Below are 57,671 nucleotides of genomic sequence, written 5' to 3'. Positions count from 1 at the left end.
TCAAACACAGACCCACTATTGGTCTCGAAGAGTATGTTTATCAGCCGCGCAAATTACTGCAAAACTCAACGTTTATTCCCATGCATTTGGAAAACGCCTTTTTCAATGATCTTGACCTGCTGATCAGCAATCTCGAGACGCACTGGACGGACTCCACCAGCATGATACGTCTGCATGGCGATTGCCACCCAGGCAACATTCTGTGGAGAGATGGTCCTATGTTCGTCGACCTAGACGACGCTCGCAATGGCCCTGCCATTCAGGATCTATGGATGCTACTGAGTGGGGATCGGGCTGACAAAATAATGCAACTCGACATCATATTAGAAGCGTATCAAGAATTTAATGACTTTAATCTCAATGAATTGAAACTAATCGAACCTTTGCGTGGTCTACGTATGGTGCACTATATGGCATGGCTAGCAAAAAGATGGCAGGACCCGGCATTTCCTCTCGCCTTTCCATGGTTTAATGATCCAAAATATTGGGAAAGCCAGGTTCTCGGTTTTAAAGAGCAGATATCTGCCCTCAATGAACCACCACTTTCACTCATGCCACAGTGGTAACAACAATAATTACACATGGAGTTAAGAATGAAAAAGCTGTTTGCACTCGTCGCAACAATGATGCTGAGCTTATCGGCTCATGCTGCACAATTTAGTCAAGGTGAACACTATAAAGTCCTTGAACTTGAAGCTTCAAAGAAACCGACAGTGACTGAGTTTTTCTCGTTCTACTGCCCTCACTGTAATACCTTTGAGCCTATCATTCAGCAGCTAAAAGCGCAGCTACCTAAAGATGCTAAGTTCCAGAAGAACCACGTCTCTTTTATGGGTGGCAACATGGGAGAGTCAATGAGCAAGGCTTACGCCACCATGATTGTGCTAAAGATCGAAGACAAGATGACACCTGTGCTGTTTGACCGAATTCATAACATGCGCAAAGCACCAAAGAATGATGAGGAATTACGCCAAATCTTCCTTGATGAAGGTGTCGATGCAGACAAGTTCGATGCTGCGTTCAATGGTTTTGCTGTGGATTCTATGGTTCGTCGTTTCGACAAGCAGTTCAAAGATAGCGGTCTTTCCGGTGTGCCAGCCGTTGTGGTCAACAACAAATACTTAGTACAGGCTCAATCGATTAAAACGCTTGATGAATACTTTGCATTGGTCAACTATCTACTGACACTGAAGTAATCGCTACAGATCAAAAAAAGGGAGCATACGGCTCCCTTTTTGATCCCAATGATGCAATTACTTTTCCTGATGCAGTTCCTTGAGCACAGCATCTTTTTCCTTCCAAACATCTCCCAACCATTGCTGAAACTGACGTTTATACGGTTTGTCGTTAAAGTAATCACCTCGCACTTTTTCATCAACAGGCAGAACCTGAGTACGAACCACTATTCTTTGCATTCTTCCCATCAAAGCATCTTTAAATGGCTTTTCTGTATTGTCAGGGTAAGCCAGTGTGACATCGATAATATTATCAAACTGGTCGCCCATCGCCGCTAACGTGTAGGCAATGCCACCTGTTTTAGGTTGGAGCAGATAGTCATAGCCAGCTGTACTCTTACGCTGCTTTTGCGGTGTAAAACGAGTCCCCTCTACGTAATTCACCACTGTTGTCGGCGTGTGTTTAAATTTGCCACATGAACGACGAGTGGTTGCGAGATCCTGACCACGCTTTTCTGGATGACGAATCAGATACTCCCGCGAATAACGGCGCATAAATGGCATATCCAACGCCCAGCAAGCCATTCCAATGAAAGGAACATAGAGTAATTGTTGTTTAAGGAAAAACTTGGGCATTGGAATGCGATCTTTAAACACACAGCACAACACGACAATATCAGTCCAACTCAGGTGGTTACTGATCATTAAATACCAACCGTCTTTCTTCAGCTCATCTCCCCCCTGAACATCCCATTCAACTTGGTTCGAAACATTCAGAATGGCCGAGTTAATCGTCGCCCATAGCCACATCACTTTATTGGCTAATTGGGTGCCTTTCGCTTTCAGCGCCGCAGTTGGAAGAAGAAGCTTGAATACAGCGATAATACAGATAGCTACCGAACACAAAGCTGAGTTTAAGATAACTAAGGAAACATTCAGAATAAGAAGTAAATGTGCCAACATAACGCTTAATAATGAGATTTGAAGAAAATTTAATATAGTTTTACTAATGGATAATAAAACAGCGTGTAATTATACAAGCCATTGGAAAGTTTGAAACTAATCTGGCTATGGTCAGAGTAGTTAATCAACACTATTTCCGGTGATGTCACCTTATTTAGCATTACACTTTTGGAGAACTCACAATGAGCACCAAACCTATCATGCTCTCAACTGCCATTTTCTGCTTCTGCGCTGCTCCAGCGATGGCCCAGTTGTCAGACACCGCTGGTATCAGTGGTGAAATTTCGTTGAGCGCCGGTTACCTTTCTTCAACATCCAATTTCAATACCGATGCCAACGCAACCATTAATGACAACACCCAAAAAGGTGAAAGTGACAGCAGCTTTATCCCTGTACCTCTCGGTAGCATCGCCTATACGTTTGGAAGCCAGCTAGATAGACAGCTATATGTGGGTACATCTAGAGAAGATATCGCAGTAGGTACCTTAGCGTTAGAGTTGGGCTATAAGCAACTGCTGGCAAATGGAACAGTGATTGATGCCTCTTTCCTACCGACAATCATGTCTGGTGAAACATGGTCAGATCCTTTTAAAACAGGTCCAGCAAGAAGCGTAACCGATGAGAAAGGCAATGCCTTCCGTCTAAAATTCAGCAATATTAATAATTCTGGCTTTAGCTTGGACACCGCTTATGCCAGTCAGGAAGTAGAGAACGAACGTTCAGGTCTAGATTCTGGCTACGTATCATCGGCTCACCTTTTAAAAAGAGATGCAGACAAACTCTACCTAAAAGGCGACTATCGGATGCGCATCCAACCCGGTACATTTTTAGCCCCCTCCATTACGTTGGTAAAATCGGATGCTGAAGGGGATGCCTATTCCTTTACTTCATGGAGAGGCGAACTATCCCTATTTAAAGTAATGGAGCGTCACCAGTTTGCTCTCACAGCTGGCTACACGCACTTCAGTTACGACGCCTCTCATCCGGTTTACAATACAACGCGTACTGATGATGAATTTAGCCTGTTTGCGGCCTATGAGTACCAACAATTAATGGGCTTGCGTGATTGGTCTCTGATCTCGTTTGCTGGTTATGGGCAAAAAGACTCAAACATCAACTTTTACCAAGAACAACAGTTAATATTCTCCATAGGTGTTAACTACAAGTTTTAAGCATCGGAAAGCCCACTGAACACCTTCTGTGGGCTTCCATTCAATCTATACCGCTTGTTCGGTAAGTTGTCGCAGCAGTCGGTCCATAGAACGATAACCAAGGGCCTCAGCAAGATGGTTACGCTCTATTTGAGGTGAACCTTCTAAATCAGCAATGGTACGAGCAACTTTAATGATTCGGTGATAAGCACGAATCGATAGACCCAATCGATGCAAAGCATTTTCTAGAAACTGCGCATCCTGCTTTTGCAGTGGACAATAACTCTCGATTTCTCGACTAGTGAGTAAAGCATTAACCTTGTTGGCACGCGAGAGCATTTTTTCACGCGCTAGCAGCACTCGCTGTTTGACAACCGAGGTCGATTCTCCTCTGTCACCCCCCTCTGCTAGAGTCCCCTTTGGTAAGGCAGGGATTTCCAACGACATATCGAATCGGTCAAGTAAAGGCCCTGACAAACGACTCAAATAGCGCAAAATAACTTGTGGGTTAGCTCGAGATAAATTGCCCTCGTAATACCCCGTAGGACTAGGGTTCAAAGCGCCAACCAACTGAAAACGTGCCGGAAATCGCGTTTTTCCTTGCGCGCGTGAAATAATAATTTCACCGGACTCAAGAGGTTCCCGCAAAGAATCCAACACTTTGCGTTCAAATTCTGGCATCTCATCAAGAAACAACAAACCATTGTGGGCGAGTGAAATTTCACCCGGTCTCGGAATAGAGCCACCTCCCACTAAGGCTGCCATTGAACTTGTATGGTGTGGAGCGCGAAATGGCCTCTGTTTCCAATTATGAACATTAATCTCTTGTTGTGTCAGTGAGGCTATCGAAGCGGTTTCTAGCGCTTCTTGATCCGACATCTCGGGTAATAAGTCACACAGCCTCGACGCCAACATCGTTTTACCCGTCCCTGGAGGGCCTAGAAAAAGCAAATTGTGGTTGCCAGCAGCGGCTATTTCCAAGGCGCGTTTGCCTTGTTGCTGACCAATAATGTCCTGCATATCACGCTGTAAATGCGACTGACTCTCCTGGTATTCGCTTTGGTGAAGAGACAAGGGTTGCTGACCCGAAAGGTCTGCACACACTTCAAGTAGACTGTGAGCTGATTTATGCCGTTCCGCCCCAACCAACGCCGCTTGATCACCATTTTGATGTGGTACAACTAAGCTACGTTTGACACGATTTGCGGCTAAAGCAGCAGGTAGAACACCTTTGACGTATCTCAGTTCACCTGACAGTGCCAATTCACCAATAAATTCTCGCTCAGATAACGCGACGGTAGGTATTTGCTCTGAAGCGGCCAAGATACCCAACGCAATGGGCAGATCAAACCTTCCTCCCTCTTTGGGAAGATCGGCAGGAGCAAGATTCACCGTAATTCGTTTAGCTGGAAACTCAAAGCGTGAATTAACAATGGCGCTGCGAACTCTATCTCGTGATTCTTTAACCGTCGTTTCGGGTAACCCAACCAAACAAAATCCGGGCATACCATTACTAATATGTACTTCGACTGTCACCGAAGGTGCTTCAACACCCACACAGGCTCGACTGTGAATAATGGCTAATCCCATAGTGAATCCATCTTGTAGATGCTCATTATTTATCCCCCTGATAGTTAGTTCATTTTCTTATCAAGGTTGTTATATAGCTTGGCTAGATGCTGAAAGAATGTGAAAAAAGAATGAGTTTTTGCTTGTCATTTAACGGATATGTATGTTACCACTAGAGACGCAAACATTTTCGTGCCCTATTCGGCACACATAACTATAGAAAATAAGATGAACTTTAACGCCCGCACTAACGCACTGATTGCCCTGATTATCGTGGTCATTATTGACACCGCGCGGGGTCTAGTGGGCGAAAGATAACCACAGAATAGAAAAAACCCCCGCACTGCAAAGTCCGGGGGTTTTTTTACAATTAGTCGCTGAAAAATTTGGCTGACATAAATTTAAAGCTCATAAATAGAGCTTGCAGGAAGAATGGGAGCGCAAATGACGTGCAATAAAACACAACATCAAGATAAGGACAGCCGAGGGGGTAGAGGATGACAGGTGCAGAGCTAGTCGTAGCTGCTCTACAACAGCAAGGAATCAAAACCGTTTTTGGTTACCCTGGCGGTGCCATTATGCCAATCTATGACGCACTATATGATGGTGGCGTTGAACATATCCTCTGTCGCCATGAACAAGGTGCAGCAATGGCTGCAATTGGTATGGCGCGCGCGACCCAGGATGTCGCAGTATGTATGGCGACTTCAGGTCCGGGAGCAACAAACTTAGTTACAGGTCTGGCGGACGCTTTTATGGATTCAATTCCATTAGTCGCAATCACAGGTCAGGTAGCAAGTTCTCACATTGGTACCGACGCGTTTCAGGAGATGGACGTCATTGGTATGTCGCTTTCCTGTACCAAACACAGCTATCTCGTCACCGACATCAATGACCTCGCCCCCACGTTGGCCGAAGCGTTTGAAGTAGCGAAAACAGGCCGTCCAGGCCCTGTAATTGTCGATATCGCTAAAGATGTCCAGCTAGGGCAAGCTCCTGTTGAGCTACTACCACCATTTACCCCACCTGCAATGCCCGTTGCCAGCCAAGAAGCAATAGCGAAAGCTCAGGACCTTCTTTCACAAAGTTCTCGTCCTGTTCTTTATGTTGGTGGTGGCGTACAACTAGGTCACGCAACCAATGCTGTGCGCGAATTCCTGCGCCTAAACCCTATGCCATCAGTCAGTACGCTGAAAGGCTTAGGCACTATCGAACGTCACGACCCACATTACCTAGGTATGCTAGGTATGCACGGAACCAAGGCTGCAAACCTTGTTGTTCAGGAATGTGACCTTTTGATTGCTGTTGGTGCACGTTTCGATGACCGTGTTACTGGTAAGCTAGATACTTTCGCTCCCAATGCCAAAGTTATCCATATCGATATCGACGCAGCTGAAATCCATAAACTTCGCCAAGCAAACGCTCCAGTTCGTGCCGAAATTCCAGCCGTTCTTCCTCATCTTGAACTCACTCAAGATATTACGCCTTGGGTTAAACACAGTGAAAGTCTACGCAGTGGGTTTAAGTGGCGCTATGACCATCCAGGTGATCTGATCTATGCACCGGGACTGCTCAAACAACTTTCTGATCTCATGCCAGATAGCTCGATTGTTTCAACAGATGTTGGCCAACATCAAATGTGGGCAGCTCAGCATATTCAGCCTCGTGATCCACAGAACTTCATCACTTCAGCAGGACTTGGCACCATGGGCTTTGGCTTGCCAGCAGCAATGGGCGCCGCAGTAGCTCGTCCTGATGATCAGTCTATTCTCATTACGGGTGATGGTTCATTTATGATGAATGTGCAGGAGCTTGGGACTCTAAAACGTCGCCAAATTCCTGTAAAAATCGTACTACTCAACAACCAACGCCTTGGCATGGTTCGTCAGTGGCAATCACTATTCTTTGATGGCCGCCATAGCGAGACCATCCTAGATGACAACCCTGACTTTGTAATGCTAGCTAAAGCCTTTGATATTCCTGGTAAAACCATCACTAAGAAAGAAGAAGTTGAGCCAGCACTAAAAGAAATGCTAGAAAGTAACACGTCTTATCTTCTTCATGTTCTAATCGATGAGGAAGAAAATGTCTGGCCACTTGTACCACCAGGTGCATCAAACAATGACATGCTGGAGAACACATAACATGGAAAGATACTTAATCGACATTAAAGCAGACGACAAACCCGTTCTGCTAGAACGTGTACTTCGCGTTGTTCGTCACCGTGGCTTCACGGTTAAACAGGTGGCAGGCACACAAAACCACGAAAGCAGAATCGCCAGCGTAGAGATCATCGTTGATAGCGACCGCCCAATCTCGTTCCTAACCAATCAGATCGAGAAGCTTTGGGACGTGCGCACCGTTGAAGTCACGCAAATTGCGCGAGATGAATTACCAAATAACAACTTACAACAAAAGATTTGTGCATAAGGAAGGCAATAATGGCTACAAAAACAGCAGATTACATTTGGTTTAATGGTGAGATGGTTCCTTGGGCGGAGGCTAACGTACACGTTTTGACTCACGCGATGCACTACGGCACTTCAGTATTTGAAGGCGTACGCTGCTACAACACACCAAATGGTCCAATTGTCTTCCGTCATCTAGAGCATGCGAAGCGTCTGAAAGATTCAGCAAAAATATACCGTTTCCCGATTCCATACACGATTGAAGAAATCATGGAAGCAACGCGTGAAACTCTGCGTCAAAACAAACTGGATAGCGCTTACATCCGTCCACTCGGTTTTGTGGGTAACGTTGGCCTTGGTGTTTGTCCACCAGTCGGCACAGAGATGGATCTCATCATTGCTGCTTTTCCTTGGGGTTCTTACCTAGGCGAAGATGCGCTAGAAAAAGGTGTAGATGCCATGATTTCTAGCTGGAACCGCGCTGCACCAAATACCATTCCAACCGCAGCAAAAGCTGGTGGTAACTACCTTTCTTCTCTACTGGTTGGTGGTGAAGCTCGTCGCCACGGATATGCTGAAGGCATCGCACTCAGCGTTGATGGTTACCTATCTGAAGGTGCTGGTGAAAACATTTTTGTGGTTAAAGATGGTGTGATCTGCACTCCACCAGCAACCAGCGCGATCCTACCAGGCATTACTCGTGACTCCATCATGACCATCGCTCGAGATCGTGGTTACGAAGTGCGTGAAGCTAACATCGCTCGTGAAGCACTGTACCTTGCAGACGAAGTATTCATGACAGGTACCGCCGCGGAAATCGTTCCTGTTGCGACGATCGACAAAATTGAAGTGGGTAGCGGTAAACGCGGCCCTATCACTAAAGAGCTGCAAGAAGCTTACTTCGGCCTATTCAACGGTACGACGGAAGATAAATGGGGTTGGCTAGATTACGTTTACCCAGAGAACGCACCGGCAAAATAAGGAAGTAGTAAGATGCCTAAATATAGATCAGCAACCACCACTCATGGACGCAATATGGCGGGTGCACGCGCTTTATGGCGTGCGACCGGTGTTAAAGATGAAGACTTTGGTAAACCAATCATTGCGGTAGTGAACTCATTTACCCAATTTGTACCAGGTCATGTTCACCTGAAAGACATGGGTCAGTTAGTCGCTCGTGAAATTGAGAAAGCAGGCGGTATCGCTAAAGAGTTTAATACGATCGCGGTAGACGATGGCATCGCGATGGGTCACGGTGGCATGCTTTACTCGCTACCATCACGTGAACTGATTGCTGACTCAGTAGAATACATGGTCAATGCTCACTGTGCTGATGCCATGGTCTGTATCTCGAACTGTGACAAAATCACGCCGGGGATGCTAATGGCGTCAATGCGCCTCAACATCCCGGTAATTTTCGTCTCTGGCGGCCCTATGGAAGCGGGTAAAACTAAGCTTTCTGATCAAATCATCAAACTAGACCTTGTTGATGCCATGATCCAAGGGGCTGACCCGAAAGTTTCTGACGAACAAAGCGAACAGATCGAGCGTTCAGCGTGTCCAACCTGTGGTTCATGTTCAGGTATGTTCACAGCTAACTCAATGAACTGTCTGACTGAAGCTCTAGGCTTATCTCAGCCGGGTAACGGTTCTATGCTGGCAACGCACGCAGACCGTGAGCAACTATTCCTTAACGCCGGTCGACGCATTGTTGAACTGACACGTCGTTACTACGAGCAAGATGACGAATCTGCACTACCACGCAACATTGCAACGTTTGACGCATTTGAAAACGCGATGGCATTGGATATCGCAATGGGTGGTTCAACTAACACTATCCTGCACCTGCTAGCAGCAGCACAAGAGGGTGAAGTGGATTTTGATATGGAAGATATCGACCGCCTATCTCGTCAGGTACCGCATCTATGTAAAGTGGCGCCATCTACACAGAAATACCACATGGAAGACGTGCACCGCGCTGGTGGTGTAATGGCTATCCTTGGTGAGCTTGACCGCGCAGGACTGCTACACAGCGACGCACATACTGTACTGGGTCTTTCTATGAAAGAGCAGTTAGCCAAATACGACATCATGCAGACCGAAGATGAAGAGGTTCTAAAATTCTTCCGCGCGGGCCCTGCTGGCATTCGTACGACCAAAGCATTCTCGCAAGATTGCCGTTGGGATCGCCTTGATGATGACCGCAAAGAAGGTTGTATCCGCACGAAAGAGAATGCCTTCAGCCAAGAGGGAGGCTTAGCCGTTCTTTCAGGCAACATCGCTCTCGATGGTTGTATCGTGAAAACAGCAGGGGTGGATGAAAGCATCCTTAAATTTACCGGTCCGGCTGTCGTTTTTGAAAGCCAAGAAGATGCCGTTGAAGGTATTCTGGGCGGCAAAGTGAAAGCTGGTGATGTGGTCATTATTCGCTACGAAGGCCCTAAAGGTGGCCCTGGTATGCAAGAGATGTTGTACCCAACGACTTACCTCAAATCGATGGGTTTAGGTAAAGAGTGTGCCCTGCTGACTGACGGTCGATTCTCAGGCGGAACATCGGGACTATCTATCGGTCACGCTTCTCCTGAAGCAGCCAACGGTGGTGCTATCGGTCTGGTAAGAGAAGGCGATATGATCGCAATTGATATTCCTAACCGTTCAATCTCTCTTGAGGTTTCAGAACAGGAACTTGCTGAGCGCCGTGCAAAACAAGACGAACTTGGCTGGAAACCAGCTGATCGTCAACGTGAAGTATCATTTGCACTAAAAGCTTACGCGAGTATGGCTACCAGTGCTGACAAAGGTGCGGTACGAGATAAATTTAAGCTAGAGGGCTAGCTTATGACGCTTACGCAACAAACTGGCGCAGACTATCTGCGCCAGATCTTAAGAGCTCCAGTTTATGAAGTGGCGACCGTTACGCCACTTCAGGATATGCCCCGTCTTTCGGCTCGTATTGGCAATAACGTTCAAATTAAACGTGAAGACCGCCAACCCGTGCACTCGTTCAAACTGCGAGGTGCGTACAATATGGTCGCGAGTTTGAACGATGAACAGAAATCGGCAGGCGTGATCGCTGCGTCGGCAGGCAACCATGCACAAGGCATGGCGCTATCGGGTACGAAACTAGGCATAAAGACTACCATTGTCATGCCTAAAACGACACCGGATATCAAGGTAGAAGCGGTACGCGGATTTGGCGGCAATGTGGTTCTACATGGCAGCAACTTTGATGAAGCTAAGGCGGAAGCTGAACGTTTGTCTACTGAGCATGGTTACACCTTTGTTCCTCCGTTTGATCACCCTTTGGTCATTGCTGGTCAGGGAACAATTGGCATGGAGATGCTGCAACAAAATGGTCATCTCGATTACATCTTTGTCCCTGTTGGTGGTGGTGGTCTTGCTGCGGGCGTTGCTGTTCTAGTCAAACAACTGATGCCTGAGATAAAAGTCATTGCTGTTGAACCTGAAGATTCCTCTTGTCTGAAAGCCGCTCTAGACGCAGGAGAGCCTGTCGTTTTAGACCAAGTGAGTATGTTTGCTGACGGCGTAGCCGTAAAACGTATCGGAGAAGAGACATTCCGCCTTTGTCAAAAATACATCGATGGACACATCTCGGTATCCAGCGATGAAATCTGCTCTGCGGTAAAAGATATCTTTGAAGATACCCGTGCGATTGCCGAACCTTCTGGTGCACTGGCTCTGGCTGGACTAAAGAAATTTGCAGAAAAGAATGAACTCAAGGGTAAAAACCTTGGAACCGTTTTATCAGGCGCAAACACTAACTTCCACGGTCTGCGTTACGTCTCCGAGCGTTGCGAGCTCGGTGAAAAACGTGAAGGCCTGTTAGCTGTCACGATTCCTGAACGCCAAGGGGCATTCTTCGAATTTTGTAACTTAATTGGTGGCCGTGCTGTCACTGAGTTTAACTATCGTTACAATGATGATTCTTTAGCGAATATCTTTGTCGGTGTTCGTCTGCAGGGTGGTCAAGAAGAGTTAGAACATATCATCCATGATCTACGTAACGGCGGTTACCCAGTGGTTGATTTGTCAGATGACGAAATGGCAAAACTGCATATTCGCTACATGATTGGTGGAAAGCCATCTAAACCACTGAAAGAACGTCTCTATAGTTTTGAGTTTCCTGAGTACCCCGGCGCTCTTCTTAAATTTTTAAGTACCCTAGGGACACACTGGAATATTAGCCTGTTCAACTACCGCAACCATGGTGCTGACTATGGTCGAGTACTGTGTGGCTTTGAATTGGATGAGTCAGATCTCTCTCAATTCTCAGCTCATCTGCGTGAATTGGGTTATCAATGCAAAGACGAAACCGATAACCCGTCGTATAAGTTCTTCCTTTCCTAGTCAGGATACCCTCAATACTCAGCCTCTTGCTTTCAGTAAGAGGCTTTTTTATTTGGCTTTAGTGATTTTTCGCTCTGAACCGTGAGCACTAACCTGTCAGCTTATTGGACAGAATGTATGGTACGCATAGATATAATGCTAAAGTTTCATTTTAGTCATGCCTTATTTAGGTCTACACTCAATTCTGTTTTTTAATTGCTGCCCGTGGTGGAGACGACAAATGTTTAACGCACTGATCCTAAACCAAGAAGACAAACGCACTATTGCTTCCATCGAGCAAATCGATGAATCACAACTTCCTCAAGGTGAAGTCCTAATCGACGTCGATTACTCATCTCTCAACTACAAAGATGGTTTGGCTATCACTGGTAAAGGCAAAATTATCCGTAATTTTCCAATGGTGCCTGGTATTGATATGGCGGGAACCGTTGTCAGCTCTGAAGACAACCGCTACCAAGCGGGTGACAAAGTTGTACTCACCGGCTGGGGTGTGGGTGAAAACCACTGGGGTGGCATGGCTCAGCGTGCTCGTTTACAAGCAGACTGGCTAGTCCCACTACCAAAAGGTATCGACAGTAAAAAAGCCATGATGGTAGGAACCGCAGGTTTTACTGGCATGTTGTGTGTGCAAGCTCTGCTTGATGCTGGTATCACACCAGAGTCCGGTGAAGTACTTGTAACAGGTGCGAGTGGCGGGGTTGGCTCGGTTGCCGTATCGCTGCTGGCAGCTTTGGGCTATCAAGTCACAGCTGTCACCGGACGTGTCGAACAAAATGGTCCACTACTAGAGAAACTTGGCGCTAGCCGAATCATTGATCGAGCAGAGTTTGAAGAACCTGCGCGTCCACTAGAAAAACAAGTTTGGGCGGGTGCGGTTGATACCGTAGGCAGTAAAGTGCTAGCGAAAGTCCTTGCGCAAATGGATTATAACGGCGCTGTAGCAGCATGTGGGCTTGCTGGCGGCTTTGACCTACCAACAACCGTCATGCCGTTTATTCTACGTAACGTACGTCTACAAGGCGTTGACTCGGTAATGTGCCCAACCGAAAAACGTATTGCGGCGTGGGAGAGACTGGTTGAGCTCCTTCCAGAGAGCTACTTTGAACAAGCATGTACAGAGATTGAGCTTCAAGATGCGCCAAAATACGCTGAAGATATCACCAACGGTCAAGTAACAGGTCGAGTGGTGATCAAACTTTAGCGACAGCAATACTCAAAGAGCCAGCACCTGTAATGCTGGCTCTTATTGATTCTGCCTGTCTAATCTAACCCAATATCTTCTATTCGCTTGGCAATTAAACGACTACATTCTTCTTTAACTATCCCACGCAGCCACTCCTGAGAAGGTGAATGTTCACAGCGGGGATGCCAAATCATTGAATAATCAAAGGACGTAAACTGAAATGGCAACGGCTTGATGAGCAAGTCATAACGTTCAGCAACTAAGTACGCCAAATCAGCAGGCACGGTAATAATGATTGGCATGGTATCCACAATCGCCAATGCCGCCTCAAGATGATATGCCCTTAACACCATTTTCCGCTCAGGTTGATCAATCAAAGCCTGCTCAATCAGTGCCTTAACTCCATCACTTATCGCTATCATCGCATGCGGATAGGTCAAATAATCCGATAGGCTCATCTCTTTATCTGCTAAAGGATGCTGTTTTGAGAGCAAGCAAAGCACACCTACCCGACCAAGAATTTCACTGCGTAGTGGTTCGACTGGGCCAATAGGTCGGCAGATGGCTAAGTCTGCCCCTTGATAAGTCAGTTGATCAGCGAGTCTGTCATGTTGCAAAGGTAGGAAGTTAAACGAAACATTCGGCGCTTCCTGATAGATTCGCGGTAGAGCAAAGGGCAGTATGGTTTGCATCGCGTAATCTGTGGTCGCTATATTGAACGTCTGATCGCAGCTCCTTGGCTCAAACTCTAATGGTGACAACAACTGGCGAAGAGATTCGAGAGGTTCACCCAAAGCCTGATCGATTTCCAGCGCTTTTTGCGTTGGAATCAAGTGCTGACCTTGCCGAGTAAACAGTGGATCGGAGAGCATTTCACGTAAACGCCCAAGCACTCGACTCATAGCCGATTGACTGAGGTTGAGGCGGTTTGCCGCTTTGCTGACACTGCATTCCTCGATAAGAACACGAAGAGCCACCAACAAGCTAAGGTCACGACGATAAATGTCTTCTAATTCCACGTTTAACCATCATTTTTTGAAAAGGTGTCTGCAATTGTACCTTTTTCAGGCAAAAAAAATCCCGCTTTTCAGCGGGGAAGCCCAAGAAAACTGGGGATAGTGTCGGAATGTAGTTGAGCGTAGTGACAGAAATGAATGACGGTTGGAAGCGCAATCATCCATTCTCTCGCTCTTCAGATGCGCTTGGCCAGCGATGCATCTCGAGCCAGATCCCTACAACCGTCGCACCCATGCCGAGTAGCGGCATAAACGAAGACGATTCTGCTGGTGAACGTAAAACAAGAGCGCAGAAAGAGATAAAGCACAACACTGAATAGATTGTTAACCGATCTAATGCTGTCAACATAATAGCTCCCTCGTTCAAATGTTACCAACTTGTTAACTAAGTTAAAACAAAATGATCCGTTTGCCAAGGGGTTATTGAATATTTTTTCTTCACTAGTATTATCTAGGCCAAATTAAGTAACCAAAGATACGACCATGACATTCAATATCGAGCAGGCAAATCAAACATTAGAGGCAGAAGGACTACGCTGCCCAGAGCCAGTGATGATGGTCAGGAAGACAATTCGAAACATGCAAGATGGTGAGGTTCTGCTTGTTAAAGCTGATGACCCATCAACAACCCGAGACATTCCCAGTTTCTGTCGCTTTATGGATCATCAGTTAATCGGCTCTCAGACAGAACAACTGCCATACCTATATTTAATTAAGAAAGGAATGGCATAGAGGCCATTAGCAAGAGATAAAAAACGGCTGCCCTAGGGCAGCCGTTACTTTATTCGTCGTATTCTATGGTGTGAATTTCAGCCTGAAGTTTATTGATCTGCTTTCTCATGGCACGCATCTCTTCATGCATCGGTATTATGTGAGCGACTCGAATCCAAGCCTCAACCGTCAAGCCAGTCAAAATGAACGTACCCGCAACAATGGGCAACCACATATCCGTTAGCACCATAGCCAGCAAACACAACACAAGGCCAAAGGTGAACAAGTAACTCTGACTTCTAGGGGTGATCCCCGTATAACGTGTAAGCATCGTATCGCCCTCTCGCTATCAATCACACGGTTAAATTACCATGACAAACATGACACTAATATGTCAGCGATCACGTCTACGAACGATTTCAATCCATACCTTGAACTGACGCATTTTAAAGGCTAGCTATTGATATTTAACACCATATCCTTAGCAAACTACGAGTAAATTGCAGCACCAGTCGCTAAGGCGATGAATAGCAAAGCGGTCACTTTTCGGATCAAATCCAGTGGCATTTTGTCTGCTGACAGTTTACCGATCAGTACCACGGGCACATTGGCCAAAAGCATACCGATTGTGGTGCCAAGGACAACCAAACTCAGAGCATCCGCATATTGCGCACCTAAAATTGAGGTTGCGATTTGCGTTTTATCTCCGATCTCAGCGACAAAAAATGCAATAAAACTGGCGATGAAAGGTCCTCGATTCGAAATCTGTTCATCGTCATCAAGTTTGTCTGGTATCAGTACCCAGGCGGCCATAGCGACGAAACTGACCGCCAGCACCCATTTTAAAACTTGCGGTGAAAGATAATCAGCAACGACAACACCTAGCCATGCTGCTAACGCGTGGTTGGCAATAGTGGCAAGAAAAATGGCTGCGATAATAGGTATAGGTTTACGGTATCGACTCGCTAACAGGAGTGACAATAATTGAGTTTTATCACCGATTTCCGCCAGTGCGACGGTGGTAATAGAAATAGCTAAAACGCTCAAGACATGCTCTTTTGAGGTAGGGATTATTTTTAACCAAAGACAAACCTCATGCCCCACCCCGGTTCATGATGATTTGTCTAAGGTCTTGCTAAACACGAGTGACGTTTTTGATTGTTATCTGTCACTACTCGTCTCGAACGCCATGATGATTTTGCATCAATTATGTTGACGAACGAACCTATTATCCCAGTGTTGATAAATAGGTAAGCTACTCCCCAAAGACAGCGGAATTCTATCGCTCCCCTTAACGATTCTCAAGTAGGAAACTACAAATAAACTCCCTTTTAGGAAAATTTGGTTAGATAAGGCAGAAAAATTCTATTAAAGGGGATTTTTGCCTATGAATTAGTCAAGATTACCTCTACTCCCATGCCTAATATCTGGGTATACTTGATTGTTATTTTTTATCAATTTTAGACACAAGAATCGCGCGAATTACTATGCAAAAATACGATATCAAAACCTTCCAGGGAATGATCCTCGCGCTGCAGGATTACTGGGCACAAAATGGCTGCACAATCGTTCAGCCTCTAGATATGGAAGTAGGTGCAGGCACCTCTCACCCAATGACATGTCTACGTGCACTTGGCCCAGAGCCAATGTCGACAGCTTACGTTCAACCTTCACGTCGTCCAACCGATGGCCGTTATGGTGAAAACCCGAACCGTCTGCAGCACTACTATCAGTTCCAAGTAGCTCTAAAACCATCTCCGGATAACATTCAGGAGTTGTACCTAGGCTCGCTTGAAGTTCTTGGTATCGACCCGCTAGTTCACGACATCCGCTTCGTAGAAGATAACTGGGAAAACCCAACACTAGGTGCATGGGGTCTTGGTTGGGAAGTATGGCTAAACGGCATGGAAGTGACTCAGTTTACTTACTTCCAGCAAGTGGGCGGCCTTGAGTGTAAACCAGTGACAGGCGAAATCACTTACGGTATCGAACGTCTAGCGATGTACATTCAAGAAGTGGACTCCGTTTACGATCTAGTGTGGAACGTCGCTCCAGACGGTAGCAAAGTCACTTACGGTGATATCTTCCACCAAAACGAAGTTGAGCAATCAACGTACAACTTTGAGCACGCAGACGTAGATTTCCTATTTAGCTTCTTCGATCAGTGTGAAAAAGAGTCTAAGCAACTACTAGAGCTTGAGAAACCTCTTCCTCTACCTGCTTACGAGCGCATCCTGAAAGCGGCACACGCCTTCAACCTACTTGATGCACGTAAAGCAATCTCTGTAACAGAGCGTCAACGTTACATCCTTCGTATCCGCAACCTGACTAAGTCAGTTGCAGAAGCCTACTACGCATCTCGCGAAGCGCTTGGCTTCCCTATGTGTAAAAAAGAAGGTGAGGAGAAGTAATCATGGCTAAAGAATTTCTAATTGAACTCGGTACAGAAGAGCTACCACCAACGCAACTTCGTACATTAGCAGAAGCGTTCGCAGCAAATTTCGAAGCTGAGCTAAAAGGTGCAGACGTTGAACACCAAGGAGTGAAATGGTATGCCGCTCCTCGTCGTTTAGCTCTTAAAGTGTCAGCACTGGCTGAAGGTCAAGCAGACAAAGTCGTTGAAAAGCGTGGTCCTGCTGTTGCTGCTGCTTTCGATGCTGAAGGTAACGCAACCAAAGCAGCACAAGGCTGGGCTCGCGGCTGTGGTATCACAGTTGACCAAGCTGAACGCATGGTCACGGACAAGGGTGAATGGCTACTGTTCAAACAAGAAGTAAAAGGCCAAGCAACCTCAGAAATCGTTGTGGAACTTGCTGCTAAAGCTCTTGCTGATCTACCAATCGCAAAACCAATGCGTTGGGGCGATAAAGCAACACAATTTATCCGTCCAGTGAAAACGCTAACCATGCTTATGGGTTCGGATCTGATCGAAGGTGAAATCCTTGGAGTTGCGTCAAGCCGCACTATCCGTGGTCACCGCTTCATGGGTGAACAAGAGTTCACTATCGACTATGCAGAGCAATATCCAGCGATTCTGGAAGAACGCGGTAAAGTAATGGCAGATTACGAAGCACGTAAGGCGATCATTCTCGCTGACGCACAAAAAGCAGCGGCCGCCGTTGGTGGTATTGCCGATCTAGAAGACGACTTAGTAGAAGAAGTGACTTCTCTTGTTGAGTGGCCTGTTGTACTTACGGCAAAGTTTGAAGAAAAGTTCCTAAAAGTGCCTTCTGAAGCTTTGGTTTACACCATGAAAGGTGACCAAAAGTACTTCCCTGTATACGATGAAAACAAGCAGTTGCTACCAAACTTCATCTTTGTATCGAATATCGAATCAAAAGAGCCACGCTACGTAATCGAAGGTAACGAGAAGGTTGTACGTCCACGTCTAGCGGATGCAGAATTCTTCTTTAACACTGACCGCAAGCGTCCTCTTATCGATCGTCTTCCTGAGCTAGAACAAGCTATCTTCCAAAAGCAACTTGGTACGATCAAAGACAAAACTGACCGTATTACCGCTCTTGCTGGCTACATCGCTAAGCAGATCGACGCTGATGTTGAAAAAGCAACTCGCGCAGGTCTATTGGCTAAGTGTGACCTAATGACTTCAATGGTATTCGAATTTACCGATACTCAAGGGGTTATGGGCATGCATTACGCCAAGCATGACGGTGAAGACGAACAAGTTGCACTGGCGCTGTACGAGCAATACATGCCTCGTTTTGCTGGTGACGACCTACCAAGCACAGGTATCTCTTCTGCAGTCGCTATGGCGGACAAGCTAGACACTATCGTCGGTATCTTTGGTATTGGCCAAGCACCTAAAGGCTCAGACCCATTTGCACTTCGCCGCGCTTCTCTAGGTGTACTACGTATCATCGTTGAAAACGGCTACAACCTAGACCTCGTTGATCTTATCCGCGAAGCAAAAATCCAGTTTGGTAACAAGCTGACCAATGACAACGTTGAGCAAGATGTTATCGAGTTCATGTTGGGTCGTTTCCGCGCTTGGTATCAAGATGCAGGCTTTAGCGTAGATATCATCCAAGCAGTACTAGCGCGTCGTCCAACCAAACCAGCAGACTTTGACCAACGTGTTAAAGCGGTATCTCACTTCCGTGAATTGGAAGCGGCAGAAGCACTCGCAGCAGCGAATAAACGTGTCGGTAACATCCTTGCTAAATTCGATGGTGAACTGGCAGCAGAGATAGATCTAGCTCTTCTCCAAGAAGACGCAGAAAAATCACTAGCTGAAAGCGTAGAAGTGATGACTGAAGCTCTTGAACCAGCATTTGCGACAGGTAACTACCAAGAAGCATTAAGCAAGCTTGCAGACCTACGTGAACCTGTCGATGCGTTCTTCGATAACGTAATGGTTATGGCGGATGATGAAGCGCTTAAGACAAACCGTCTAACGCTACTGAATAATCTACGTAACCTATTCTTGCAAATTGCTGATATCTCACTACTACAGAAGTAAGCATTAATCGTAAGAATCGATTAAAATCACCAAGAGTAAGGGAAGCAAATGCTTCCCTTTTTTCTTTGCCTTCCAGCGAACTCGCGACAGATTGCTCACGATAACACTCCAAACATCGATCCGATGAGACTGGATTTGTGATCAGAAAGTAAATTATTTTCTGCCATGCTTAGATTGGCTCTTTGCGTTGTACTCACATTAAGGTATGTTCAAGGATTATTCGCTTTACTAGCTGTTTCTAGTAACTCATTACACTTAAAGCAATCACAATGAATTAGGTATAACTACAAATGCAATTCTCGAAGTTTGGTGAAAAATTTAATCAGTATTCTGGTATCACACGATTGATGAATGATTTAAATGATGGTCTGCGTACCCCAGGAGCCATTATGCTCGGTGGAGGTAACCCAGCCACGATTCCAGCTATGCTCGAAGACTTTCGCCAAACCAGTGAAGAGATGCTCGCCAGTGGCGAATTGATCGCAGCCATGGCCAATTATGATGGTCCGCAAGGCAAAGATGCATTTGTTAAAGCACTCGCTAACTTATTGAAAGAGACTTATGGTTGGGATATCAGTGAGAAGAACATCAGTCTAACAAATGGCAGTCAAAGTGGTTTTTTCTACTTATTTAACCTGCTTGCAGGTCAGCAGCCAGATGGCTCGCACAAAAAAATTCTGCTGCCTTTGGCTCCTGAGTATATTGGCTATGGCGATGCTGGGGTTGATGAGAACATCTTTATCTCTTACCACCCAGAGATAGAATTACTCGATAATGGCCTATTCAAATATCACGTCGACTTTGAGCAACTTAAGGTTGATGAGTCCGTGGCGGCTATCTGTGCATCACGCCCGACTAACCCTACAGGTAATGTTCTAACGGATGAAGAGATTCACAAGTTGGACAAACTCGCACGTGAAAACAATATTCCACTGATTATCGATAACGCTTACGGACTGCCATTCCCAAATATCATCTTCGAAGATGTACAGCCATTTTGGAATAAGAACACCATCTTATGCATGAGCCTATCAAAACTAGGTCTACCGGGTGTTCGCTGCGGGATTATCATCGCCAATGAAGAAATAACTCAAGCACTGACGAATATGAACGGCATTATCAGTTTAGCGCCGGGAAGCATTGGGCCAGCGATCGCTCATCATATGATTGAAAAAGGGAACTTACTGAAACTCAGTTCAGAGGTAATTAAACCTTTCTACCAACAAAAGTCACTTCGTGCTGTTGAACTGCTGCAAAACGCAATTACCGATCCGCGTTTTCGTATTCATAAACCGGAAGGCGCTATTTTCCTTTGGTTATGGTTTGATGAACTTCCAATCACAACGATGGAACTTTATCAGCGTCTTAAAGCTCGTGGGGTTTTGATTGTACCTGGAGAGTATTTCTTTATCGGTCAGGAAGATGACTGGGAACACGCTCACCAGTGTTTACGTATGAACTATGTGCAAGATGATGAGATGATGCAGAAAGGTATCGATATTATCGCTGAAGAAGTAGCGCGAGCCTATCAAGAGGCTTAATTTCATCAGAAGTAAAACAGCCCAAAGCTAGAACAACCAGAGACAGCAACAATCAACGCTGCCAATACCACTTTTTTCATTCTATTTTCCAAGTTTATTAATTGTCGACGCAGAAACTACTGATGGATAGAATTGAGAGCAATAAAAGAGCGCTCATAGGCGCTCTTTCACTCTCAGCTCTCATTTATGAGACGGAATATTAACCTTCAATGAGTTTTTGACCATTGATAGCAATCTTACGTGGTTGCATCGCTTCAGGGATTTCGCGTTCAAGATCAATGTGGAGAAGACCATTTTCCATGCTCGCTCCGACAACTTTTACATAGTCTGCTAGCTGGAACTTACGCTCGAAATCGCGCTCTGCAATACCTTGATAAACGTATTTTTTCTCTTCTTCGGCTTTACGCTCGCCTTTGACGATCAGCATGTTGTCATTTTGAGTTAAATCTAACTGCTCTTCAGCAAAGCCCGCCACAGCCATAGTAATACGGTAGTGATTATCGTCTTGCTGCTCAATGTTGTATGGAGGGTAACCACCTGAAGAGTTCTTCGAAGAGTTCGCTTCCATCATGTTGAACAGACGATCGAAGCCAATTGCATTGCGGTATAGTGGAGTGAAATCTACAGTTCTCATAGTGCTATCCTTTTAGTAAGCAATAGTCTTAGTCGTGAGTTTGCGTGGTTCGATACTATGATCGTAGCCTTGCCGACTAAGGGACTCATTGACTATTCCTCTGGCTACCTCTGTTAGGTCTAAGCTCGGGGACATAGCAACGAATCAAGTTTTAAATTGTGTACCTTTAAGGTCATCCTCTCTTGAGCGATACCTTATCAGCGAGTCCAGAGGTTCTGTTTCTTCTCTTTTGAGCAAGACAGCTTCCCTCTTCAACAATAGATATGTGGTTGGGGTAAATTAGTTTCAAGGGATAAAAGTAAAAAAGTTCCTAGTTTCGAGTGACTAGTGGCTAGTGGCTAGTGGCTAGTGGCTAGACTAATACTAAATGATTGTTTTAATTAACCTCCAATAAAAAAGCGCAAATCTTTCGACCTGCGCTTTTTCTAGGGGCTCGCTGCTAGTAACTAGGAACTTTATACATCCAAATTAGCTACTTTCAGTGCATTCTCTTCGATGAAGTTACGACGCGGCTCAACTTGGTCACCCATTAGAGTCGTGAACAATTGGTCAGCACCTACGGCATCTTCAATCGTTACTTGCATCATACGGCGCGTTTCTGGATCCATTGTGGTTTCCCAAAGCTGATCTGGGTTCATCTCACCTAGACCTTTGTAACGCTGTAGGCTAAGACCACGACGAGATTCTTTAATTAACCACTCTAAAGCCTCAACAAAGCTAACAACAGGCTGAGTACGCTCACCACGTTTGATGTAAGCGCCCTCTTCAATTAGACCGTCTAATGCTTCAGACAGCGTCGCAAGTTTTCCGAACTCTTTCGAGTTAAGCAGATCAATACTGAGTACATGTTCGTGCATCACACCATGAGTACGTACAATGATCTTAGGTAGGCTTAGACCAAGCTCTGCATGCTGTTCCACTTCGAAGCTGTATTGGCTAGCACCGACTTCTTTCGCGTTCAACTGCTCAACGAGAGTTTTCGTCCAAGTTTCTACAGCAGCAGAGTCATTACATTGCTCCGCCGTTAAACGTGGTACGTAGATAAGCTCATGCACCAGTGCGCGTGGGTAGCGACGGCTCATACGATCCACCAGCTTAATACCCGCATTGTACTGCTGAACTAACTTCTCTAATGCTTCACCAGACAATGCTGGTGCTTGTGCATTCACATGTAGAGATGCGCTATCTAGAGCCAGTGCCACTTGATACTGGTTCATCGCATCTTCGTCTTTAATGTACTGCTCTTGCTTGCCTTTCTTCACTTTGTATAGCGGTGGCTGAGCAATGTACACGTAGCCACGCTCAATGAGTTCAGGCATTTGACGGTAGAAGAAGGTCAATAGAAGCGTACGAATGTGCGAACCATCGACGTCAGCATCGGTCATGATGATGATGTTGTGGTAACGCAGTTTATCTGGGTTGTACTCGTCACGACCGATACCACAGCCAAGAGCGGTAATAAGCGTTGCAACCTCTTGAGAAGAAAGCATTTTGTCGAAACGTGCTTTCTCAACGTTCAGGATCTTACCTTTAAGCGGTAGGATAGCCTGATTCTTACGGTTACGGCCTTGTTTTGCGGAGCCGCCTGCCGAGTCACCCTCCACTATGTAGAGTTCAGACAGCGCTGGATCTTTTTCCTGACAGTCTGCCAGTTTACCAGGTAGACCCGCTAGGTCTAACGCACCTTTACGACGAGTCATTTCACGAGCTTTACGCGCCGCTTCACGAGCACGTGCCGCATCGATAATTTTAGAACAAACCATCTTCGCTTCTGTTGGGTTCTCAACTAGGAACTCAGACAGTTTTTCACCCATTGCAGACTCTACCGCAGACTTCACTTCAGAAGAGACCAGTTTGTCTTTAGTTTGGCTAGAGAATTTCGGATCTGGAACTTTAACAGATACAACAGCGGTTAGACCTTCACGAGCATCATCTCCCGATGTCGCTGTTTTTGCCTTCTTAGAGAAGCCTTCTTTATCCATGAAAGTGTTCAGGGTACGAGTCAATGCCGCACGGAAGCCGGCCAAGTGCGTACCACCATCACGCTGAGGAATGTTATTGGTGAAACAGTAGATATTCTCTTGGAAACCATCGTTCCACTGCATCGCAACTTCAACAGCAATCCCATCTTCACGTTCGAAGTCGAAGTGGAAGATCTTGTCAATGATTGGGGTTTTGTTGGTGTTAAGATGCTCAACGAATGCTTGGATACCACCTTCAAACATGAAGTGGTCACTCTTATCTTCTTCTCGCTCGTCGATCAATTTAATCGAGACACCTGAGTTTAGGAAAGACAGTTCACGTAGACGCTTAGCGAGAATATCGTAGTGGAATTCCGTGTTAGTAAAAGTCTCTGCACTCGGCCAGAAACGGATCTTCGTACCCGTTTTATCTGAATCCCCAATCACTGCTAGTGGCGCTTCAGGCTCACCATGACGATAGGTTTGCGTATGGATATGACCGCCACGATGAATCGTTAGCGTTACTTTTTCAGACAAGGCGTTTACTACTGAAACACCTACACCGTGTAGACCACCCGAAACTTTGTACGAGTTATCATCGAACTTACCACCAGCATGGAGTACTGTCATGATAACTTCAGCCGCAGAGACTTTCTCTTCTGGGTGCAATTCTGTCGGAATACCACGACCATCATCGCTTACAGAAACTGAGTTATCCTCATGAATTGTCACAATGATGTCTTTACAGTGACCTGCTAACGCTTCATCAATTGAGTTATCCACCACCTCGAAAACCATGTGGTGCAGACCGGTGCCATCATCCGTGTCGCCGATATACATACCAGGACGCTTACGAACCGCATCCAGACCCTTTAGTACCTTAATACTCGATGAATCGTAATTTTCAGACATGAGTTTTCTTCCGCTATTTATTTTGCTCTATTGTGCCATGTTCCACATGGAACATCCTGCCATTTTCGTCTTGCATATCTGCAATTTGACTGTCAGTAATAGAGCTTACAAAAACTTGAGCCCCCGTCGCTTTCAAGCAATCCGCTAGGCGCTTACGACGTTGGCTATCTAATTCAGATGCAAAGTCATCAATTAAGTAGATACATTGCTTGCCAGTCATTTCAGTAAGATGTTGTCCCTGAGCCACACGCAATGCACAAACCATCAACTTTAACTGACCACGTGACAGTACATCCTCAACAGGTGTGCCATTCACCTTGATGCGCAAATCCGCTTTATTAGGACCACTAAATGTGTACCCTAATGCTTGATCACGCTCGAAATTTTTTTCCAGTATATCTTGGTATGGCGTCTCTTTATCCCATCCACGATAATACTTCAGTTGAATCTCAAATTCGGGTAAGAATGTCTGACAAATTTCTTCAGCCTTTACCCTCATTTGCTCGACATATGTCGCACGCCACTGGCTAATATTCTCAGCCAAACGAGCCATTTCTTGATCCCAGTAACTCAGCTCTCGATAACTGGTTGCTGTTTTTAATAACGCATTTCTTTGCTTGTTGAGACGCTTGAAACGACCCCATGCATCATAAAATGCAGACTCGGTATGAAACACACCCCAGTCAATAAATGCACGGCGATGTTTAGGACCATCGGTCAGCAAATCAAACCCTTCAGGGTGGATCAACTGCAGAGGTAATACTTGTGCCAGTTGTGCCAACTTTTGTCCAGACTGACCGCCTATTTTAACCTCTGTTGAGCCATCACGCTGCTTATTAATGCCAATTGGTAGCGCAAATTGATCCGAGTTCAAAAAACGCCCATGAACAAAGAGCTCATTGCAGTCATTTTGAATCACTCTGCCTGTCAGAGAACTCTTAAAAGAGCGACCATGCCCAAGCAGGTAGATGGCCTCAAGAATGCTAGTTTTGCCACTTCCATTGGGCCCAATAAGAAAGTTAAAGCCTGCTGATAGTTCAATATCACAGGCTTTAATGTTTCGAAATTGCTGAATAATAAGACGTGAAAGCGGCATGCTAGAGTCGAATTGGCATTACCACGTACATCGCACTGTCATCATCGGCATTTTCAATCAACGCACTGGCGTTGGCATCCGACATTGACACTCGTACTTTCTCACAACGAATTGTATTAAGCACATCGAGAACGTAGCTCACGTTAAAACCAATCTCGATAGGTTCACCTTCAAAACTGACATCTAACATCTCTTCAGCTTCTTCTTGTTCTGGGTTGTTCGCGGTAATACGCATTTCCGCATCAGCAAGATTCACTCGAACACCACGGAATTTTTCGTTCGATAGAATAGCAGCACGAGAGAAAGCTTGACGTAGCTCATCGCAGCCTGCTTCAAGTGTTTTGGTCGTACTCTGTGGCATTACGCGTCGGTAATCAGGGAAACGACCATCAACGAGCTTCGAAGTAAATACGTAGTTATTCACCTCTGCACGAACATTAGAGCTACCGATCTGCAAAACAACAGGCTGCTCTGGTGCATCGAGTAATTTAACCAGCTCCAGTACACCTTTACGCGGTACTATAATCTGTTTTTGTGCAAAATCAGCACTTAGCTGAACTTGTGATACCGCCATACGATGGCCATCCGTCGCAACACTGCGTAAGGTGGTACCATCGATTTCAAACAACATACCATTGAGGTAGTAACGCACATCTTGGTTTGCCATAGAAAACTGCGTTTTTTCCACTAAACCACGCAACTCAGCTTGAGTCAGTGATACCTCAACTTCACTTTGCCAATCTTCAATATTTGGAAAATCATTCGCAGGAAGTGTGGATAGCGAAAAACGGCTACGCCCAGAACGAACCTGAACGCGATTACCTTCCAACACAAAAGTAATCACTGAGTCATCAGGAAGACCACGGCAGATATCGAGGAACTTACGAGAAGGAACGGTAATGCTGCCAGCTTCGAATTCACCTTCCAATGTCACACGGCTAATCAGCTCAACTTCAAGATCCGTCGCCGTCATCGATAGCACGTTATCTTCTACCTTTAACAGTAGGTTGCCCAAAATTGGCAATGTTGGTCGACCACCTAACGCACCTGAGACTTGTTGAAGAGGTTTAAGCAGGTGGCCACGCTCAATGGAAAATTTCATAGGATGCTCTTATCCGAATTCGTTGGTTATTTCGTTGCTAAGGATACTGCGAATTAAGAAGAAAGGGTACGAATCAAATTCGAGTAATCTTCTTTAATATCGTGGCTCTCTTCACGCAGTTGCTCAATCTTACGACATGCATGAAGTACAGTCGTATGATCACGACCGCCAAATGCATCACCAATTTCTGGCAAACTGTGGTTAGTCAGCTCTTTCGCAAGAGCCATAGCAAGTTGGCGCGGGCGCGCAACAGAACGAGAACGGCGCTTAGATAACAGATCCGCGACTTTAATCTTGTAGTATTCAGCTACCGTTTTTTGAATATTATCAATGGTAACTAACTTCTCTTGTAACGCTAGCAAATCTCTAAGCGCTTCACGAACAAAGTCGATAGTAATTGGACGACCGGTAAAGTTGGCGTTTGCAATAACGCGATTCAATGCCCCTTCCAGCTCACGAACATTAGAACGTAAACGCTTAGCAATAAAGAAAGCAACCTCGTCAGCGAGGTGAATCTGGTGATCTTCCGCTTTTTTCATCAAGATCGCGACGCGAGTTTCTAGCTCAGGTGGTTCGATCGCAACCGTTAGACCCCAACCAAAACGCGATTTAAGACGATCTTCTACACCACTGATCTCTTTCGGATAGCGGTCAGATGTCAAAATTATCTGTTGGTTACCTTCCAGTAAGGCATTGAAGGTATGGAAAAATTCTTCTTGTGAGCGCTCTTTATTGGCAAAGAACTGAATGTCATCGATAAGAAGTGCATCGACACTGCGGTAATAGCGCTTGAACTCTTCAATCGCGTTATTTTGTAGCGCCTTAACCATATCTTGAACAAAACGCTCAGAGTGCATGTAAACGACTTTTGCATTGGGCTTGTTATCAACAATCGCGTTGCCTACCGCATGCAATAAGTGTGTTTTACCTAAACCTGTACCACCATATAAAAATAGCGGATTGTACGCTGAGCCAGGATTATCAGACACCTGACGCGCCGCCGCTAAACCTAACTGGTTTGATTTACCTTCAACAAAGTTGGTGAACTTATGTTTTGGGTTAACGTTTGAGCGATGGTTGATGTCAGCAATCGCTTGAGCGTCATCATCCCAAGTTTTATGAACAGGTTTACGTGCTTGAAGTTGCGCAGGAGCAGAGGATTCTGCCGCCACATCCGCAGGTGTACGTTTCGGTGCAGGGGTCGGCGCTGCCACACGACGGCTACCTACCTCAAAACGTAGGCTTGGTACGTCGTTACCACAGTATTCCTGCAACAGACGATTAATGTTGTTTAGATATTTGTCACGTACCCAGTCCAATACGAAACGGTTTGGGGCAAATAAAGTGAGCGTATTGTCATTGAGCTCCGCTTGTAACGGACGAACCCACATGCTGAATTCAGTTGCTGGTAGCTCTTCTTGAAGCTGTTGCAAACATTGCAACCAAAGCGAAGATGACACGGTGCCCCCACTCGAAGTAATTGATCTGAAAAGATTGGCAATTTTACCTGTTGATAACCAAGATCGCCAGCAAATGATCGACGATCCAGTGAATAAGATCCAAGTTATTCACAATATTTTCGACATTATTCGATGGATCCTCACAACCTGCCCCATTTTTACTCACACATTGATCCACATATCTCCAATATTGGCTTGATCTTTGGGTTGGTGATAAGTCTGTGAATTAAGCGTTTTCTCTTCGCTTGATTTCATGCTGATTTGTGTCTTTATTCACCAATAATTTCCACAACTGATGGAAAAACAGACAGCTTATTACTCTAGTTTCTAGTTTATTTCTCTTGGTTATTTATCTATTCATCTAAACTGACAGTAGTATTTATCCCCATAATCATGTGGAGTTGTAAAATGAAAAACTGGATTAAGGCTGCCGTTGCAGCTATCGCGCTTTCTGCGGCTACTGTACAAGCTGCTACTGAAGTAAAAGTTGGTATGTCGGGTCGTTACTTCCCGTTTACCTTTGTTCAGCAAGATAAGTTACAAGGCTTTGAAGTCGATCTATGGGATGAAATCGGCAAACGCAACGACTATAAAGTAGAATATGTGACAGCTAACTTTTCTGGTCTATTTGGTCTGCTAGAGACGGGTCGCATTGATACTATCTCTAACCAAATCACTATGACTGATGCACGTAAAGCAAAATACCTTTTTACTGACCCATACGTGGTAGACGGTGCTCAAATCACCATTCGCAAAGGTAACGATAGCATTAAGGGCATCGAAGACCTTGCGGGTAAAACAGTAGCAGTAAACCTTGGTTCAAACTTTGAGCAATTGCTGCGTGCTTACGATAAAGATGGCAAGATCAATATCAAAACTTACGATACAGGTATCGAACACGATGTTGCTTTAGGTCGCGCTGATGCGTTTATCATGGATCGCTTGTCAGCACTTGAACTGATCAAGAAAACAGGCCTGCCGCTAGAACTTGCTGGCCAACCATTCGAAACCATTCAAAACGCTTGGCCATTCGTTGATAACGAAAAGGGTGAAAAGCTTCAAGCTGAAGTAAACCAAGCACTTGCAGCAATGCGTGCTGACGGTACTCTAGAGAAAATCTCTCAAAAATGGTTCGGCGCTGACATTACTCAGTAAGCCTGTATACTCTCTATCTCATCTGAGATAGGACACCTTAACCCACTGCCTCCCTTCATTTGCAGTGGGTTTTGCTTTTCTAATGCCGTCATTTATTTAATCAATGGGACACGTTTATGGGATTCGATTTTAATTACATGCTGGATCTGATGCCGATACTGCTTAAGTATTTAGGCACAACCATGGAAATGGCGACATGGGGACTGGTATTTTCACTGTTCCTTGCCGTGATTCTGGCCAATATTCGCGTGTTTCGCATCCCGGTTCTCGATCAACTGAGCCAGCTTTATATTAGCTTCTTCCGCGGTACGCCTCTATTGGTGCAGTTGTTTCTGCTCTACTACGGATTACCTCAAGTCTTCCCATGGTTAGTTGGGTTAGATGCATTTAGTGCAGCGGTCATCGGCTTAACTTTACACTTCGCTGCATATATGGCCGAAAGCATTCGAGCAGCCATCATTGGTATCGATCGCAGTCAGATGGAAGCTAGCTTGTCAGTCGGCATGACGACGACTCAAGCGATGCGCCGTATCATCCTACCGCAAGCGACACGCGTAGCACTACCATCACTAATGAACTACTTCATCGATATGATAAAATCAACCTCGCTTGCTTTTACCTTAGGTGTGGCTGAAATCATGGCTAAGGCGCAAATGGAAGCCTCATCGAGTTTCCGATTTTTTGAAGCCTTCTTGGCGGTAGCGCTAATCTACTGGGGTGTCGTGGTTATCCTGACTCGCATTCAAATCTGGGCTGAAGCTAAATTGAATAAGGCATACGTAAGATGATCAAATTAGAGAACATCCATAAAAGCTTTGGTGATACACAAGTATTAAAAGGCATTGATATTGAGATCAACCGAGGTGAGATCATTGTCATTATCGGCTCGAGTGGCACAGGAAAATCGACTCTTTTGCGCACTGTAAACTTTTTAGAGAATGCGGACAAAGGCATCATTACCATCGATGACGTCAGCGTCAACGCTGAAAAACACTCTAAATCAGAAGTATTGGCTCTACGACGTAAAACAGGCTTCGTATTCCAAAACTATGCCCTATTCGCGCATATGACAGCGAGACAGAACATTGCTGAAGGCTTAGTTACCGTGCGCGGTTGGAAGAAGAGTGATGCACTACAGCGCGCTCAGCAGATTCTCGATGACATCGGCCTAGGCGATAAAGGCGATAGTTATCCAGCTGCGCTTTCAGGGGGCCAACAACAGCGTGTGGGTATTGGTCGAGCTATGGCACTTCAACCAGAGCTGCTGCTATTTGATGAACCAACATCAGCACTTGATCCCGAATGGGTTGGCGAAGTTCTTAATTTAATGAAGGACTTAGCGACAAAACACCAGACTATGCTGGTGGTTACACACGAAATGCAATTTGCTAGAGAGGTCGCTGATAGAGTGATCTTTATGGCGGAAGGAACAATTGTTGAGCAAGGTTCTCCACAGGATATTTTCACTAATCCACAAGATCCTCGTTTGCAAAAGTTCCTACGACAGGTAGGCGCTGAGTAAAGATCATCAACAAGGATCGATCGATCCTTGAGATTTTGCTCACACTACGTATAATCGCTCGGCCGGAATTTAGCACTCGCACAGAGATTGACACTTTGTGTGACTGTGATTACAATTCCGCCTCTTTGTTGAGAGGCGTCGGTTAGTCCTCTTTATATATAAAGAAGACGTTAAGCGCCCACGCCGGGTTAACATTGACCTAAAACTACTGATCAGTAAAGGTAATTATCATGAAACGCACTTTTCAACCTACAGTTCTAAAGCGCAAGCGTACTCACGGTTTCCGTGCTCGCATGGCAACTAAGAACGGTCGTAAAGTAATTAATGCACGTCGTGCTAAAGGCCGTGCGCGCCTATCAAAATAATCATTAGTTTATTTTGAATACGTACACGTTCAATCGGGAGTTACGTTTGTTAACTCCCGAGCATTATCAAAATGTCTTTCAGCAAGCTCATCGAGCTGGCTCACCTCATTTCACCATCATTGCTCGTAAAAATAGCCTATCTCATCCTCGACTAGGTTTAGCCGTTCCCAAGAAACAGATCAAAACCGCAGTAGGTCGTAACCGTTTTAAGCGCCTTGCTCGTGAAAGCTTTCGTAACCATCAACATCAACTTGCTAACAAAGATTTTGTTGTTATTGCCAAGAAAAGCGCGCAAGATTTGAGCAATGAAGAAATATTCAAACTATTTGATAAGTTATGGCAGCGTCTGTCTCGCCCTTCACGTGGTTAGCGATCGGATTTGTCCGTCTCTATCAAGGCCTAATTAGTCCGCTTATTGGACCGCGTTGTCGTTTTACTCCAACCTGTTCTACTTATGCCATTGAAGCGTTGAAAGCTCACGGTTTTGTAAAAGGGTGTTGGTTATCAAGCAAACGTCTATTAAAATGCCATCCTTTGAATGAAGGGGGGTATGACCCCGTTCCACCAGTCCAAAAACAAGACAGAGATAAATAACGATGGATTCTCAACGTAATATCCTGTTAATCGCGCTAGCACTGGTTTCTTTCTTATTGTTCCAGCAATGGCAAGTTGCAAAGAATCCAACGCCTCAGCCGGTTGAGCAGGCTCAATCAAGCAGTACTCTACCTGCACCATCTTTTGCGGACGAGCTAGATCCAGCTCCAGCGCAGCAAGCTTCTGCTAAAATGATTACCGTGACAACTGATGTATTGACTCTGTCGATTGATACGGTTGGTGGTGATGTTATTCAGGCAGACCTTAACCAATACTCAAACGAGTTGGATTCATCGGATCCATTCGTACTGCTTAAAAACGAGCCAGGACACCAGTTCATTGCTCAGAGTGGTCTAGTTGGTCCTCAAGGTATCGACCTTAGCAGCACTAACCGCCCTCTATATGCAGTAAACGGTGATAGCTTCGCTCTAACTGATGGCCAGGACGAACTACGCGTTCCAATGACATTTACTGCCAATGGCCTTGAGTACACGAAGACATTCATTGTTAAACGTGGCAGCTACGCTGTTGACGTTGAATACGATATCGTCAACAAGTCAGGCAACAATGCGACATTCGGTATGTACGCTCACCTACGTCAAAATCTACTTGACGCTGGTGGCAGCATCACAATGCCAACATACCGTGGTGGTGCGTACTCAACAGAAGATACTCGTTACAAGAAGTACAGCTTCGAAGACATGCAAGATCGCAACCTGTCTCTCAACCTAGTTGACGGCCAAGGTTGGGCAGCTATGATTCAACACTACTTCGCATCAGCATGGATTCCACGCAATGAGCCAGGTACTAACCTTTACACACGTGTAATCGGTAATCTTGGTGACATCGGTGTTCGCATGCCGAATAAGACCATTGCAGATGGTGACAGTGCTAACCTTAAAGCAACACTTTGGGTTGGTCCTAAACTTCAAGACCAGATGGCTGAAGTTGCACCAAATCTAGATCTAGTAGTGGATTACGGTTGGCTATGGTTTATTGCTAAACCACTACACTCATTACTTTCATTTATCCAAAGCTTTGTTGGTAACTGGGGTGTAGCAATCATCTGTTTGACGTTTATTGTTCGTGGTGCGATGTATCCACTAACTAAAGCACAATACACGTCTATGGCGAAAATGCGTATGCTTCAGCCTAAGCTGCAAGCAATGCGTGAACGCATCGGTGATGACCGTCAGCGTATGAGCCAAGAGATGATGGAACTGTATAAGAAAGAGAAAGTGAACCCACTTGGTGGCTGTTTACCTCTTATTCTACAAATGCCAATCTTCATTGCACTGTACTGGGCGCTAATGGAATCTGTAGAGCTACGTCATTCACCATTCTTTGGTTGGATCACAGACCTTTCAGCACAAGACCCGTACTACATCTTGCCACTGCTGATGGGTGCATCTATGTTCATGATTCAGAAGATGAGCCCAACCACAGTAACGGATCCGATGCAGCAGAAGATCATGACCTTCATGCCGGTTATGTTTACCTTCTTCTTCCTGTTCTTCCCATCAGGTTTGGTTCTTTACTGGTTAGTATCGAACGTAGTAACGCTGATTCAACAGTCGCTTATCTACAAAGCACTGGAGAAAAAAGGCTTACACTCTAAGTAACCTTTAAGCGGAATTAACTGTGAAAGGCGACCTAAAGGTCGCCTTTTTTATTTGAGCTGATTACAATTCAGCTAAACATGATTTGCCACTATCGGCATACAAATAAGACAGGCATATTTATGACAACTGATACCATTGTTGCTCAAGCAACCGCCCCTGGTCGTGGTGGCGTCGGCATTATTCGAGTATCCGGCCCATTGGCATCAAAGGTTGCGCTGGAAATTACCGGCAAAGAACTTCGTCCTCGATACGCGGAATACCTGCCATTTACTGCCGAAGATGGTAGCCAACTTGATCAAGGTATTGCGCTGTTTTTCCCAAATCCCCACTCGTTTACCGGAGAAGATGTATTAGAACTTCAGGGGCATGGTGGCCCAGTCGTTATGGATATGCTGATCAAACGTATCCTAAAAATATCAGGGATACGAACAGCACGTCCTGGTGAGTTCTCTGAACGCGCCTTTCTCAACGATAAGCTAGACCTAGCACAAGCAGAAGCCATCGCTGACCTTATTGATGCAAGTTCAGAAGAAGCAGCAAAATCAGCGTTACAGTCGCTTCAAGGCGCATTCTCGTCACGAATCAACACATTAGTCGAATCTTTGATTCACTTGCGTATCTATGTTGAGGCTGCAATTGACTTCCCAGAAGAAGAGATAGACTTCTTAGCTGATGGCAAAGTTGCTGCCGACTTACAAACGATTATCGACAATCTTGCTGCGGTCCGTAAAGAAGCCAATCAAGGTGCGATCATGCGAGAAGGGATGAAAGTTGTCATTGCAGGCCGACCAAATGCGGGGAAATCAAGCTTACTCAATGCACTCTCAGGTAAAGAATCCGCCATCGTAACGGACATTGCCGGTACCACGCGTGACGTGCTTCGAGAGCACATTCATATCGATGGTATGCCTCTTCATATCATCGATACAGCAGGTCTACGTGACGCATCTGATGAGGTAGAGAAAATCGGTATTGAACGAGCATGGGAAGAGATTAGTCAAGCTGATCGCGTACTGTTTATGGTGGATGGTACGACAACCGATGCCACCGATCCGATCGAGATCTGGCCAGATTTTGTCGATCGTTTACCAAGCAATATTGGTATGACGGTGATCCGCAATAAAGCCGATCAAACGGGTGAGGAACTGGGTATATGTCATGTCAATGATCCTACTCTTATTCGCCTATCAGCCAAAACAGGAGCGGGTGTTGAATCTCTGCGCACACACCTCAAAGAGTGTATGGGCTTTGCTGGTGGGCATGAGGGAGGCTTTATGGCTCGACGTCGCCACCTAGAAGCACTAGACAGAGCCGCTGAACACTTGGACATAGGCCAGCAGCAACTAGAGGGTTACATGGCCGGAGAAATCTTAGCTGAAGAGCTACGCATCACCCAGCAGCATCTCAGTGAGATCACTGGCGAGTTTAGTTCTGATGACCTACTCGGTCGTATTTTCTCTTCTTTCTGTATCGGTAAATAACATCAAGCGCGGCTCCACCAGCCGCGTTTTTCGTCATTAAAAAGGAACATTCATGATCCATATTATTACAGGCAGCACGCTAGGTGGCGCAGAATACGTAGGTGACCACCTCAGTGATATCTTAGTTGAGAATGGCTTCGAAACTCAGGTCCATAACCAACCAGAGCTATCTGAGATAGAGAATCAAGGTACTTGGCTGATTATCACGTCGACTCATGGTGCGGGTGAATATCCAGATAATATCCTTCCATTTATTCAAGCGCTACAAGATACCCCACCTAAAATGAGTGAAGTGAAGTTTGCGACAATCGCGATTGGGGACTCAAGTTATGACACCTTCTGTGCCGCAGGTTTGCATGCCCACCAACTTCTTGAAGACATAGGCGCAACGGCTATTACTGATTGTTTAACCATCGATGTACTCAGTCATGATGTGCCTGAAGATGCAGCAGAAGAATGGCTGAATGAGCTAATTCCGCAACTGTAATCGCTAACAAAGTGGCCATTCTCAAGGCCACTTTTCCTATCTACTACTGCTTTGTGAATAACTTTTCTTACTTCCCCGTGTACTGTTTGCTCATATTTTAGCCACTCAGGCTGTGGATAAAGTTAGATCTATCCGGTGATTAACCTATAGTTATCCCAATAACAACTCTGATCCTTTTTTACCCCTGTGAATAACCATCATTTTTGATCCCAGCTAATCCTCGATCTGATCAAGGTAAGATCACATGATATGATCCAAAAAAGATCTATGATCTTGTTGATCATTTCTGAGTTATCCACAGAAGAGGCCGATCTTAATAATAGATCTAATAAAAGATCATATATATAGATCTTATATATATAAGTGATTTGCTCCTTTGTATGAAAAGAGTCAAAAGCATTTTCTCTCTCGTTGAAAGAAGGTAGAATAACGCTCTTTTTCTCTATCCAACTCTCTATTGAATATCTGAGGTCGGTTCATGCTTTATCACGAAAAATTTGACGTCATTGTTGTGGGTGGCGGTCACGCAGGAACGGAAGCCGCACTCGCATCTGCTCGTACTGGGCAAAAGACGCTTTTACTCACGCACAACATCGATACACTTGGCCAAATGTCATGTAACCCAGCGATTGGTGGCATCGGTAAAGGCCACTTAGTGAAAGAGGTTGATGCTATGGGTGGCCTAATGGCCGAAGCGATCGATCATGCGGGTATTCAATTTAGAACACTTAACGCATCTAAAGGCCCTGCGGTACGTGCAACTCGCGCTCAAGCAGACCGCGCGTTATACAAAGCGTACGTCCGTCGCACACTCGAAAATGCACCAAATTTGACGTTGTTCCAACAGTCGGTTGATGATCTGATCGTAGAACAGGATCAAGTGGTCGGTGTCGTGACACAAATGGGTCTTCGCTTTCAAGCCAAAGCGGTTGTGCTGACAGTAGGAACATTCCTCGGTGGTAAGATCCACATCGGTATGGAAAGTTCGTCAGGTGGTCGTGCTGGAGATCCACCATCGATCGCCCTTGCTGATCGTCTTCGTGAAATGCCATTCCGAGTAGACCGACTAAAAACGGGGACACCTCCACGTATTGATGCCCGTAGTGTCGATTTTTCAGAGTTAGAAGTTCAGCATGGTGATAACCCTGCGCCTGTTTTCTCATTCATGGGGAATCGCTCGCAGCATCCACGTCAGATCCCATGTTACATCACGCATACTAACGAACAGACGCACGACGTTATTCGTAATAACCTAGATCGCAGCCCAATGTACGCTGGTGTTATTGAAGGTATTGGACCTCGTTACTGCCCTTCAATTGAAGACAAAGTGATGCGTTTTGCCGATAAGAACAGCCACCAAATCTTTATCGAACCTGAAGGTCTTGATACTCATGAGTTGTATCCAAATGGTATTTCGACAAGTTTACCATTTGATGTTCAGGTACAAATTGTTCGTTCAATGAAAGGTTTTGAAAATGCTCATATCGTTCGCCCAGGCTACGCTATTGAGTATGATTTCTTTGACCCTCGTGATTTGAAACAGACTTACGAAACCAAATTTATTAATGGTCTGTTCTTTGCTGGCCAAATCAATGGTACGACAGGCTACGAAGAAGCGGCAGCACAAGGCTTGATGGCTGGTCTTAACGCGAGTTTGTACAGTCAGGACAAAGAAGGCTGGAGCCCTCGTCGTGATCAGGCATACATGGGCGTGCTTATTGACGACCTATCGACGATGGGAACGAAAGAACCTTACCGTATGTTCACTTCTCGTGCCGAATATCGTCTGCTATTGCGTGAAGATAACGCGGATTTACGTTTGACTGCCCAAGCTCGAGATTTAGGTTTAATTGATGATGTTCGTTGGGCTCGCTTCAACCAAAAAATCGACAATATGGAGACAGAACGTCAGCGTCTAAAAGAGATTTGGATGAATCCTAATTCTACAGGTGTTGATGCTCTTAATGATCTTTTGAAAACACCAATGGCTCGTGAAGCGAGTGGTGAAGATCTTCTTCGTCGTCCAGAGATCAGTTATTCGCAACTGACAGAATTGGAAGCGTTCGCTCCGGCGCTTGAGGATCAACAAGCTGCTGAACAAGTGGAAATACAAGTTAAGTACGAAGGCTACATCAAACGTCAGCAAGAAGAGATTGAGAAATCTCTTCGTCATGAGCACACTAAGCTTCCTGTTGATCTTGATTACCGTTCTGTTAAAGGTTTATCTAATGAAGTTGTTGCTAAATTAAGCGAAGCCAAACCAGAAACCTTAGGCATTGCCTCTCGTATTTCTGGCATTACGCCTGCGGCAATTTCGATTTTGCTGGTTCATTTGAAAAAGCATGGCATGCTGAAAAAAGGTGAGGAAGAGTAATGTCTCAATTACGCACTCAACTCGACTCGCTAATCGCTCAAACGACGCTTGAAGTTTCAGAGCAGCAACGTGATCAACTCGTCGGCTACGTTGAAATGCTCAACAAGTGGAACAAAGCTTACAACCTAACATCTGTTCGAGATCCACAAGAGATGCTTATTAAGCATATTATGGACAGTATTGTTGTTAGTACTCACTTACAAGGTAGTTCCTTTATTGACGTAGGTACCGGCCCTGGTTTGCCTGGTATTCCTTTGTCGATAATGAACCCAGACAAACAATTCGTGCTACTTGATAGCCTTGGTAAGCGCATCCGCTTTATCAAGCAGGTTCTGCATGAACTTAAAATTGAAAATGTGACTCCGGTTCAAAGTCGAGTTGAAGAGTATCAACCTGAAGAGCTGTTTGATGCTGTACTGAGCCGAGCATTTGCATCGATGACCGATATGGTTGAGTGGTGTCATCATCTGCCAAAAACGGATGGCGGGTGTTTTCTTGCTCTGAAAGGACAATTACCACAGAGTGAGATTGAACAGCTACCTGAGTGGTGTTCTGTGACCGACATCAAAGCTTTGAGCGTTCCTCAATTGGAAGGTGAGCGTCATCTAGTAATCTTATCGCGCAAGGAATAAAAGCGAGGTTCATTGTGGGAAAAATTGTAGCAATCGCCAACCAGAAAGGCGGGGTTGGTAAGACAACAACATGTATCAACCTAGCCGCATCGATGGCCGCGACCAAACGTAAGGTCTTGGTGATTGATCTCGACCCGCAAGGCAATGCCACTATGGCTAGTGGCGTCGACAAGTATCAGGTCGATGCCACAGCGTACGAACTCTTAGTTGAAGAAGTTCCGTTTGACGAAGTTGTATGCCGTAAAACCTCGGGCAATTATGACTTAATTGCTGCGAATGGCGATGTGACGGCCGCTGAAATCAAGCTGATGGAAGTCTTTGCTCGTGAAGTTCGTTTAAAGCATGCGTTGGCATCAGTTCGCGATAACTATGATTTCATCTTTATCGATTGTCCTCCTTCTCTAAACCTTCTTACAATCAACGCTATGGCCGCAGCTGATTCGGTTTTGGTTCCAATGCAGTGCGAGTATTTTGCACTAGAAGGTTTAACCGCATTAATGGATACGATTAGCAAGTTGGCAGCTGTTGTTAACGAGAATCTAAAAATTGAAGGGTTGTTGCGCACTATGTATGACCCTCGCAACAGGCTATCAAACGAAGTATCTGATCAACTTAAAAAGCACTTTGGCAACAAGGTGTACCGCACTGTTATTCCTCGCAATGTTCGCTTAGCAGAAGCGCCAAGTCATGGTAAGCCTGCTATGTATTACGACAAATACTCTGCGGGTGCAAAAGCTTACCTAGCCTTGGCGGGAGAGATGCTTCGCCGCGAAGAAGTCCCTGCATAACGACAACCAAAGGAATCCCGTCTCATGTCTAAACGTGGTTTAGGTAAAGGGCTTGATGCCCTGCTTTCAACCAGCTCACTAGCGCGCGAAAAGCAAATGAGTGCCTTACATAGCCAAGAGCTTTCATCGGATGGCAATCTGACTGATTTGAATATTAACTCCCTGAAACCTGGCGTTTATCAACCACGTAAAGAGATGGAGCCAGAAGCTCTGGAAGAACTCGCCGCTTCAATCGAGTCTCAAGGAATTATTCAGCCTATCGTTGTGCGTCAGGTTCAAGGCGATAAGTTCGAGATTATTGCTGGTGAGCGTCGTTGGCGAGCTGCCCGTAAAGCCGGTTTAAAACAAGTGCCGTGTGTGGTGAAAAATGTCGACGATCGCGCAGCAATCGCAATGGCATTGATCGAAAATATTCAGCGCGAAGATCTGAATGTTATCGAAGAAGCGGTGGCATTAGATCGTCTTCAGGAAGAGTTTAATCTTACTCACCAGCAAGTTGCGGACGTTATTGGCAAATCTCGTGCTGCGGTGAGTAACTTATTACGTCTAAATCAGCTCGAAAATGACGTAAAGAGTTTGGTTTCGAACCGCCAACTGGATATGGGGCATGCTAGAGCCTTGTTGGCGCTAGAAGGTGAGCAGCAAGTAGACATTGCTCAACTGGTCGCAAAGAAGAAAATGACGGTTCGTCAGACAGAGCAATTAGTTAAAAAGTGCTTACAGCCAGAGCCTGAAGCGAAAAATGAGCCGCAAGACTCTGAAGCACAACAAATGTCACAAAAATTGAGTGAAATGCTTGGTGGTAAAGTGGTAATTGTGAGAGGCAGTAACGGCAAGTCGAAAGTAACGATTCGTCTTGATGAACCTCACAAATTAGAGCAACTAATTGCCAAGCTCGAAAGCTAAATGAGATAATTGATCTCAGTCAATATATGTAAAAACGAATTTTTGTGCGAAAGTTGTCGGTTTGTAAACAAAATTGTAACTTTTTGCGGTGTTTTAATTGCAATCAGTTTGGCTCACCGTATAATTTTCGCCAATTTCCCAGCCCAGAGGTAGTTAAGCTGTGGATTTTACTAGAGGTACGAATACATGGTAGCTGCGTTAGCTAGACCAGGACGAGAGCTTGCAAAGCAATTGTTAATGATCCAGCTTAGCGCGGTTACACTATTGGCAGCAGGAATGGCAGTTGCTGTGAATGCTGAATGGGGACTTTCAGCGCTGATTGGTGGTGGCATATTTGTTATTGCTAATGCGGTATTTGCGCTGTGTGCTTTTATGTTTAGCGGAGCTCGCGCTGCAAAGCGTATCGCGGCCTCTTTCTACACAGGCGAAGTACTTAAAATCCTCATTACGGTGGTTCTTTTTACCGTTGCCTACATGTATATGCAGGTGGAACTTGTTCCCCTAAAGCTAACCTATTTGCTGGCTCTAGGTATTAATATCTGTGCGCCAGTGCTATTCATTAACAACAAAAAATAGGATGAGTTATGGCTGCGCCAGGTGAAGCGCTAACGTCATCCGGATACATTGCCCACCACTTATCAAACCTTTCTTTAGCTAAGTTAGGATTGGTAGCGGATGAAGCAAGTTTCTGGAACGTACATATCGATAGCCTGTTTTTTTCTTGGTTTACTGGTTTAATCTTCTTAGGAATTTTTTACAAAGTAGCGAAGAGAACTACAGCGGGTGTACCGGGTAAGCTTCAGTGTTTTGTTGAAATGATCGTTGAATTTGTCGCGGAAAACGTCAAAGACACGTTCCATGGACGCAACCCACTGATCGCGCCTTTAGCACTGACTATCTTTTGTTGGGTATTTTTGATGAACGTGATGGACTTAGTTCCGATCGACTTCTTACCTTACCCAGCAGAGCATTGGCTTGGTATTCCTTACCTTAAGGTTGTACCGTCAGCTGATGTTAATATCACCATGGCTATGGCTCTAGGCGTTTTTGCTCTGATGATTTACTACAGCATCAAAGTGAAAGGTCTAGGTGGATTCGCAAAAGAACTTGCTTTACATCCATTTAATCACCCAGTGATGATTCCGTTTAACCTACTAATTGAAGTTGTATCGCTACTAGCGAAACCTCTATCACTTGGTATGCGTCTATTCGGTAACATGTTTGCAGGTGAGGTTGTATTCATTCTTTGTGCGGCAATGCTACCATGGTACTTACAATGGATGGGTTCACTACCGTGGGCAATCTTCCATATCTTGGTTATTACGATTCAGGCTTTCGTGTTCATGATGTTGACAATTGTTTACCTGTCAATGGCACACGAAGACAGTGATCATTAATTTTATTTTAAAAGCTTTTTATTTGGGCACTAGCCAACAACTATAAATTGGAGATAGTAATGGAAACTTTACTGAGCTTTTCTGCAATCGCCGTAGGTATTATCGTCGGTCTTGCTTCTCTTGGTACAGCGATTGGTTTCGCACTTCTAGGCGGTAAATTCCTTGAAGGTGCTGCACGTCAACCAGAAATGGCTCCTATGCTACAAGTTAAGATGTTCATCATCGCTGGTCTACTTGATGCGGTTCCTATGATCGGTATCGTAATCGCACTTCTATTCACTTTCGCGAACCCATTCGTTGGTCAACTAGGTTAATCACTTTTAACTGTGGGCAAACTATGGTTTGTCGTTGATTAACACTAAGTCCGAATAGAAGGGGTAGCTGTTGTGAATATGAACGCAACTCTGCTAGGTCAAGCAATCTCGTTTGCACTATTTGTGTGGTTCTGCATGAAGTATGTATGGCCACCATTGATGCAAGCGATTGAAGAACGTCAGAAGAAAATCGCTGACGGTCTACAAGCAGCTGAACGTGCTGCTAAAGACTTGGGTCTAGCACAAGCAAACGCTTCTGAGCAGTTGAAAGAAGCGAAGCGCACAGCAACTGAGATCATCGAGCAAGCGAACAAGCGTAAAGCTCAAATTCTAGATGAAGCTCGTGAGGAAGCTCAGACTGAACGTCAGAAAATCCTTACTCAAGCAGAAGCTGAACTTGAAGCCGAACGCAACCGTGCGCGTGATGAACTGCGCAAACAAGTTGCAACTCTGGCTGTAGCTGGTGCTGAGAAAATCCTTGAGCGTGCTATCGATAAAGATGCGCAAAAAGATATTCTCGACAACATTACTGCAAAACTTTAAGTCTGGGGGCGCATATGTCTGATTTGACTACAATCGCACGCCCCTATGCTAAAGCAGCCTTCGACTTTGCGGTAGATAAAGGCCAACTAGACCAATGGGGTCAAATGTTGTCTTTTGCTGCTGAAGTCGCTAAGAACGAACAAATGAAAGAGCTCTTAACGGGTTCTGTTTCAGCAGACAAACTTGCTGAAATATTTGTTGCAGTTTGCGGCGAACAAGTTGATGCGCATGGTCAGAACCTTTTGAAGGTAATGGCCGAGAATGGTCGCCTAGCGGCCCTTCCTGATGTATGTAAGCAGTTTATTGCTCTTAAAAAAGAGCATGAGAAGGAAATTGATGTGGAAGTTATTTCTGCATCTGAACTTTCTGATGAACAACTTGCAAATATCAGCAGCAAACTTGAGCAGCGCCTTGAGCGCAAAGTAAAGCTGAATTGCAGTGTAGATGAGACCCTACTTGGTGGGGTTATAATTCGAGCCGGAGACTTAGTCATCGATAATTCAGCGCGTGGTCGTTTGAACCGCCTGAGCGATGCATTGCAGTCTTAATGGGGATTGGAGCATGCAACTTAATTCCACGGAAATTAGCGATCTAATCAAACAACGTATCGAGTCATTCGATGTTGTTAGTGAAGCTCGCAACGAAGGTACTATCGTATCGGTAAGCGATGGTATCATCCGCATTCACGGCCTAGCGGACGTGATGCAAGGTGAAATGATTGAATTACCGGGTGGCCGTTATGCACTAGCACTTAACCTTGAGCGTGACTCGGTTGGTGCGGTAGTAATGGGTCCATATGCTGACCTTAAGGAAGGCATGAAAGTTACAGGTACTGGTCGTATTCTTGAAGTACCAGTTGGTCCTGAATTGCTTGGCCGTGTTGTAAACACGCTAGGTGAGCCAATTGATGGTAAAGGTCCAATCGAAGCGAAACTGTCTTCGCCTGTAGAAGTAATCGCACCAGGTGTAATCGACCGTAAATCGGTAGACCAACCTGTGCAAACTGGTTACAAATCTGTTGACTCAATGATCCCAATCGGTCGTGGTCAGCGTGAGCTAGTAATCGGTGACCGTCAGACTGGTAAAACAGCGATGGCGATCGATGCGATTATCAACCAGAAAAACTCTGGTATTTTCTCAATCTACGTAGCAATCGGTCAGAAAGCATCGACTATTGCTAACGTGGTTCGCAAACTGGAAGAGCACGGCGCGCTAGCTAACACTATCGTTGTTGTTGCATCTGCTTCTGAATCTGCAGCGCTACAATACCTAGCGCCATACGCAGGTTGTGCGATGGGTGAATACTTCCGCGATCGCGGTGAAGATGCACTGATTGTTTATGATGATCTATCTAAGCAAGCGGTAGCTTACCGTCAGATCTCTCTACTACTAAAACGTCCACCAGGCCGTGAGGCATTCCCAGGTGACGTATTCTACTTACACTCGCGTCTACTAGAGCGTGCAGCTCGTGTAAACGAAGCGTATGTAGAGCGTTTCACTAACGGTGAAGTGAAAGGTAAGACTGGTTCTTTAACTGCTCTACCTATCATTGAAACTCAAGCAGGTGACGTTTCAGCATTCGTACCGACTAACGTAATCTCGATTACCGATGGTCAGATCTTCCTACAAACTGAGCTATTCAACGCAGGTGTACGTCCAGCTGTTGACCCAGGTATCTCAGTATCTCGTGTAGGTGGTTCAGCGCAGACGAAAATCATCAAGAAGCTATCAGGCGGTATCCGTACTGCACTAGCTCAGTACCGTGAACTAGCAGCGTTTGCTCAGTTCTCTTCTGACCTTGATGAAGCTACGAAGAAACAGCTAGACCACGGTCAAAAAGTTACAGAACTAATGAAGCAGAAGCAGTACGCTCCAATGTCTGTATTTGACCAAGCGCTAGTAATCTTCGCTGCAGAGCGTGGCTATTTAGCAGATGTTGAACTAAGTAAACTGCTAGATTTCGAATCGGCTCTACTATCGTACGCTCGCGGTCAATACGCTGATTTCGCAGCTGAGATCGACAAGACGGGTGCATACAACGATGAAGTTGAAGCTCAGCTTAAGAAGCTGACTGATGACTTCGTGGCAACCCAAACTTGGTAATAGGTCGGTGGCAGTCTCTGCCACCAACTAATGGAGAGTAACGATGGCCGGCGCAAAAGAGATACGTAATAAAATCGGTAGTGTTAAAAGCACGCAGAAAATTACGAAAGCGATGGAAATGGTAGCAGCTTCAAAAATGCGTCGTTGTCAAGACGCAATGGAAGCTTCTCGTCCATACGCTGAAACAATGCGTAAAGTGATCGGTCACGTAGCAAACGCGAATCTAGAGTACCGTCATCCGTACCTAGAAGAGCGCGAAGCGAAGCGAGTTGGTTACATCATCGTTTCTACAGACCGTGGCCTGTGTGGTGGTTTGAACATTAACGTGTTCAAGAAAGCAATCACCGATATGCAGGCTTGGAAAGAGAAAGGTGCTGAAGTTGAACTAGCACTTGTTGGTTCTAAAGCGACATCCTTTTTCAACAACAGTGGCGCTAAAGTAGCTGCTCAAGTTTCAGGCCTAGGTGATCAACCTAGCCTAGAAGACTTAATCGGTTCTGTAAGCGTAATGCTAAAGAAATACGATGAAGGTGAATTGGACCGTCTGTATGTTGTTTTCAACAAGTTTGTGAACACCATGGTTCAACAACCAACGATCGATCAATTGCTACCTTTGCCTAAATCAGACAGCAAAGAGATGCAGCGTGAGCATTCATGGGACTACATCTATGAGCCTGAACCAAAACCTCTACTCGATACACTTCTAGTGCGTTACGTAGAGTCTCAGGTATACCAAGGTGTTGTTGAGAACCTTGCTTGTGAGCAAGCGGCTCGAATGATTGCAATGAAGGCTGCAACCGATAATGCAACAAACCTGATTGAAGACTTAGAACTTGTGTACAACAAAGCCCGTCAGGCTGCGATTACACAAGAACTGTCTGAAATCGTTGGTGGTGCAGCTGCGGTTTAAGCATAGGTAAAACGAAATAGTTTAGAGGATTAACGATGGCTACAGGTAAGATCGTACAGATCATCGGTGCGGTAGTCGACGTAGAGTTCCCACAGAGCGAAGTACCTAGTGTATATGACGCTCTAAACGTTACTGAATCAAAAGAGCGTCTAGTTCTTGAGGTTCAACAACAGCTAGGCGGTGGCGTAGTTCGTTGTATCGTTATGGGTAGCTCTGATGGTTTACGTCGTGGAGTTGAAGTTGTAAACACTGGCGCTCCAATTTCAGTACCAGTAGGTACTAAGACCCTAGGTCGTATCATGAACGTACTTGGTGATGCGATTGACGAGCGTGGTGAAATCGGTGCAGAAGAGTCTTACTCTATTCACCGTGAAGCACCAAGCTACGAAGAGCAATCTAACGAGACTGCTCTACTAGAAACTGGCGTTAAAGTAATCGACCTAGTTTGTCCATTCGCTAAGGGTGGTAAAATCGGTCTATTCGGTGGTGCTGGTGTAGGTAAGACCGTTAACATGATGGAACTTATCAACAACATCGCACTACAACACTCAGGTCTATCTGTATTCGCAGGTGTAGGTGAGCGTACTCGTGAGGGTAACGACTTCTACTTCGAAATGCAGGAAGCAGGCGTTGTAAACGTTGAGAAGCCAGAAGAATCAAAAGTAGCGATGGTTTACGGCCAGATGAACGAGCCACCAGGCAACCGTCTACGTGTTGCACTGACTGGTCTAACAATGGCAGAGCGTTTCCGTGACGAAGGTCGTGACGTTCTACTGTTCGTTGATAACATCTACCGTTACACGCTAGCAGGTACTGAGGTATCAGCACTTCTAGGCCGTATGCCTTCTGCGGTAGGTTACCAGCCTACTCTAGCAGAAGAGATGGGTGTTCTTCAGGAGCGTATCACGTCAACTAAGCAAGGTTCTATCACGTCTGTACAGGCAGTATACGTACCAGCGGATGACTTGACTGACCCGTCTCCAGCAACAACGTTCGCGCACTTAGATGCAACGGTTGTACTTAACCGTAACATCGCTGCAATGGGTCTATACCCAGCGATCGACCCACTAGATTCGACTTCTCGTCAGCTAGACCCGCTAGTAGTTGGTCAAGAGCACTACGACATTGCTCGTGGCGTTCAGTCTACTCTACAGCGCTACAAAGAGCTGAAGGATATCATTGCGATTCTAGGTATGGACGAGCTATCTGAATCAGATAAGCAAGTTGTATCTCGTGCACGTAAGATTGAGCGTTTCCTAACTCAGCCTTACCACGTAGCGGAAGTATTTACTGGCGACCCAGGTGTTTACGTACCTCTTAAAGAGACTCTACGTGGCTTCAAAGGTCTACTAGCTGGTGATTACGATGACATTCCAGAGCAAGCGTTCATGTACTGCGGTACGATTGACGATGCTATCGAGAATGCGAAGAAGCTATAAGGCTAACTAGGAGGCGATATGGCAGCAATAACCTTTCACCTAGACGTTGTTAGCGCAGAGAAGAAAATCTTCTCTGGCCTAGTTGAAACGTTTCAGGTGACCGGTAGCGAAGGTGAGCTTGGTATTTTCCACGGCCACACACCGCTGCTGACCGCTATAAAGCCTGGTATGGTGCGTATTGTTAAACAGCACGGCCACGAAGAAATTATTTATGTTTCTGGTGGTATGGTAGAAGTTCAGCCTGGTACAGCGACTGTACTGGCTGATACCGCTATCCGTGGTGAAGAGCTAGACGCAGCGAAGGCAGAAGAAGCGAAACGTCGTGCTGAGGAGAATATCCAGAACCAGCATGGCGATATGGACTTCGCTCAAGCGGCCAGTGAACTGGCTAAAGCCATTGCTCAGCTACGAGTTATCGAGCTGACAAAACAGCGTCGTTAATCGACAACGTTGTTTTAAGTGATAAAGGCGGTCGTAAGACCGCCTTTTTGCTTATTTTTTAACGTAAATTTTTCCTAATCAATTAACTAATTACCGATTAGTGTCTAAAATACCCCTCAGATTTAGAATAACGTCCAACAGGTAACTCAATGAAATTTAGCGCGGTCATTCTCGCAGCGGGTAAAGGTACTCGCATGTATTCTAATAAGCCTAAAGTGCTGCACACCTTGGCAGGTAAGCCAATGGTCAAGCACGTTATAGATACCTGTAACAGTTTAGGTGCGCAAAATATTCATTTGGTTTACGGCCATGGCGGCGATCAAATGCAGGCTGAGCTTGCAAGCGAGTCAGTTAACTGGATCTTACAAGCTGAGCAATTGGGGACAGGGCATGCGGTTGATCAAGCCTCTCCACACTTTGAAGATGAAGAAAAGATCTTAGTTCTTTACGGTGATGTCCCTCTTATCTCTGAAGAGACCATTGAAAGTCTGCTTGATGCTCAACCAACAGGAGGTATTGCCCTTTTGACGGTCGTGCTTGATAACCCTATGGGGTATGGTCGAATTGTTCGTCGCAACGGTCCTGTTGTCGCGATTGTTGAGCAGAAAGATGCAACAGAAGAGCAGAAGCTAATTAAAGAGATCAATACCGGTGTAATGGTAGCAACTGGTGGTGATCTTAAGCGTTGGTTATCTGGGCTAAATAATAACAACGCTCAGGGTGAATACTACCTTACAGACGTTATTGCTGCTGCGCATGATGAAGGTCGTGCAGTTGAAGCTGTTCATCCTGTAAACCCTATCGAAGTTGAAGGGGTGAATGATCGTGCACAGTTGGCTCGTTTGGAGCGAGCTTTCCAATCTATGCAAGCTCGTAAGTTGTTAGAGCAGGGTGTTATGCTGCGTGACCCAGCACGATTTGATCTGCGTGGTGAGCTGCAATGTGGTATGGACTGTGAAATCGATGCTAACGTCATTATCGAAGGTAACGTCTCACTGGGTGATAACGTCATTATCGGTGCGGGTTGTGTCCTTAAAGATTGTGAAATCGACGACAACACCATTGTTCGCCCTTACAGTGTGATTGAAGGTGCAACGGTGGGTGAAGAGTGTACGGTTGGTCCATTTACCCGTTTGCGCCCAGGTGCAGAACTGCGTAACGATGCGCACGTTGGCAACTTTGTTGAAGTGAAAAACGCTCGTATTGGTGAAGGTTCCAAAGCCAATCACCTAACGTACCTTGGTGATGCTGAAATTGGTCAGGGAACAAATATCGGTGCTGGTGTGATTACTTGTAACTACGATGGCGCAAACAAATTCAAAACAGTTATCGGTAATGATGTGTTTGTGGGTTCAGACTGTCAGCTGGTGGCGCCTGTAACGATTGCAGATGGTGCAACGATTGGTGCTGGAACGACGTTGACGAAAGACGTGTCAGAAGGCGAGTTAGTCATCACTCGAGCTAAAGAACGTAAAATTTCTGGTTGGCAACGTCCGGTTAAGAAAAAATAACCAATACCGCTAACTCAATGTGAAAGCCGCTATTTTTAGCGGCTTTTTTGTTTGTCTAACTACTAATGACTTGGCACTTGAATGCGCTTTTCTAACCAACGGACTGCTTGTGAAACAATCAGTATCAGCACTAAATATTCTATGACCAGAAATGTATAGATTTCTAAAGGTAAGTACTCATTAACCACCAGTTCATTGGCACGACGAGTTAAATCGCTAAGACCAATAACACTGACCAGTGAACTCATTTTGAGAATATAAACGAACTGATTGCCAAGTGGAGGTAGGATTTGTCTAAAAGCTTGCGGAAGAATCACGAAACGCATTTTCTGCCAATAGTTGAGCCCTAGCGCTTCGGCCGCTTCATGTTGTCCACGATTTATCGCTTGAATCCCACCTCTAAATACTTCCGCCATAAATGCGCTTTCCGCAATAGTAAGCGCGATAACACCCGCCCAGAAGTGATTTAGAGTGACATCTAACAAGGTCGGCATTCCATAGTAAACCCAAAGCAGTAGTACCAACACTGGTATAGAGCGAACCGATTCTACGTAGATTCGATTGAGCATTCTTAGAGGCTTTAGTGGAGAGAGTGCCGGTAATGAAACTAAGAAGCCTAAGGTCATCGCCAGTAACATACTGAGCAACGAAACCTGAATCGTATCGCTAAATCCAGCGACGAGAAACTTGAGGTTCGTTTGACCTTGTGACGTTGTTGGATCCAATACATACCAGCCCCATTGATAGTCTGAGCAGCCGGTTAGGAGTAGAGCGGAAACAATCGATAAATAACGAGAAGTCACATTACACCTTGTATTGACTAATAATATTCCTTTGTAGCTGCTATGTTATCAAATGAACCGACGTTAAGCTTAATAAACTTAGGGATTAATATAATGAAGAAATACATCTTAGCACTTGGAATGTGCTTATTGTCTGTTGGTCAGGTTATGGCGGAAACAAGTCGATTGCAGGAAATCCTTGATAAGGGGATTTTACGGGTTGGTACCACAGGCGATTGGAATCCAATGACGATGAAAGATCCTGCGACCAACAGTTATCGAGGATTTGATATCGACGTAACGACAGAATTGGCTAAAGATTTGGGCGTGGAAATAGAGTATGTGGCTACGGATTGGAAGACCTTAGTCAATGGTATTACAGCCAATAAATATGATATTACGGGGAGTGCCTCACTGAATATGTCTCGAGCTAAAGTCGCTGGTTACAGTCAACCATATTTTTACCTGGCTTTTGTTCCTGTCGTACAGAAAAAAGATTTAGAGAAATTTTCTGATTGGAGTGATTTTGATAAAGCGGACGTGAAAGTGGCGGCGACCTTGGGCACAGTACAAGAGAAGATGGTCAAAGAGTTCTTTCCAACTGCGCAGCATATTGTCATCGAAGCACCGGCAAGGGATTTTCAGGAGCTCTTGGCACGTCGAGCCGATGTCTCTGTGACTTCAAATGTGGAAGCGGCAACCTTGGTGGAAAAATTCCAACAGTTAGCGATTGTACCAGTAAAAGAACCACGTAAACCGACACCCATCGCCATGCTACTCCCTCAAAATGACCAGGTGTGGATTAATTATATTAATCACTGGGTAGAACTGAAAAAAACACAAGGTTTCTTCAAGCGCACTGCTGAAAAGTGGGGCCTAAAAAGTTTGTAACTACTTACTATAAAAAGAGCCGCTTAGTGAAGCTGCTCCTTTTTGTTATCGATTACTCGTCACTCACAACTCGAGCATTATCGGGAGTAGTAAAGTGCCTTCGGCGATTAGTTATGGTGTTCGCCAAGTAGAGCAGGAGCTAGATGTTGTTCTGTTCCGCCGTTTACCGAGAAAAGTAGAGCTCACGCCCGCGGGGGAGCTCTTTATCGCTGAGGCACGTATGCTTCTTAGACAGATGGCGGAGATTCAGTCTCAAACGCGTCGAGTTGCTCATGGTTGGCAGTCAACACTCAAGTTAACCTTAGACAACGTAGTCAAACTCGATAAGCTCAAGCCCTTAGTCGAAAGCTTTTACCAAGAATTCGAATTTGCCGAACTGCAAATCAACATGGAAGTGTTTAATGGTTCATGGGAGGCGATAGCCCAAGAGCGAGCAGATATTGTGATTGGTGCGACGTCTGCGATACCAGTTGGCGGTGATTTTGAGGTTAGAGATATGGGAGTGCTTGATTGGGCATTTGTTATGTCTCCAGCCCATCCTTGTGTGAGGGAACAATACTTATCTGAGGAGTTTGTTAGTCAGTTCCCTGCAATTTGTCTTGATGATACTTCGAGCGTGTTACCCAAGCGTCATACCGGGCATTACCCTAAACAGCGTCGCTTATTGCTACCTAACTGGTACAGTGCTATCGAATGTTTGAAAAATGGCGTCGGAGTGGGTTATATGCCTCGTCATATCGCCATGCCGTTAATCCACGAAGGTGTGCTGGTGGAGAAGACATTGCCTGATGAAAAGCCCCTGAGTCAGTGTTGCCTTGTATGGCGAAAAGATGATAACCATAAGCTGATCCAATGGATGATCGATTACTTAGGATCATCGAACCAATTGCACCAAGATTGGTTGAAGTATTGATCAAATAAAAAACGCCAGCTTCAGCTGGCGTTTTTGATCTTTTCGGTTGATGTTACGGACGCTCAAATACAGTAGCGATACCTTGACCAAGACCGATACACATAGTTGCTAGACCATACTTAGCGTCTTTAGCTTCCATTAGGTTGATCAGAGTCGTTGAAATACGCGCGCCAGAACAGCCTAATGGGTGACCAAGTGCAATAGCACCGCCGTTAAGGTTTACTTTTTCATCCATCACATCAAGCAAGCCGAGATCTTTCGCACATGGAAGAGACTGAGCCGCAAACGCTTCGTTCAGTTCCACGACATCAATATCTTCAATCGTTAAGCCTGCTCGTTTGAGAGCTTTATGAGTAGCAGGGACAGGACCGTATCCCATAATCGAAGGATCGCAACCTGCAATCGCCATACCTTTAATGCGTGCACGGATAGTTAAGCCCAACTCGTTCGCTTTCTCTTCGCTCATGATCAGCATTGCTGAAGCGCCGTCTGATAGAGCAGAAGAAGTACCAGCGGTCACAGTGCCGTTGGCTGGATCAAAGACAGGGCGAAGTTGAGAGAGACCTTCTACCGATGTTTCAGGACGAATCACCTCGTCATGATCGAGAGTAAACAGAGTACCATCAGCGGCATGTCCCTCAGTTGGTAGAATTTCATTCTTAAAACGACCTTCTAGGGTTGCTGCGTGTGCACGAGCATGTGAACGCGCTGCAAACTCGTCTTGCTGCTCTCGGCTAATACCATGGAGTTTACCAAGCATTTCAGCTGTTAAACCCATCATACCAGCGGCTTTGGCGACGTTCTTAGACATACCTGGGTGGAAGTCAACGCCGTGGTTCATTGGTACGTGGCCCATATGCTCGACACCACCAATTAGGCAGATTTCGGCATCACCCGTCATGATAGCGCGCGCGCCATCGTGCAAAGCTTGCATTGATGAACCACATAAGCGGTTAACAGTGACTGCACCAATTTCAATCGGCAACCCAGCTAGCAGAGCGGCGTTACGTGCAACGTTGAAACCTTGCTCCAGAGTTTGTTGTACACAACCCCAGTAAATATCTTCAATCTCGCTCGGGTTAACCTGAGGGTTACGCGCCAAAATTCCTTTCATTAGATGTGCAGAGAGATCTTCAGCTCGAGTATGACGGAAAGCACCACCTTTAGAGCGACCCATTGGAGTGCGTAGACAATCTACAATTACAACATTTCTTTTATGCATAGACATTTGAGAATCTCTCCTTAGATTGAACCTTGCTGTTGAGTGCCGTAGAAAGTTTCACCCTTAGCTGCCATATCGATAAGTAACTGAGGAGCTTGATACATTGCACCTAGATCAGCGTACTTCTTGGTCATTTCGACAAACTCAGCAATGCCGATGCTGTCTAGGTAGCGGAATACACCGCCACGGAACGGAGGGAAGCCTAGTCCGTAAACTAAAGCCATATCGGCTTCTTGTGGTGAAGCAATGATGTTTTCTTGTAGACACAGAACAACTTCATTGATCATAGGTACCATCATACGTTCAACAATGGTCTGGTCATCAAACTCATTTGGCGCGCTGCACACATCAGCAAGTACAGGTAAGATATCTTCACTGAAAGTTTTCTTTGGCTTACCGCGTTTATCTACACTGTAGCTGTAGAAACCGTTGCCGTTTTTCTGGCCGTATTTATCTGCTTCGAACAGAGCATCAATCGCGTCACGCTCAGATTTCCCCATTCTTTCAGGGAAGCCTTGTGCCATAACCGCTTGAGCATGGTGAGCTGTATCAATACCAACCACATCAAGTAAGTATGCAGGGCCCATTGGCCAGCCAAACTGACGTTCCATGATCTTGTCAATTTTAGTGAAGTCTGCACCGTCACTAAGGAGCTTGCTGAAGCCTCCAAAGTATGGGAATAGAACACGGTTGACAAAGAACCCAGGGCAGTCATTAACAACAATTGGAGATTTACCCATCTTCGCAGCGTAAGCCACGACACGGTTGATGGTTTCATCTGAGGTATGCTCGCCGCGAATGATCTCAACCAGTGGCATTCTGTGCACTGGGTTAAAGAAGTGCATACCACAGAAGTTTTCTGGACGTTTTAATGATTTCGCTAATAGATTGATTGGAATTGTCGAAGTGTTTGACGTGATAACTGTGTCATCGTTGACGTAAGATTCTACTTCACTGAGCACCGCCGCTTTCACTTTAGGGTTTTCTACCACCGCTTCAACAATAACTTCAGAGTTTTCGATCCCTGCGTAATGTAGGCTCGGCGTGATTGAAGCAAGAATTCCCGCCATTTTGAAACCATCGATGCGGCCACGTGAAAGACTCTTATTCAATAGTTTGGAGGCTTCATTCATACCTAGGTCGAGTGATGGTTGAGCGATGTCTTTCATTAAGACAGGCACGCCTTTCAACGCAGATTGATAAGCGATACCACCACCCATGATGCCAGCCCCAAGTACTGCCGCGCGTTGGGTATCTTTGTTGGCTGACTTAGCGGCTTTTTTCGCGATACCTTTAATATACTGATCGTTGAGGAATAGCCCGACCAGAGATTTTGCTTCTTCAGACTTAGCCAGCTTAACAAAGTAGCGGCGCTCAACATCCAGAGCTTCATTTCGAGCTAAGCGAGCGCCTTCTTCGATTGTCTTCACCGCCGTCATTGGTGCTGGATAATGTGGCCCAGCTTTTTGTGCGACTAGACCTTTTGCCATCGTGAAGCTCATCATTGACTCGAGCTTGCTCAATGAAAGAGCCGAGGTTTTTTGTTTACGGCGCTCTTTCCAATCTAGCTTTTCATTGATCGCTTGCGTCAGTGTCGTAATCGCTGATTCATATAGTGAGTCTGTTTCTACAATCGCATCTAACAAGCCTATTTTTAGTGCTTCGTCTGCTCGGCAAGCTTTACCCTGAGTAATCACTTCCATAGCGCTGTCAGCACCGATAACGCGAGGAAGACGAACACAGCCACCAAAACCAGGCATGATGCCGAGTCTTGTTTCGGGTAAACCTATGCTGGTGGTCTTATCACCGATACGGATATCGGTAGCGAGTACACACTCACATCCACCACCCAAAGTGTGGCCTTTAAGCACTGATAGCGTTGGTACAGGTAGATCTTCAAGCTTGTTGAAAATGCTGTTTGCAAATTGTAGCCACTGATCGAGTTCAGCTTCAGGTTTAGCAAATAGACCTAAAAATTCAGTGATATCAGCACCAACAATAAATGCCTCTTTATCTGAGGTCAGTAACAGGCCTTTTAGAGAGCTGTGGGCATACAAGGCGTCTAGTGCTTTATCCAGTGATTCAAGAGTGGCAAGGTCGAGCTTGTTGACGGAAGCTGGAGCACAGAAGCTCAGTTCAGCGATTCCGTCTTGTAATTCCTTTACCTGTAGGTTTTTGGCTTGGTAAATCATTGTCTATCTCCATGACATACAATCTTGGATTGCGTGTATAGCTGCTAAAAGTCGGCACAAATAACTCGTGTGCTTTCAGTGAGCCGCTATAAAGGAAAGTGGTTTTATTTTTATTCTGGTTAGACCAGTTATTTTAGTTTGGACTCGCCAATGGCTAAATTCAATACATTTTTTAAACAAGTGTTTAACATTGTGCGCTTGAACATATCTTAGGCGGCGTTCAAATTGCTCTCATGCTAAACTGGCGAGACGATCTCAAATGAACTGATGACATGAATGACCAACCCTATTTAATCCCAGAACAAGCCGTCATATTCGAAGAAGAGATAAAGAAAAGTGTTTTTATTACTTATCTTGCTCACACACCTTCAATTGAAGTCGCTAAAACGTTCGTTGAGCAGATCAAAGCCAAACATGCTGATGCACGCCATAATTGTTGGGGATTTGTCGCTGGTCGCCCCGAAGATTCGATGAAGTGGGGGTTTAGTGATGATGGTGAACCGTCAGGAACGGCAGGGAAACCAATCTTGGCTCAACTGTCTGGATCTGGCGTTGGTGAAATAACCGCAGTAGTTACGCGTTATTCAGGAGGAATTAAGCTGGGCACAGGCGGATTAGTAAAAGCTTATGGTGGTGGGGTACAACAAGCTCTCAAGCTGCTTCAAACAATTGAGAAAAAAATAACCACTGAGCTATTACTAGAGTTAGACTATGGGTTTATGCCGATCGCTCAATCTATTCTCCCGCAATTCGGAGCACAAGAGGTAAGCGCGGAATATAGTGAATCGGTTAAAATGCTGGTCGAGATAGAAGTTCGTCAGGTGAAGGACTTTACCCAAACCATCATTAATAAAAGCGCTGCCAAGGTAAAGATAACGCCTTTGGACAAATTATAAGATAATCAGGAAGTCGGAAGCTACGCTTCATACATCAATCTATTCATGCAATTTCGATCAATTATCCGCATCGTAGGGCTTCTTCTCGCCCTTTTCAGCATTACTATGCTCGCTCCTGCGTTAGTCGCGCTGATCTATCGCGATGGTGCAGGTGTTCCTTTTGTCACAACTTTTTTTGTACTGTTGTTTTGTGGTGCTGTTTGTTGGTTCCCTAACCGTCATCATAAACACGAATTAAAGGCTCGTGATGGTTTTTTGATAGTCGTCTTGTTCTGGACGGTACTCGGTAGCGCAGGTTCTATTCCATTCTTAATTGCTGACAATCCCAACGTGTCAGTAACGGATGCTTTTTTTGAATCCTTCTCTGCACTGACGACGACTGGTGCTACCGTGATCGTTGGCTTAGATGATCTGCCGAAAGCTATCCTATTCTATCGTCAGTTCCTCCAATGGTTTGGTGGGATGGGTATCATCGTATTAGCCGTGGCGATTCTACCTGTGCTAGGTATCGGTGGTATGCAGCTGTATCGAGCTGAAATTCCAGGCCCAGTCAAAGATTCAAAAATGACACCAAGAATCGCAGAAACGGCAAAAGCACTCTGGTACATATACTTGAGTTTAACCATCGCTTGTGCTGCGGCATTTTGGTTTGCCGGAATGACACCATTTGATGCGATAGGTCATAGTTTTTCTACCATTGCTATTGGTGGTTTTTCTACTCATGACGCCAGTATGGGGCACTTCAATAGCTATGCGATCAATATGATTACCGTCGTATTCTTACTGATCTCTGCGTGTAACTATTCCCTCCACTTTGCAGCGTTTGCATCTGGTGGTGTACACCCTAAATACTATTGGAAAGATCCCGAGTTCAGAGCTTTTGTCTTTATACAAATACTGCTGTTTGTCGTGTGTTTCTTGATCTTATTGAACCATCACACCTATGACTCTATATATGATGTGTTTGATCAGGCCTTGTTTCAGACTGTCTCTATCTCAACCACGGCTGGATTTACAACAACAGGATTTGCGGATTGGCCGCTATTTTTACCAGTACTACTTCTTTTTTCGTCATTTATCGGTGGTTGTGCGGGCTCAACGGGTGGTGGCATGAAAGTTATTCGTATCCTTTTGCTAACACTCCAAGGGGTTCGCGAGCTAAAACGTCTTGTCCACCCACGTGCAGTCTATACCATCAAGGTTGGTGGTAGCGCTCTGCCACAAAGAGTCGTTGATGCTGTATGGGGATTCTTCTCTGCATACGCGCTAGTGTTTGTCGTCTGCATGTTAGGGCTGATTGCGACAGGTATGGACGAGTTAAGCGCATTCTCCGCTGTCGCTGCAACATTGAACAACTTAGGTCCTGGCCTTGGAGAAGTCGCGCTCCACTTTGGAGATGTGAATGATAAAGCCAAATGGGTGCTGATCGTCTCTATGCTATTTGGACGTTTAGAAATATTCACCCTATTAATATTACTTACGCCTACTTTCTGGCGTAGCTAAGGAGAGAGTGTGGCCAAAGCATTATTCCTTTACTCAACTAGTGAAGGTCAAACCAAAAAAATCTTTCATCATATAAGAGAGCAACTCTCAGACTACGAATGTGACTTTGTTGACCTTCATACGACAGAACGTGTCGACTTTGAACAGTATGAGCGAGTACTAGTAGGGGCATCGATAAGATATGGGCATCTTAACAAGAAGCTATACCAGTTTATCGAGAGCAACCTACCCGCGTTGCAATCGAGTAGATCTGCCTTTTTTTGTGTGAACCTGACCGCCAGAAAAGAAGACCAAGGTAAAGATACGCCAGAAGGCAGTGCTTATATAAAGACGTTTCTCAAGAAATCTTCTTGGCAACCCGAGTTAATTGGTGTGTTTGCTGGTGCGCTCTATTACCCTCGTTACAACTGGTTTGATCGAACCATGATTAAATTCATAATGAGTATGACAGGCGGAGAAACCGAAACCAGCAAGGAAGTAGAATATACTAACTGGGAAAAGGTCACTCTTTTTGCCAATAAGTTTAAAAATATGTAAACAAAAGGGCGGTTTTTACCACTTTTAGATCGAAAATTAATCGAACAGCAAAAAAGTCAGAAAAAACACAAAAAAGGGGTTGCCAAGTTTATTCCGATCTCTATAATGCCCCCTTCGCTGACACGGGAACAGTTCGAAGCTAAGGTTTCGAAAGAATGAAAGCCCAGTTAGCAGGTCACTTAGCCAAGTGGAAACGCTTGAAAAAAGTTTGAAAAAAGTGGTTGACACTAAACTTTAACTCGCTAAAATGACCGCCTCTTCCGAAGTGATGTTGGTCACAAAGAAGGGGAGCTCTTTAACAATATAAACCTATCAATCTGTGTGGGCACTCGTTGATGATAATCCAATTAGAAATTTCTCTAAATAAAGAGGGGTTTCAAATTAGGTTTCAATGAAACGAAGTGACCAAACGAGACTTCTT

54 protein-coding genes, 1 pseudogene and 1 riboswitch (1 of these 56 running past the window's edge) are annotated in these 57,671 nt (G+C 45.3%); of the genes and pseudogenes, 41 read left to right on the top strand and 14 right to left on the bottom strand.

Annotation, left to right across the window (positions count from 1 at the left end):
• Positions 1-566 carry the 3' portion of a serine/threonine protein kinase gene (locus tag QTN95_RS09705; protein WP_138972890.1) on the top strand. The gene continues 421 nt to the left of window position 1, outside the view, so 566 of the gene's 987 nt are visible here — the last part of the coding sequence; the start codon falls outside the window, past its left edge; it ends in the stop codon at positions 564-566.
• A gap of 27 nt (positions 567-593) precedes the next feature.
• Positions 594-1,196, top strand: a complete 603-nt coding sequence (locus QTN95_RS09700) for a thiol:disulfide interchange protein DsbA/DsbL (protein WP_138972837.1) — start codon at positions 594-596, stop codon at positions 1,194-1,196.
• Between the two features lie 57 nt (positions 1,197-1,253).
• Here QTN95_RS09700 and QTN95_RS09695 read toward each other — a convergent pair whose 3' ends face one another.
• Entirely contained in the window at positions 1,254-2,138 is an 885-nt protein-coding gene (locus tag QTN95_RS09695; RefSeq protein WP_331417332.1) for an acyltransferase, read from the bottom strand.
• A 182-nt stretch (positions 2,139-2,320) separates the two neighbouring features.
• On the opposite strand from QTN95_RS09695, the gene QTN95_RS09690 reads away from it, so the two are divergent.
• Positions 2,321-3,310 (top strand): DUF2860 domain-containing protein, encoded by a 990-nt coding sequence (locus tag QTN95_RS09690; RefSeq protein ID WP_331417331.1) that lies wholly within the window; start codon positions 2,321-2,323, stop codon positions 3,308-3,310.
• Positions 3,311-3,355: 45 nt separating this feature from the next.
• On the opposite strand, the gene QTN95_RS09685 is transcribed toward QTN95_RS09690, so the two are convergent.
• Positions 3,356-4,879: a YifB family Mg chelatase-like AAA ATPase gene (locus tag QTN95_RS09685; RefSeq protein WP_331417330.1), complete on the bottom strand. Its 1,524-nt coding sequence runs from the start codon at positions 4,877-4,879 to the stop codon at positions 3,356-3,358.
• A 476-nt stretch (positions 4,880-5,355) separates the two neighbouring features.
• Between QTN95_RS09685 and ilvG the strand changes: the two genes are divergently transcribed.
• The 6 genes from ilvG (at position 5,356) to acuI (ending at position 12,835) form a co-directional block, all read left to right on the top strand.
• Entirely contained in the window at positions 5,356-7,002 is a 1,647-nt protein-coding gene (gene ilvG, locus QTN95_RS09680) for an acetolactate synthase 2 catalytic subunit (protein ID WP_331417329.1), read from the top strand.
• Between the two features lies 1 nt (position 7,003).
• Positions 7,004-7,288 (top strand): acetolactate synthase 2 small subunit, encoded by a 285-nt coding sequence (gene ilvM / locus QTN95_RS09675; protein ID WP_138972842.1) that lies wholly within the window; start codon positions 7,004-7,006, stop codon positions 7,286-7,288.
• Positions 7,289-7,299: 11 nt separating this feature from the next.
• Positions 7,300-8,247, top strand: a complete 948-nt coding sequence (ilvE, locus tag QTN95_RS09670) for a branched-chain-amino-acid transaminase (protein WP_331417328.1) — start codon at positions 7,300-7,302, stop codon at positions 8,245-8,247.
• A gap of 12 nt (positions 8,248-8,259) precedes the next feature.
• Positions 8,260-10,101, top strand: a complete 1,842-nt coding sequence (ilvD, locus tag QTN95_RS09665; protein WP_331417327.1) for a dihydroxy-acid dehydratase — start codon at positions 8,260-8,262, stop codon at positions 10,099-10,101.
• A gap of 3 nt (positions 10,102-10,104) precedes the next feature.
• Entirely contained in the window at positions 10,105-11,634 is a 1,530-nt protein-coding gene (gene ilvA, locus QTN95_RS09660; RefSeq protein ID WP_138972845.1) for a threonine ammonia-lyase, biosynthetic, read from the top strand.
• Positions 11,635-11,854: 220 nt separating this feature from the next.
• Positions 11,855-12,835: an acrylyl-CoA reductase (NADPH) gene (gene acuI / locus QTN95_RS09655; protein WP_331417326.1), complete on the top strand. Its 981-nt coding sequence runs from the start codon at positions 11,855-11,857 to the stop codon at positions 12,833-12,835.
• Between the two features lie 59 nt (positions 12,836-12,894).
• Here acuI and QTN95_RS09650 read toward each other — a convergent pair whose 3' ends face one another.
• Together QTN95_RS09650 and QTN95_RS09645 are read right to left on the bottom strand one after the other, a co-directional pair.
• Positions 12,895-13,836, bottom strand: coding sequence for a LysR family transcriptional regulator (locus tag QTN95_RS09650; protein ID WP_331417325.1), 942 nt, complete (start codon positions 13,834-13,836; stop codon positions 12,895-12,897).
• Positions 13,837-13,990: 154 nt separating this feature from the next.
• Positions 13,991-14,182, bottom strand: a complete 192-nt coding sequence (locus QTN95_RS09645; RefSeq protein ID WP_331417324.1) for a hypothetical protein — start codon at positions 14,180-14,182, stop codon at positions 13,991-13,993.
• 134 nt (positions 14,183-14,316) lie between these two features.
• Between QTN95_RS09645 and tusA the strand changes: the two genes are divergently transcribed.
• Positions 14,317-14,565: a sulfurtransferase TusA gene (tusA, locus tag QTN95_RS09640; protein WP_138972849.1), complete on the top strand. Its 249-nt coding sequence runs from the start codon at positions 14,317-14,319 to the stop codon at positions 14,563-14,565.
• 49 nt (positions 14,566-14,614) lie between these two features.
• Here tusA and QTN95_RS09635 read toward each other — a convergent pair whose 3' ends face one another.
• A complete protein-coding gene (locus QTN95_RS09635) occupies positions 14,615-14,875 on the bottom strand; it encodes a hypothetical protein (RefSeq protein WP_138972850.1) in 261 nt (86 codons plus the stop codon).
• Between the two features lie 158 nt (positions 14,876-15,033).
• Entirely contained in the window at positions 15,034-15,591 is a 558-nt protein-coding gene (locus QTN95_RS09630; protein ID WP_331417323.1) for a TMEM165/GDT1 family protein, read from the bottom strand.
• Positions 15,592-15,681: 90 nt separating this feature from the next.
• Positions 15,682-15,820, bottom strand: a riboswitch (yybP-ykoY riboswitch).
• Positions 15,821-16,031: 211 nt separating this feature from the next.
• Between QTN95_RS09630 and glyQ the strand changes: the two genes are divergently transcribed.
• The 3 genes from glyQ (at position 16,032) to QTN95_RS09615 (ending at position 20,565) form a co-directional block, all read left to right on the top strand.
• Complete coding sequence (gene glyQ, locus QTN95_RS09625) at positions 16,032-16,955, top strand: glycine--tRNA ligase subunit alpha (RefSeq protein ID WP_138972852.1); 924 nt, start codon at positions 16,032-16,034, stop codon at positions 16,953-16,955.
• A 2-nt stretch (positions 16,956-16,957) separates the two neighbouring features.
• Positions 16,958-19,024 (top strand): glycine--tRNA ligase subunit beta, encoded by a 2,067-nt coding sequence (gene glyS / locus QTN95_RS09620; protein ID WP_331417322.1) that lies wholly within the window; start codon positions 16,958-16,960, stop codon positions 19,022-19,024.
• A 290-nt stretch (positions 19,025-19,314) separates the two neighbouring features.
• Positions 19,315-20,565: a valine--pyruvate transaminase gene (locus QTN95_RS09615; protein WP_331417321.1), complete on the top strand. Its 1,251-nt coding sequence runs from the start codon at positions 19,315-19,317 to the stop codon at positions 20,563-20,565.
• Between the two features lie 199 nt (positions 20,566-20,764).
• On the opposite strand, the gene QTN95_RS09610 is transcribed toward QTN95_RS09615, so the two are convergent.
• The 5 genes from QTN95_RS09610 to dnaA all read right to left on the bottom strand — a co-directional run bounded on the left by QTN95_RS09610 (position 20,765) and on the right by dnaA (position 27,730).
• Positions 20,765-21,199 (bottom strand): Hsp20 family protein, encoded by a 435-nt coding sequence (locus tag QTN95_RS09610; RefSeq protein WP_331417320.1) that lies wholly within the window; start codon positions 21,197-21,199, stop codon positions 20,765-20,767.
• A gap of 455 nt (positions 21,200-21,654) precedes the next feature.
• Complete coding sequence (gene gyrB, locus QTN95_RS09605) at positions 21,655-24,072, bottom strand: DNA topoisomerase (ATP-hydrolyzing) subunit B (RefSeq protein WP_331417319.1); 2,418 nt, start codon at positions 24,070-24,072, stop codon at positions 21,655-21,657.
• A gap of 13 nt (positions 24,073-24,085) precedes the next feature.
• On the bottom strand, positions 24,086-25,168 hold the full coding sequence (gene recF, locus QTN95_RS09600; RefSeq protein ID WP_331417318.1) for a DNA replication/repair protein RecF: 1,083 nt from the start codon (positions 25,166-25,168) through the stop codon (positions 24,086-24,088).
• 1 nt (position 25,169) lies between these two features.
• Positions 25,170-26,270, bottom strand: coding sequence for a DNA polymerase III subunit beta (gene dnaN, locus QTN95_RS09595; RefSeq protein WP_331417317.1), 1,101 nt, complete (start codon positions 26,268-26,270; stop codon positions 25,170-25,172).
• A gap of 53 nt (positions 26,271-26,323) precedes the next feature.
• Complete coding sequence (dnaA, locus tag QTN95_RS09590; protein WP_138972859.1) at positions 26,324-27,730, bottom strand: chromosomal replication initiator protein DnaA; 1,407 nt, start codon at positions 27,728-27,730, stop codon at positions 26,324-26,326.
• A 408-nt stretch (positions 27,731-28,138) separates the two neighbouring features.
• On the opposite strand from dnaA, the gene QTN95_RS09585 reads away from it, so the two are divergent.
• From QTN95_RS09585 to glmU, 23 genes are all read left to right on the top strand, one after another.
• Positions 28,139-28,885, top strand: coding sequence for an amino acid ABC transporter substrate-binding protein (locus tag QTN95_RS09585; protein WP_331417316.1), 747 nt, complete (start codon positions 28,139-28,141; stop codon positions 28,883-28,885).
• Between the two features lie 116 nt (positions 28,886-29,001).
• On the top strand, positions 29,002-29,673 hold the full coding sequence (locus QTN95_RS09580; RefSeq protein WP_138972861.1) for an amino acid ABC transporter permease: 672 nt from the start codon (positions 29,002-29,004) through the stop codon (positions 29,671-29,673).
• Positions 29,670-30,407 carry an amino acid ABC transporter ATP-binding protein gene (locus QTN95_RS09575; RefSeq protein ID WP_138972862.1) on the top strand — a complete coding sequence of 246 codons (738 nt, stop codon included), beginning with the start codon at positions 29,670-29,672 and terminating at the stop codon, positions 30,405-30,407. The genes QTN95_RS09580 and QTN95_RS09575 overlap by 4 nt, the downstream gene beginning before the upstream one ends.
• Before the next feature lie 230 nt (positions 30,408-30,637).
• Entirely contained in the window at positions 30,638-30,772 is a 135-nt protein-coding gene (gene rpmH / locus QTN95_RS09570; RefSeq protein WP_005378825.1) for a 50S ribosomal protein L34, read from the top strand.
• Positions 30,773-30,818: 46 nt separating this feature from the next.
• Positions 30,819-31,142 (top strand): ribonuclease P protein component, encoded by a 324-nt coding sequence (gene rnpA / locus QTN95_RS09565; protein WP_331417315.1) that lies wholly within the window; start codon positions 30,819-30,821, stop codon positions 31,140-31,142.
• Positions 31,109-31,366, top strand: coding sequence for a membrane protein insertion efficiency factor YidD (gene yidD / locus QTN95_RS09560; protein WP_138972864.1), 258 nt, complete (start codon positions 31,109-31,111; stop codon positions 31,364-31,366). Before rnpA ends, yidD begins: the two co-directional genes overlap by 34 nt.
• Before the next feature lie 2 nt (positions 31,367-31,368).
• Positions 31,369-32,988: a membrane protein insertase YidC gene (gene yidC / locus QTN95_RS09555; RefSeq protein ID WP_138972865.1), complete on the top strand. Its 1,620-nt coding sequence runs from the start codon at positions 31,369-31,371 to the stop codon at positions 32,986-32,988.
• A 119-nt stretch (positions 32,989-33,107) separates the two neighbouring features.
• The gene (mnmE, locus tag QTN95_RS09550) at positions 33,108-34,469 is read left to right on the top strand and encodes a tRNA uridine-5-carboxymethylaminomethyl(34) synthesis GTPase MnmE (RefSeq protein ID WP_269378262.1); all 1,362 of its coding nucleotides are present in this window, start codon (positions 33,108-33,110) and stop codon (positions 34,467-34,469) included.
• Between the two features lie 52 nt (positions 34,470-34,521).
• On the top strand, positions 34,522-34,956 hold the full coding sequence (gene mioC / locus QTN95_RS09545; RefSeq protein ID WP_331417314.1) for an FMN-binding protein MioC: 435 nt from the start codon (positions 34,522-34,524) through the stop codon (positions 34,954-34,956).
• A 478-nt stretch (positions 34,957-35,434) separates the two neighbouring features.
• Positions 35,435-37,330 (top strand): tRNA uridine-5-carboxymethylaminomethyl(34) synthesis enzyme MnmG, encoded by a 1,896-nt coding sequence (gene mnmG, locus QTN95_RS09540; RefSeq protein ID WP_331417313.1) that lies wholly within the window; start codon positions 35,435-35,437, stop codon positions 37,328-37,330.
• Positions 37,330-37,962 carry a 16S rRNA (guanine(527)-N(7))-methyltransferase RsmG gene (gene rsmG / locus QTN95_RS09535; protein WP_138972873.1) on the top strand — a complete coding sequence of 211 codons (633 nt, stop codon included), beginning with the start codon at positions 37,330-37,332 and terminating at the stop codon, positions 37,960-37,962. The genes mnmG and rsmG overlap by 1 nt, the downstream gene beginning before the upstream one ends.
• A gap of 14 nt (positions 37,963-37,976) precedes the next feature.
• The gene (locus QTN95_RS09530) at positions 37,977-38,750 is read left to right on the top strand and encodes a ParA family protein (protein WP_138972874.1); all 774 of its coding nucleotides are present in this window, start codon (positions 37,977-37,979) and stop codon (positions 38,748-38,750) included.
• Between the two features lie 24 nt (positions 38,751-38,774).
• Positions 38,775-39,656, top strand: a complete 882-nt coding sequence (locus QTN95_RS09525) for a ParB/RepB/Spo0J family partition protein (RefSeq protein WP_331417312.1) — start codon at positions 38,775-38,777, stop codon at positions 39,654-39,656.
• Positions 39,657-39,842: 186 nt separating this feature from the next.
• Positions 39,843-40,232: a F0F1 ATP synthase subunit I gene (locus tag QTN95_RS09520; protein WP_239928256.1), complete on the top strand. Its 390-nt coding sequence runs from the start codon at positions 39,843-39,845 to the stop codon at positions 40,230-40,232.
• Between the two features lie 8 nt (positions 40,233-40,240).
• Positions 40,241-41,053: a F0F1 ATP synthase subunit A gene (gene atpB, locus QTN95_RS09515; RefSeq protein ID WP_006879253.1), complete on the top strand. Its 813-nt coding sequence runs from the start codon at positions 40,241-40,243 to the stop codon at positions 41,051-41,053.
• A gap of 59 nt (positions 41,054-41,112) precedes the next feature.
• Positions 41,113-41,367 (top strand): F0F1 ATP synthase subunit C, encoded by a 255-nt coding sequence (gene atpE, locus QTN95_RS09510; protein WP_002540812.1) that lies wholly within the window; start codon positions 41,113-41,115, stop codon positions 41,365-41,367.
• Between the two features lie 72 nt (positions 41,368-41,439).
• Complete coding sequence (atpF, locus tag QTN95_RS09505; RefSeq protein WP_331417311.1) at positions 41,440-41,910, top strand: F0F1 ATP synthase subunit B; 471 nt, start codon at positions 41,440-41,442, stop codon at positions 41,908-41,910.
• Positions 41,911-41,924: 14 nt separating this feature from the next.
• Complete coding sequence (gene atpH, locus QTN95_RS09500; protein WP_269378252.1) at positions 41,925-42,458, top strand: F0F1 ATP synthase subunit delta; 534 nt, start codon at positions 41,925-41,927, stop codon at positions 42,456-42,458.
• Between the two features lie 13 nt (positions 42,459-42,471).
• The gene (atpA, locus tag QTN95_RS09495) at positions 42,472-44,013 is read left to right on the top strand and encodes a F0F1 ATP synthase subunit alpha (protein ID WP_331417310.1); all 1,542 of its coding nucleotides are present in this window, start codon (positions 42,472-42,474) and stop codon (positions 44,011-44,013) included.
• 43 nt (positions 44,014-44,056) lie between these two features.
• Positions 44,057-44,923 carry a F0F1 ATP synthase subunit gamma gene (gene atpG / locus QTN95_RS09490; protein WP_269378249.1) on the top strand — a complete coding sequence of 289 codons (867 nt, stop codon included), beginning with the start codon at positions 44,057-44,059 and terminating at the stop codon, positions 44,921-44,923.
• Positions 44,924-44,958: 35 nt separating this feature from the next.
• Entirely contained in the window at positions 44,959-46,362 is a 1,404-nt protein-coding gene (gene atpD / locus QTN95_RS09485) for a F0F1 ATP synthase subunit beta (protein WP_269378248.1), read from the top strand.
• Between the two features lie 18 nt (positions 46,363-46,380).
• Positions 46,381-46,803 carry a F0F1 ATP synthase subunit epsilon gene (locus QTN95_RS09480; protein WP_006879261.1) on the top strand — a complete coding sequence of 141 codons (423 nt, stop codon included), beginning with the start codon at positions 46,381-46,383 and terminating at the stop codon, positions 46,801-46,803.
• Between the two features lie 149 nt (positions 46,804-46,952).
• Positions 46,953-48,314, top strand: coding sequence for a bifunctional UDP-N-acetylglucosamine diphosphorylase/glucosamine-1-phosphate N-acetyltransferase GlmU (gene glmU / locus QTN95_RS09475; protein ID WP_331417309.1), 1,362 nt, complete (start codon positions 46,953-46,955; stop codon positions 48,312-48,314).
• A 62-nt stretch (positions 48,315-48,376) separates the two neighbouring features.
• On the opposite strand, the gene QTN95_RS09470 is transcribed toward glmU, so the two are convergent.
• Positions 48,377-49,117, bottom strand: coding sequence for an amino acid ABC transporter permease (locus QTN95_RS09470; RefSeq protein ID WP_331417308.1), 741 nt, complete (start codon positions 49,115-49,117; stop codon positions 48,377-48,379).
• 93 nt (positions 49,118-49,210) lie between these two features.
• Here QTN95_RS09470 and QTN95_RS09465 point away from each other — a divergent pair, with 93 nt between their 5' ends.
• Complete coding sequence (locus QTN95_RS09465) at positions 49,211-49,987, top strand: transporter substrate-binding domain-containing protein (protein WP_331417307.1); 777 nt, start codon at positions 49,211-49,213, stop codon at positions 49,985-49,987.
• Positions 49,988-50,078: 91 nt separating this feature from the next.
• Positions 50,079-50,900, top strand: a pseudogene (gene punR / locus QTN95_RS09460) (DNA-binding transcriptional activator PunR); the annotation flags it as partial.
• A 52-nt stretch (positions 50,901-50,952) separates the two neighbouring features.
• Here the strand turns inward: punR and fadA are convergent.
• Together fadA and fadB are read right to left on the bottom strand one after the other, a co-directional pair.
• Positions 50,953-52,128, bottom strand: coding sequence for an acetyl-CoA C-acyltransferase FadA (gene fadA, locus QTN95_RS09455; protein ID WP_331417306.1), 1,176 nt, complete (start codon positions 52,126-52,128; stop codon positions 50,953-50,955).
• A gap of 14 nt (positions 52,129-52,142) precedes the next feature.
• A complete protein-coding gene (gene fadB, locus QTN95_RS09450) occupies positions 52,143-54,314 on the bottom strand; it encodes a fatty acid oxidation complex subunit alpha FadB (protein ID WP_331417305.1) in 2,172 nt (723 codons plus the stop codon).
• 272 nt (positions 54,315-54,586) lie between these two features.
• Here fadB and QTN95_RS09445 point away from each other — a divergent pair, with 272 nt between their 5' ends.
• From QTN95_RS09445 to hemG, 3 genes are read left to right on the top strand one after another with little or no spacing between them, the layout of a single operon-like run.
• Positions 54,587-55,210 carry a YigZ family protein gene (locus tag QTN95_RS09445; RefSeq protein WP_138972887.1) on the top strand — a complete coding sequence of 208 codons (624 nt, stop codon included), beginning with the start codon at positions 54,587-54,589 and terminating at the stop codon, positions 55,208-55,210.
• Positions 55,211-55,255: 45 nt separating this feature from the next.
• Positions 55,256-56,713, top strand: a complete 1,458-nt coding sequence (locus QTN95_RS09440) for a TrkH family potassium uptake protein (protein ID WP_331417304.1) — start codon at positions 55,256-55,258, stop codon at positions 56,711-56,713.
• A 9-nt stretch (positions 56,714-56,722) separates the two neighbouring features.
• Positions 56,723-57,250 carry a menaquinone-dependent protoporphyrinogen IX dehydrogenase gene (gene hemG, locus QTN95_RS09435; RefSeq protein ID WP_331417303.1) on the top strand — a complete coding sequence of 176 codons (528 nt, stop codon included), beginning with the start codon at positions 56,723-56,725 and terminating at the stop codon, positions 57,248-57,250.
• The last annotated feature ends 421 nt before the right edge of the window (positions 57,251-57,671 follow it).

It is taken from the genome of Vibrio sp. M260112, from assembly GCF_036533775.1.
In the GTDB taxonomy this organism is placed as follows: Bacteria; Pseudomonadota; Gammaproteobacteria; order Enterobacterales; family Vibrionaceae; genus Vibrio.
Note: the sequence above shows the minus strand (reverse complement) of the source record. Positions and strands in the feature narration are given on the sequence as shown.

Bases quoted from the DNA above. Each gene is read 5' to 3' on its own strand.
- QTN95_RS09700 (WP_138972837.1), top strand. From the start codon at position 594: ATGAAAAAGCTGTTTGCACTCGTCGCAACAATGATGCTGAGCTTATCG.
- QTN95_RS09695 (WP_331417332.1), bottom strand. From the start codon at position 2,138: ATGTTGGCACATTTACTTCTTATTCTGAATGTTTCCTTAGTTATCTTA.
- QTN95_RS09690 (WP_331417331.1), top strand. From the start codon at position 2,321: ATGAGCACCAAACCTATCATGCTCTCAACTGCCATTTTCTGCTTCTGC.
- QTN95_RS09685 (WP_331417330.1), bottom strand. From the start codon at position 4,879: ATGGGATTAGCCATTATTCACAGTCGAGCCTGTGTGGGTGTTGAAGCA.
- ilvG (WP_331417329.1), top strand. From the start codon at position 5,356: ATGACAGGTGCAGAGCTAGTCGTAGCTGCTCTACAACAGCAAGGAATC.
- ilvM (WP_138972842.1), top strand. From the start codon at position 7,004: ATGGAAAGATACTTAATCGACATTAAAGCAGACGACAAACCCGTTCTG.
- ilvE (WP_331417328.1), top strand. From the start codon at position 7,300: ATGGCTACAAAAACAGCAGATTACATTTGGTTTAATGGTGAGATGGTT.
- ilvD (WP_331417327.1), top strand. From the start codon at position 8,260: ATGCCTAAATATAGATCAGCAACCACCACTCATGGACGCAATATGGCG.
- ilvA (WP_138972845.1), top strand. From the start codon at position 10,105: ATGACGCTTACGCAACAAACTGGCGCAGACTATCTGCGCCAGATCTTA.
- acuI (WP_331417326.1), top strand. From the start codon at position 11,855: ATGTTTAACGCACTGATCCTAAACCAAGAAGACAAACGCACTATTGCT.
- QTN95_RS09645 (WP_331417324.1), bottom strand. From the start codon at position 14,182: ATGTTGACAGCATTAGATCGGTTAACAATCTATTCAGTGTTGTGCTTT.
- tusA (WP_138972849.1), top strand. From the start codon at position 14,317: ATGACATTCAATATCGAGCAGGCAAATCAAACATTAGAGGCAGAAGGA.
- QTN95_RS09635 (WP_138972850.1), bottom strand. From the start codon at position 14,875: ATGCTTACACGTTATACGGGGATCACCCCTAGAAGTCAGAGTTACTTG.
- glyQ (WP_138972852.1), top strand. From the start codon at position 16,032: ATGCAAAAATACGATATCAAAACCTTCCAGGGAATGATCCTCGCGCTG.
- glyS (WP_331417322.1), top strand. From the start codon at position 16,958: ATGGCTAAAGAATTTCTAATTGAACTCGGTACAGAAGAGCTACCACCA.
- QTN95_RS09615 (WP_331417321.1), top strand. From the start codon at position 19,315: ATGCAATTCTCGAAGTTTGGTGAAAAATTTAATCAGTATTCTGGTATC.
- QTN95_RS09610 (WP_331417320.1), bottom strand. From the start codon at position 21,199: ATGAGAACTGTAGATTTCACTCCACTATACCGCAATGCAATTGGCTTC.
- gyrB (WP_331417319.1), bottom strand. From the start codon at position 24,072: ATGTCTGAAAATTACGATTCATCGAGTATTAAGGTACTAAAGGGTCTG.
- recF (WP_331417318.1), bottom strand. From the start codon at position 25,168: ATGCCGCTTTCACGTCTTATTATTCAGCAATTTCGAAACATTAAAGCC.
- dnaN (WP_331417317.1), bottom strand. From the start codon at position 26,270: ATGAAATTTTCCATTGAGCGTGGCCACCTGCTTAAACCTCTTCAACAA.
- QTN95_RS09585 (WP_331417316.1), top strand. From the start codon at position 28,139: ATGAAAAACTGGATTAAGGCTGCCGTTGCAGCTATCGCGCTTTCTGCG.
- QTN95_RS09580 (WP_138972861.1), top strand. From the start codon at position 29,002: ATGGGATTCGATTTTAATTACATGCTGGATCTGATGCCGATACTGCTT.
- QTN95_RS09575 (WP_138972862.1), top strand. From the start codon at position 29,670: ATGATCAAATTAGAGAACATCCATAAAAGCTTTGGTGATACACAAGTA.
- rpmH (WP_005378825.1), top strand. From the start codon at position 30,638: ATGAAACGCACTTTTCAACCTACAGTTCTAAAGCGCAAGCGTACTCAC.
- yidD (WP_138972864.1), top strand. From the start codon at position 31,109: ATGGCAGCGTCTGTCTCGCCCTTCACGTGGTTAGCGATCGGATTTGTC.
- yidC (WP_138972865.1), top strand. From the start codon at position 31,369: ATGGATTCTCAACGTAATATCCTGTTAATCGCGCTAGCACTGGTTTCT.
- mnmE (WP_269378262.1), top strand. From the start codon at position 33,108: ATGACAACTGATACCATTGTTGCTCAAGCAACCGCCCCTGGTCGTGGT.
- mioC (WP_331417314.1), top strand. From the start codon at position 34,522: ATGATCCATATTATTACAGGCAGCACGCTAGGTGGCGCAGAATACGTA.
- mnmG (WP_331417313.1), top strand. From the start codon at position 35,435: ATGCTTTATCACGAAAAATTTGACGTCATTGTTGTGGGTGGCGGTCAC.
- rsmG (WP_138972873.1), top strand. From the start codon at position 37,330: ATGTCTCAATTACGCACTCAACTCGACTCGCTAATCGCTCAAACGACG.
- QTN95_RS09525 (WP_331417312.1), top strand. From the start codon at position 38,775: ATGTCTAAACGTGGTTTAGGTAAAGGGCTTGATGCCCTGCTTTCAACC.
- QTN95_RS09520 (WP_239928256.1), top strand. From the start codon at position 39,843: ATGGTAGCTGCGTTAGCTAGACCAGGACGAGAGCTTGCAAAGCAATTG.
- atpB (WP_006879253.1), top strand. From the start codon at position 40,241: ATGGCTGCGCCAGGTGAAGCGCTAACGTCATCCGGATACATTGCCCAC.
- atpE (WP_002540812.1), top strand. From the start codon at position 41,113: ATGGAAACTTTACTGAGCTTTTCTGCAATCGCCGTAGGTATTATCGTC.
- atpH (WP_269378252.1), top strand. From the start codon at position 41,925: ATGTCTGATTTGACTACAATCGCACGCCCCTATGCTAAAGCAGCCTTC.
- atpA (WP_331417310.1), top strand. From the start codon at position 42,472: ATGCAACTTAATTCCACGGAAATTAGCGATCTAATCAAACAACGTATC.
- atpG (WP_269378249.1), top strand. From the start codon at position 44,057: ATGGCCGGCGCAAAAGAGATACGTAATAAAATCGGTAGTGTTAAAAGC.
- atpD (WP_269378248.1), top strand. From the start codon at position 44,959: ATGGCTACAGGTAAGATCGTACAGATCATCGGTGCGGTAGTCGACGTA.
- QTN95_RS09480 (WP_006879261.1), top strand. From the start codon at position 46,381: ATGGCAGCAATAACCTTTCACCTAGACGTTGTTAGCGCAGAGAAGAAA.
- glmU (WP_331417309.1), top strand. From the start codon at position 46,953: ATGAAATTTAGCGCGGTCATTCTCGCAGCGGGTAAAGGTACTCGCATG.
- QTN95_RS09465 (WP_331417307.1), top strand. From the start codon at position 49,211: ATGAAGAAATACATCTTAGCACTTGGAATGTGCTTATTGTCTGTTGGT.
- fadA (WP_331417306.1), bottom strand. From the start codon at position 52,128: ATGTCTATGCATAAAAGAAATGTTGTAATTGTAGATTGTCTACGCACT.
- fadB (WP_331417305.1), bottom strand. From the start codon at position 54,314: ATGATTTACCAAGCCAAAAACCTACAGGTAAAGGAATTACAAGACGGA.
- QTN95_RS09445 (WP_138972887.1), top strand. From the start codon at position 54,587: ATGAATGACCAACCCTATTTAATCCCAGAACAAGCCGTCATATTCGAA.
- QTN95_RS09440 (WP_331417304.1), top strand. From the start codon at position 55,256: ATGCAATTTCGATCAATTATCCGCATCGTAGGGCTTCTTCTCGCCCTT.